The organism is Polyangium jinanense (genome assembly GCF_028435265.1).
Lineage (GTDB): Bacteria > Myxococcota_A > Polyangia > Polyangiales > Polyangiaceae > Polyangium > Polyangium jinanense.
This window is the reverse complement of record NZ_JAGTJK010000012.1, coordinates 1-57,671: the sequence shown is the minus strand read 5'-3', so window position 1 is coordinate 57,671 and position 57,671 is coordinate 1. Positions and strand designations below refer to the sequence as shown.

The window sequence follows — 57,671 nt, the reverse complement described above, 5'->3', positions numbered from 1 at the left end:
GCGCCGTCCGTGGTCCTCCTCACGGTGGATGGCCCCCGTGATTGGGGCGCCCACGGCTGTCGGGCTCGACCCACCCATACCCGCGATCCCTGCACCCAGCTTCCGGCGAGCCCGGATCGTCCCATGAACGGACCACCGGCGGGCTCCTGCCCGTCGCGCAGAAGCTCGCGGGGCTGCTCCACGAGACACGCCAGACGACGCGGCCACGAGGGCTGAATCAAGCCGCGCCCAGGCACGCAAGCTCGTCCCGCCTCCGCCGCAGCCGCTCGCTCATCACATTCGGAATCCGCGACGCTGCCGCGATGGCTTTCTCGAGCTGACGCATCGCCCGCTCCCGCTGGCCGAGGCGAGACGCATGCAGCGCCCGCGCCTCCAGCACCTCGATGTGCTCCTGCCCCACGCTCGCGCGCGCCGAGCGGGCTTCGAGCGCCTCCCACGCCGATTCGATGTCGGAAAGGGAGCCCCCGTCGTCCCCCGTCGCGAGCTCGATCATCGCGCAAAGCACGTCCTCCGAGGGCGACATCTCGGCCGCGCCCCCGCGCAATGCAGAGGCAATGGCCCGCGCCGTCCGCGCATCGCCGCGGGCGAGGGCAATACGCGCGTCGAGCAGGGCGAGCATGGCCGGACGCACGCAGCCGGCACGCCGCGCCGCGACGGCCAGCGCCGCGCGAATCATGGGCTCGGCGGCCTCGACGTCGTCCATCCAGTACAGGTGCTCGGCCAGGTTGTAATGACCCGCGAGCTCCATCGTCGGCTGGCCGAGCTCGCGGCCGAGCTCACTCGTGCGCTCGAAGTCCCGGATCATGCCCTCGCGATCGCCACGAATGCCCCGGACCATGGCGCGCGTGTTCCACGCGGCGCCGAGGTGCAAAAGGTCGCCGCGCTCCTCGCAGCGGCGAATGACCTCGTCGAGCAATGCCGCGGCCTCGTCGACCCGGCCGAGCAAGGGCAGGAGGTAGGTGAGGAGCAGATGCGCGATCACGTAGGTCTCGTATCCCTCGTCGCCGAGGCGGCTCGCGAGCTCGGCCGCGCGCGAAAGCTCGTCCGCGGCCTCCTCCTCGCGCTCGGCACGCAATGCCGAGCGGCCGACGCCGAGCAAGAGGCGCGCTTCGAGGAGCGGCGAGCGCGAAGGGAGGGCCTGCTCCTCGATACGCGCGGCGAGCACGCGGCGTTCGGCTTCGCGATATTCGCCCATCCAGTCGAGCACCATGGCCTCGTCGAGGTAAAGCTCCACGATGAGCGACGCCTCCCCGCGCCGCGCCGCGCCCTCGCGCGCCCGCGCAAGCTCGGTGAGCGCATCGTGAAAGCGGCCGAGGCGAAAACGCGAGAGGCCACGGCCGCGCTGCGCGCGCGTTGGGAGCTCGCCCCAGAGCGCCTCGGCCTTGCCATAACATCGCTCGGCGTCGAGGTAATCCTTGCGGGCCGCCGATTGCTCGGCCGAGGCCAGGTAAAACGAGGCCGCCCGCGCCGAGGCGCCGCCGCGCTCGAAATGTTCCGCCAGGACGAGCGCGTCGGCTTCGCCCTTCTCCTCCAGCCATTCGGCCGCGAGGTGATGGCCGAGCGTGCGATCCTCGTCCGTGAGCATCGCATATGCGCCCTCGCGCCAGAGCGCCTGTCGGAACGCATATTGGGGTTCGCCAGGAATGCGGCTCTCGCGCTGGCGCGTGACGATCTCGTGCGAGACGAGGGCCGCGAGGTCACGCGCGACGGATTCGTCGTCCTCGCCCGCGAGGCGCGCGACCGCGCCACGCCAGAAGACCTCGCCGAGAATGCTCGCGGCGCGCAAGGTGCGGCGCGCGCGCGGCTCCAATCGTTCGAGGCGTGATTGCACCATGGCCACGACCGTCCCGGGCGGGGTGCCGCCGCGCCCCTCGGCCTCGGCGCGAATGAGCTCTTCCAGGAAAAACGGATGCCCCTCGGAGGACGCGACGAGGCGCTCTTCGAGCCCAGAGCGAAGCTCGCCGAGCGCGTGGCGAACGAGGCGCACGCACGCCCGCGGCGAGAGCTGCCGGAGGCGCACGTCCTGCCGGCCGCGGCTCGACCAGAGGCCGGGAAAGAGCTCGTCAATCTCGGGGCGCGCCGAGGCGAGGAGGAAGATCGGCTCGAACGCGAGGCCCTCGAGCGCGGCGTCGAGCGCGAGCAGCGAGGCGCGGTCGCCCCATTGCACGTCTTCGAGGAGGAGGACCAAGGGTTTGTCCCCGCATTCCGCGCGCAAAAAATCGCGGAGGGCGCGCTGCATCTGCTCGCCGCAAAGCTCGGGGTCCTGCCGCGCGGCGCGGAGCGGCAAGTCCTCGTCGTCCGGAAAAGGCACGCCCGCGAGCTCGCCGAGGAAGCTCGCGACGCGGCGGCGATCCCGCTCGGGGACGCGGCGCGCGACGCGGGCGGAAAGCAACTCGCGGCGGCGCGCGAGGGGCTCGCCGCCGCGAATGCCCGAGGCGCCGCGCAGGACCTCGGCGAGCAGGCCGAAGCTCGAAGCGACGCGCAAGGGATCGCCGCGGCCGAACCAGATCTCGGCGGGCTCGACGGCGGCCCGCTGGCGCTCGACGAACTCGTGGAGCAGGCGCGATTTGCCAATGCCCGCGGGGCCGGAGACGACGACGACACGCGCGGCCGGCTCGTTCTTGCAGGCGCCGAAGGTGAGGTCGAAGAGGCCGAGCTCGTGCTCGCGGCCGACGCAAGGCGTGGCCTTGCCGAGCAGGGGCCGCGAGACCTCGAAGCTCGCGCGCTCGCCGAGGAGCGCGAAGCCGCCGCGCTTTTGGGCCTCGACGTCGAAGCGCGCGTCGAGCAGGCCCGCCGTGGTCTCGTCGAGGGCGATACGGGCCTCGCCGCCCCGCGCGTGGAGGAGCCGCGCGGCGCGGTCGATGGCCTCGCCGACGGGCACGCCCCGCGCGCGCTCGCCAAAGCCCGCGGCGACGGCCATGGCGGCGCCGGGCGCCCGCTCCCAGAGCGCGAGCGCGCAGCGGGCGACGTGGGCCGCGACGTCGGTGGGCACGCGCGTCCGATCGATCACCACGGCCGCGGTGCCGTCCGCGAAGACCTCGAGGTGTCCGCCGAAGCGTTCGGCGATCGCGCCGAGGTCGTCCGTGGGCGAGTTGCAGGCGAGCGTGGTCGTCGGGCCGAACGGGCCGAGCGCGATATCACGGCGGCCGCGGAGCACGACGCCGAGGAACCTCCGCTCGCCCTCCCCGAGCGTCGATCGAGGCGCGGAGGAGCGTGGGGCCTCCGAGCTCGGGGGCTCGAGGTCCTTCTCGGCGGCGAGCGCGAACGCCACGGCCGCGCCGTCTTGTGGCCTCCCGAGCGGGTCTTTGGCGAGCATCCGGGCGACGAGGCCATCGAGCCACGAGGGCACAGCGGGCGCGCGCTCGGCGAGGCGGGGCGCGTCCTCGAAGATGATCTTCGCAAGGACGGCGATCGTGTGATCGGCGCGGAAGGGCGGCGCGCCGGTGATGCACTCGAACATCAGGCATCCGAGCGAGAAGACGTCGGCGCTCGCCTTGACGATGCTGCCGCTGCGGACCTGCTCGGGTGCCATGTAGCTCGGCGTGCCGATGACGGTGCCGGTCTGCGTGATGCGCGAAGCTTCCCCACAATGCGCGATGCCGAAGTCGAGGATCCGCGGCTCGGAGACGGCTCCGTTCACGAGGAAGACGTTTTGCGGCTTGAGATCGCGGTGCACGACGCCGGCGTCGTGCGCGACGGAGAGGGCCTCGGCGAGGCGCTGGCCGAGCGTGAGGGTCTCGCGGAGCGATAGCGGCCCGCGGGCGAGCCTGCGCCCGAGGTCCTCGCCTTCGAGCCATTCCATCACGAGCAGCGGGCTCGACGCCGAGGACGTGTCGTAGGCGACGTAGCGGACGATGCCGGGATGCGAGAGGCGCTCCAGGATCTGCGCCTCGCGACGGAAGCGCGAAAGGCTCTCGGGAGAAACGGCGACGAGGATCTTCGCGGCGACGACGTGACCGGTCACGAGGTCTATGGCGCGAAAGATTTCGCCCATCCCCCCTGCATTGACACGCGCCTCGACGCGGAAGCGCCCACCGAGCACTTCTCCCGGCCGCACAAGGGGAAGCGTAACCCTAGGATTTCCCGCGTCCAGGGGCCATCGGGAAGGAAACGACAATCGATATCCGACCGGGTCGAATGTAATGGTGTGGAGCCCGCCTGGAACGGAGGAAGGCGTGGAAAGAGAGACTGCACTTTCGGGGTGGTATCAGGGCAATCCAGTGGTAAGTACGAACTTCGTGGTCGTCGAGCTCTGGCCGGGCCTTTCGGTGCAGGACGGATAATACTGACCCGCGCCGTTCAAGGTCTGACACGCCGTGGAGCAGGGACCGACGATGTCGATCATCCCGCACTCCTCGACACCTCCGCCGGCGACGAGGTGCCCCACGGCGCAATCGCGTTTCCAGGATCGGGAGTTCGTCACCGTATTGCTGTTGTAGCAGGCGTGAAGAAATGGCGTGGGCGCCCACAGGTTGCCCCAGAACGCGCCTTCGACGTCCGGATACGCGGCGAGCTCCGAGCTGCCGCTGAGCGTCTTCAAGGGCTCGGTGAGTGATCGGATCGAAATGACGACGGGCACCTCGTAATAATTGACGCGGGCCGCCAGGCAGGCGCTCACCATGTACTGCCCCTGTGTGTTGAGCGGCCCCGTGGCCCAGCCGGGCGCGACGCCGAGCTCGCCCCAATACGTCTCGTCGTGGACCACGTTCGACGCGTCGGTCCAGGAGAAGGAAAAACTCTGCGAGGTGGTGAAGGCGCAGCCGACCGCATATTTGAGAAAACGACGGGCAAGCGTGCCATTGGACCCCGGGTCCTCTATCGCCGTGAGGGCCTTCGGGTCGAGGGTATTCAGCGCGATCCCGTTCAGGGCGATCCCGTTCAGCGCGAGCGAATTGAGCGCGAGCGCGTTCGAAGACAGGTGGTTTCCCTGCACCAGCGCGACCTCCGCCTCCATGACGTCATCAGAAGTCTCGTCGATGTAAGCGGTGCAACCGGGGGTCAACGCGAAGAGCATCATCAACGGCGACCAAGCTCGCATGTCCACCTCCAAGGAACGGCATTCTCCCCGGGGCGGTTCGTCCGCGGGGGGTATCGGGCTTCGATGATCTCTGGCTGGAATGCGTTGCGCGGCTCGGTCGCACGCTGCGCGGAAAGGTGTCCGGGTCGGAGCGGCGATCAGGGCAGCGCGGTCGTCACGACGAGGTTCGTTTTCGATTTGCCTTTCCCGTCAGGTTTGTCACCGCATAATCGGTAGTATCGACCGCCGCTGATCAAAGGTCCGCACACGGCGCTACAGGGGCCGACGATGTCGATCATGCCGCACTCCTCGATCGTGCCGTCGTCGCGCAAATGCCCTGCGGCGCAGTCGCGGCTCCACCCGCGGGAGTTCGCGACGGTCTCGCTGTTGTAGCAAGCGTAGATGGCGGGCGCGGTGCCCCAGAGGTTGCCCCAGAACGCGCCCTCGACGTCCGGGAAATGGTCGAGCTCCTTGTCCCCGGGGACCTCGAGGGGCGGCTGCGTCGATCGGATCGATATGAGCACCGGCACCTCGTAATAGTTGACCCGCGCAGCCACGCAGGCGCTCACCATGCGTTGCCCCTGGAGGTCGAGGGGCCCCGTGGACCAGCCGGGGGCGACGCCCAGCTCCCCGTGGTACGTCTCTTCGTGAGCGACGCGCGCCGCGTCCCACCAGGTGAACGCGAAGCTCTGCGAGGGCGCGAAGGCGCAGCCGATCGCGTAACGAAGGAACGCGCGCGCACGCGCGCCCTTCACGCCCGCGTCCTGGATGGCCGAAAGCGACGTCGGATCCATCGAATTCAGCCCGATCCCATTCAGGGCAATTCCGTTCAGCGCCAGCGAGTTCAACGCGAGCGAGTTCGCGGCCAGTTTGTTACCCTGCACCAGCACGCCCTCGGCCTCGAGTACGTCCTCGGAGATCTCGCCGACCCCTGCACAACCCGATAAGCAAACCAGGAGCCCTATCGTCCTGAACCAAACTTGCATAAGCCCTCCCTTGTACGGATTCGAACCCCGTGGACGACCGCTTCGAGTGCCGGACGGATCGCCGACGGGTTCGTGCTTGGATGATCGGAGGGCACAACGCGTTGCGCGGCGCGAGCATCGGGCCGGTCGCGCGCGATGGAGGGGGGGGTGTACGGGACGGTGCCGGTGGGAAAGGGCCCGTTCAGGGCAGCGCGGTCGTGATGATGTGCTCGGTCATGGTGGGATCCTGCCCCGGGTGCACGATGCACGAGGGGTACGCGCCCGTCTCACCGTTCACCGGCTCGCAGACCTCGCTGCACGGACCCACGATATCGATGAGGCCGCACTCGTCGATGGAGTTGTCGGGGTTCAGGTGGCCCGCGGCGCAGTCGCGAGAATGGGCGCGGGAGTTCGCGATCGTATCGGCGTTGTAACAGGCGTGGACATAGGACGTATCGCCCCAGAGGTTGCCCCAGAACGCGCCCTCGATGTTCGGGTAGTTCGTGAGCTCGGCCGGGTCGATGACCTTCAAAGGCACCTCGGGCGCGCGCATCGAGATGGTGACGTGCGTGCCGTAGTAATTCGTGAGCCCCGCGAGGCAAGCGCTCACCATGCGCTGGCCCGTCAGGTCGAGCGGGCCCGTGTGCCAGTCCGGTGAGAGCCCGAGCGCACCCACGTAAACCTCGGGGTGCTCGACGCCCTGCGCGTCGGTCCAGGAGAACTCGAACGTCTGGCCCGCATTGAGCGCGCAGCTCACGGCGTACTTGACGAACTCGCGGGCGAGGTCGCCGTTCGCCCCAGGATTCCGGATCGCCGAGAGCGAATCCGGATCGAGCGCGTTCACGTTGAGCGCGTTCACGTTGAGCGCGTTCACATTGAGCGCGTTCACGTTGAGCGCATTCACGTTGAGCGCATTGGTCTTGACGATCTCGCCCTCCGCAACCCCGACCGCATCCTCCTCCGGCCCCACCTCCGCGGTGCACCCTCCAAGAGCCGCCGCCAAAACCACGAGCTGAGCCCCTCGACCGAGAACACGCATGATTGACCTCCGCTCCTGCAGCAAGAAACCAACGGAGCCGAATGTCGCAGAGTTTCCGGACATTCCATTATGTCTAGATGCATTCCAAGAACGAAGCAAGCACAAAAATGGCGAAACCACTGCGCCGAAATTGCTCAACATGCGCAAGTGCCACGCGACGCCAAATAAGAAGGGTGCGTCGGCGCACGATCGCGACGCATTGCATACAGTAAAAACCTGATGCGGCCCTTACGAAACGAAAGGGTGCTCGCCCTCAACCCTTCGCCGCGACGAGCGCACGCCGGAGCCGCGGCGTCATGACGTTCGCAACCCGCGAGGCCACGTCGAGCGCGGCCTCGAGGTGCCGCGCAGCGTCGTCGCGCCGGCCCCGGCGGAGCGCCGTGAGCGCCCGCGCTTCGAGGACCTCGAGCCGCTCCTGTCCCACCGAGCACCGCGTCGAGCGCTCTTCGAGCTCGTCCCAGCGCTCCGCCGACGCGTCGGTCGTGGCAAGCTCGACCATGGCGCAGAGGACCTCCTCGGAGGGCGCCAAAATCTCGGTCCCCTGTGCCCGCGCTTCCACCTGCTCCTTGCGAATGGCCGCTATGATCGCCGCCGCAGAAGCCTCGTCGCCGCGATAAAGGTGAACCCGGGCTTCGAGCAACTTGACGATCGCAGGGTGCGCCCCGATGTTCGGCCGCGGAAACGAGGCCGCGGCGGAGCGGATGTATGGCTCGGCCGCGGGGAGGTCGTCCATCAGGTAAAGATATTCACCCAGATTGTAATGCCCGATGAGCTCCAGCGTGGGCTGGCCGATCTCGCGGCCGATGGCAATGGTTTGCTCGTAATCGGCGATGAGCCCGGCCCGATCGCCGCGGCAAGCCCGGACGAGGCCCCGGTTGGCGAGCGCGCCGCCAAGGTGAAGGAGGTCGGCGCGGACCTCGCAGCCATGAATGACCTCGTCGAGAACGGCAGCCCCCTCGTCGGAGCGCCCGAGGCCCGGCAAGATGAACCCGAGCAAGAGGAGCGCGATCGTCCGCGTCTCGTAGCCCTCCTCCCCGAGCTCCGCCGCCCTCTCCGCCGCGGCGAGGAGGTCCCGCGCCGCCTCTTCGTTGCGGTCGGCGCGGTGCGAGGAGCGCCCGAGCCCGAGCAGGAGGCGCGCGTCGACGAGCGGCGAGGTGCCCTCGACATACCGCGCCTTCGCGTCGAGGACGAGCTCCTCGGCGCGCTTCACGTCGCCCATCCAGTCGAAGACGATGGACTCGTCGAGCAAGAGCTCGACCTGCAAGAGGACATCTCCCGCCGCCTCGGCCTGGGCCCGCGCGGCCGCAAGCTCGGTAACGGCGTCCTCGTACTGGCCCCGCCGAAACCGCGCGAGGCCACGCGCGCGCCGCGCGACCGCGGGCAAACCGGAGAGCAGCTCGTCGGCGCGCGCGAAGTAACGCTCCGCGTCCGGGTAATTGCGCCGCGCGCTCGCTTGTTCCGCGCCGCGGATGTACATCGTGCCCGCCCGATCGAGCCGGCCGCCGCGCTCGAAGTGGTTCGCGAGGATCAATGGATCGGTCTCGCCCGCCCGTTCGAGCCATTCGCCGGCGAGCCTATGGCCGAGCTCCCGATCGTCGTCCGTGAGGAGCGCATACGCGCCCTCGCGGAGGAGCGCGTGGCGGAAGGCGTACTCCTCGTCCTTGGGAAAACGGCTCTCCCGATGCTTCGAGCAAATCTCGCCGGCGACGAGCGCGGCGAGCGGATCGCTGCTCGGATCGCCCTCGCCGACCATGTGCACGACGGCGCCACGCCAGAAGACCTCGCCGAGGATGCTCGCCGCGCGCAAAGCCCGACGCGCGCGCGGTTCGAGCCGCTCGAGGCGCGTCTGCACCATGGCCACGATCGTCTCCGGCAAGGATTCGCCGAGCGAATCCTCGGATGCGGCCCGGACGAGCTCTTCCAGGAAAAACGGATGCCCCTCGGAAAGGGTCACGAGCCGCTCGATGAGAGGCGTTTCCGCCGCGTCGCCGAGCACCTTGCGCGCGAGCCGGGCGCTCGCCTTCACGGAGAGGTGCTTCAGCCGGATCTCCTGGCGGCCACACTCGACCCAGAGCTGCGGAAACACTTGCTCGACCTCGGGACGCGCGGTCGCGACGAGAAAGATGGGTTCGTCCGCGAGCTCGCGCAGCGCCGCTTCGAGCGCCGAGACGGAGGCGCGATCGCCCCAGTGCACGTCCTCGACGACGATGAGCGCGGGACGCTCGGCGCAAAGAGCGCGTAGGAAATCACGAAATGCGCGTCGTATCTGCTCGCCGCAGAGCTCGGGGTCCTGGCGCGCGGCGCGGAGCGGGAGGCTGTCCTCGTCGGGGAACGGGATGCCCGAGAGCTCGCCGAGGAACTCGGTCACGCGGCGCAGGTCGCGCTCGGGGACGTGCCGCGCGACGAACGCGGCGAGGCGCTCGCGCCGCACCTCGATCGGCTCGCCGCCCTTCACCTCGGCCGCACGCCAGAGCACGTCGGCGAGCAGGCCAAACGTGGAGCCGGCCCGCTGCAGATCCCCGCGGCCCCACAGGATCTCGACGGGCGCGGCCGCGCGCTTGCGACGCTCGATGAACTCGTGCACGAGGCGCGATTTGCCGATGCCGGCAGATCCCGTGACCACCACGGCGAGCGCCGCAGGTTCGTTCTCGGCGTTCGTGAAGCTCTGTTCGAGCAGGGCAAGCTCGTGCTCGCGCCCCACGCATGGCGTGAGCTTGCCGAGCAGCGGGCGGAAGGCCTCGGCCGAGACGCGCTCGCCGCGCAGTTCGCAGCCGCCGGGCGCGAGCTCGACGAAGTCGAAGCGGCTGTCGAGCAGGCCCGCCGTGGTCTCGTCGATCGCGACGCGTGGCCCGGGGACGGGTCCCTCCATGTGCAGGAGCCAGATCGCCCGTTCGATCGCCTCGCCGACCGGCAGGCCGCGACCGAGCTCGCACCACCCGGTGGTCACAGCGATGGGCACCCCCGGAAAAAACTCGCGCAGCGCGAGCGCGCACCGGGCGACCTGCGCGGCGATGTCCGTCGGCACGCTCGTGTGGTCCAGGATCACGACGGCCGTGCCGTCGGCGAGGAGCTCGAGGTGCGCGCCGAACCGCGTGACCACCGAGCGCATCGTGTCGGGCGTGGAGACCGCGAGCGTCTTCGAGGTCGAGGTGATGGGCGGCGCGGACGCGGGCGGGCCGAGCAGCACGACGCCGAGGAAGCGCCGCTCACGCTTGCCGAGCGAGCGCGGCGGCACGTCGTCGAGGCCGTCGTCGTCGATCGTCTCGGCTTCGAGGGCGCGGGCGAGCGTGGCGCCGTCGCGCGGCCGCCGCGTGGGCTCCTTCGAGAGCATGCGCGCGACGAGCTCGTCGAGCCACGGGGGCACGACGACGCCGAGCTCGTGGAGCCGCGGCGCCTCCTCGAAGATGACCTTCGCGAGCACCGCGACGAAGTGATCGCCCTGGAAAGGAGGCCGGCCCGAGAGGCACTCGAAGAGCAGGCATCCGAGGGAAAACACGTCGGCCGAGGCGTCGACCACGCCGCCGCTGCGCGCCTGCTCGGGCGCGATGTAGCTCGGCGTGCCCATCATCGTGCCGGTCGCGGTGATGCGGGCGCTGCCGCCGAAAAACGCGATGCCGAAATCGAGGATCTTCGGCGACTCGCTTCGACCTCCAACGAGAAAGACATTGCCGGGCTTGAGGTCACGGTGGACGATGCCCTGCGCGTGCGCGGCGCCGAGCGCCTCGGCCACGCGCGTCGCGAGCGTGATCGTCTCGGGGACCGTGAGGTGCGTGCGCGCGAGCCTTTGCGCGAGATCCTCGCCTTCGAGCCACTCCATCACCAGGAATGGCTGCCCGTCCGGCATCACGTCGTACGCCACGTAGCGGACGATGCCGGGGTGCGAGAGCCGCGCGAGCGCCCGGCCTTCCCGCTCGAACCGCGCCACGGTCTCGGGCGCCGTGTCGTTCAGGATCTTCGCGGCCACGATCTCGCCGCTGGAGAGATCGAAGGCGCGATAGACCTGCCCCATGCCGCCGCCCCCGACCTGGGCGTCGACGCGGAATCTCTGCGCGAGGACCTGCCCGACTCTCATCCCGAAGGCGGTTTGCGAAGAGCGTGGTCCGACGACGTCGAGGTCCCGTTTGCCCGCACCGTTACCAGCATACGCGTCGGCGGGGCGCGGATCATCTTCTCTACGCGGTCATGACGAACGTCACACGTGTGGCGCCCCTGGGCGGAAGGCCCCCCACGAGCCTCCCGTACCGTCCCGTCACCCCTTCGCACGTCCCCCCGTTGACGGAGCAGTGAACGGATTTATGGTTCGTTCACGCCTCGGGCCACCGGACCGGCGACGCCGACCGTGGCGAGGCGCTCTTTCCTGAAGTCCCAAGGAGTCCCACGATGACGACCCTCCGCGACGGGGCCCGCGCGCCCTCTTCTCCATTTCCGGTGCTTCCGCTCCGCAACGGGGTGCTCTTTCCCGGCGCGGTGATCGCTCTTCCCATCGGCCGCGAGCGCTCGGTGGCGCTCGTCCGCACGCTGAACAAGGGGGACGTGATCGGCGTCCTCACGCAGAAAGACCGCAACCTCGGGGATCCGGCCGAGTCGGATCTCTATCGCCTCGGGACGTTCGCCCGGGTGGTGGAGACGGGCAGGCTGCCGAGCGGGGACATGAAGCTCGTCATCGAGGGCGTGGGCCGCATGCACCTCGGTCGTATCGTGCGTCGGGATCCATTCTGGCTCGCGGAGGGCGAGGTCGCCGCGGAGACGAGCGAATCGAGCGAGGAGGCCAAGCTCTTCGCCCGCGCGCTCTTCGATCAGGTGCGCGAGCTCGGCCGTGGAATCGAGAATTCGATCGAGCCGTCGCTCGCCGAGGAGGATCCGGGCCTGTTCGCGGATCGGGTCTCGGCGCTGCTCGGGCTCACGTCGGACAAGGACATGCGGGTGCTCGAGGCGCTCGACGTGGTCGAGCGGCTGCGTATCGTCGCGGGCTTCGTCATCGAGCAGAAATCGCTCTCCGAGGTGAAGCGCAAAATCGAGCAGGACGTGCGCCGCGAGATCGGCAATCACCAGCGCGAGGCGATCCTGCGCGAGCAGCTCCGGGCCATCAAGAAAGAGCTCGGCGAGGAAAGCTCGGACGACGAGACGGGCAAGCTGCGCGAGCGGCTCGAAAAGGCGAATCTGCCCGAGGAGGTGCGCACGGTCGCCGATCGCGAGATCAAGCGGCTCGAAGCGCTTTCGCCGCAGCAGGCCGAATACAACGTGATCCGGACGTACCTCGACTGGATCGCGGAGCTACCGTGGAGCCAGCGCGCCGACGCGAAGGACGACATCGACGCGGTCGGCAAGAAGCTCGACGAGGACCATTACGGCCTCGGCGACGTGAAGCGCCGGATCCTGGAGCACATCGCAGTGCTGAAATTGAAGGGCACGGCGAAGGGCAGCATTCTCTGCCTCGCGGGCCCGCCCGGGGTTGGCAAGACCTCCATTGGGCAATCGATCGCGGACGCGACGGGGCGGCCGTTCGTGCGGATCGCGCTCGGCGGCGTGCGCGACGAGGCGGAGATCCGCGGGCATAGGCGCACGTACGTGGCGGCGCTCCCGGGCCGGATCGTGCACGGGATGAAGAAGGCGAAGGTGAAGAACCCGGTCGTGCTGCTCGACGAGATCGACAAACTCGCGGTGGGCTGGGCGGGCAATCCCGAGGCGGCACTGCTCGAGGTGCTGGATCCGGAGCAAAACAAGACGTTCCAGGACCATTACCTAGAGCTGCCGTTCGACCTGTCCGAGGTGCTCTTCGTCTGCACGGCGAACGACCTCGGCACGCTGTCGGCGCCGCTCCGCGATCGATTGGAGATCATCGAGGTCCCCGGATACACGCCGGACGAGAAGGCGCAGATCGCGCGCCGGCACCTGATCCCGAAGCAGCTCGCGGCGCACGGGATCCCCGAGGGCACGTTGACGATCACGGACGACGCGCTCCGGGCCATCGTGCGCGATTACACGCGGGAGGCGGGCGTTCGTCAGCTCGAACGGGAAATCAAGAAGCTCTGCCGCGCGCTCTCGCTGGAGGTGGCGCGGGCGAAGGACGAAAAGCCGAACCTGCACGTGGAGGAGAGCGATCTCGGAAAATACCTCGGCAAGGTGAAGTTTTTCGCGGAGGTGGCGGAGCGGACGGCGTCGGCGGGCGTTGCGACGGGAATGGCGTGGACGCCGGTGGGCGGCGACATTCTGTTCATCGAGACGAGCCGGATGCCGGGCCGAGGCCGCGTGGAAATCACGGGGCAGCTCGGCGACGTGATGAAGGAATCGGCAAAGGCGGCGCTTTCGTACGTGAAGAGCCACGCGGCGGAGCTCGGCGTGGATACGTCGAAGCTCGAAGAGGAGGACCTGCACATTCACGTGCCCGCGGGCGCCGTGCCCAAGGACGGGCCGAGCGCGGGCGTGACGATGTTCACGGCGCTGACCTCGCTGCTCTCGTCGCGGCGGGTGCGCAGTGATACGGCCATGACCGGCGAATGCACGCTGCGTGGGCGCGTGCTCCCCGTCGGCGGGATCAAAGCGAAGGTGATGGCCGCGCATCGGGCCGGCATCAAGCGGGTGATTCTGCCGCAAAAGAACGCGCGCGACGTCGAGGAGGTGCCGGAGGAGGTGCGTAGCTCGCTGACGTTCGTGTTCGCCGAGGACATGAGCCAGGTGATCCACGCAGCGCTGGAAGATCGGCCGGCCGACGAAGAGACCGTCCCGCTCGGCAACGACGCGGAGACGGGCGGCGAAGTGCGCGCGGTTCATTGACGAGCGACGGCGATCGACGCGCCGCAGCAGGTGTAGGCGGATCTCTGCCAAAATCCCGGCGGGCGGCGCGTCGACACTTCTCCAGCCATTCCACGCGTGCTACGTTCCCCGTCGCATCGCTTTCGCGCGGAGGAATGGAAATGACCTTATCGTATTTCGGGCGGACGCTCGCGGGTCTCGTTCTCACGGGCACGCTCGGTCTTTTGGGCTGCAAGGGTACGGTCGTGATCGGGGGCGGCGGCGAGGACGGCCAGCCTGGTCAGCCTGGCCCGGGTGATCCCGGCGGCGTCGTGAACCCGCCCCCCGTCTGCGGCTCGGAGCTGCACCTCATCGGCATCTACGAATCACACGGCAATCACGGCGGCGGCGTGCACCCGCCCGGCGCGGCTTCGGTGCACGTCGAGCGGCAATCGAGCTCGATCCTGGTCCTCTCGTCGTACGAGCCGGTGCACTGGACCGTCACCGCGGCCGAAGGCGTCACGCTCGAAAAGGTGATCCTGAACGGCTATCACGATCAAACGGCCGACGTGCCCGCGGGCGTGGCGGTCGAGATTCACGACGGCCCGGACGGTTCGCTCGGCGCGTATGGCTATGCATGGCCGCACGCCGAGGGCGGGAGCGATACGCAGACGCTCGTCGCCGCGGTCGAGAACCTGACGGGGCGCGCGTTGACCTCGTTCCACGGCTGTTATCAGGCCACGCACTTCACGCTGCACGACGACCTCCAGGCCGACTCGTCGTGTGCAATCGAGCAGGGCTACACGCAGACGAGCCACGTGGCCGAGGGCATGCTCGAATGCGACGACGAGCCGGAGGGCGCGGATTCGTGCGCGGGCAAGGAGGCGCCCGGGGTTTACGATTTCAAGTTCTGCTGGGACCAGGGCGGCTCGATGCACACGCCGGACAGCTCATGCGAGGAGGCGCTCGACAACTGCCTCTTGAACAGCCCGCTCAACCCGGATCGAAGCGTGATCTGCCGCTTCGACGGCGAGGTCGTGCACCTGAGAGAGGTCGTGCCCGGCGACTGCGACGGGTTTTGATCCGATACCGCCATTGACACGCGCCGGGCTCGCCCGCTCGCGGGTCCGCGCGGGCCCTTCCTGTCAACACAAAAGCGCGGCTCTGGATCGACGCTTCGGCAGGCGGGCGTTCATGCTGCGACGCGGCGGCCGATGAGAAAAGTCGTTCGCAGCAGAGGCACATAGCCCACGCGCGGCCGCCATGGTAGAGGCCGTGCGTGAGTCCTGTCACCCCCCAGCTCCGCCGTCTCTATGCGACCACGTTACCGTTCGGGATTGCGTGCGGCATCTCGATCGGTCTCACGGCGGTGCACCTGAACCGGCTGGGGTACTCGAAGGATTCGATCGGCTTTCTGGCCCTCTTCTTCGGCGCGGGGCTCGTGGCCTTCGCGCTCCCGGTCGGGGCGATCATTCGACGGTTTTCGGCCGAGCGAGTCCTTTCCGCGTCGCTCGTCGGGTACGCGGGCTGCCTCGCCGCCTTCCCGTTCGCGAAGACCTTCGCCCAGGTCGCGGGCGTGCGCTTCGTCGACGGCCTGTTCACGATCGGCATATGGGTCAGCTCCGAGACGGTGCTGCTCGCGCAAGCCCGGAAGGAGCACAAGGCGTACCTCACGACCCTTTATGCGATATGGCTCGCGAGCGGATACGTGGCCGGTCCGCTCATGGCGACGGGCATGGATCGGTTCGTTCCTGCGACCGTCTCGTTCGGCGTGGCCGCCCTGTTCGCGCTCAGCGCCGGCCTTTACGTGGCCTTGAAGATGCCGCCGGCGCCGCCCGTCGAGGGCGCGAGCGCGGATGAGGAGACGGAGGGCGAAAAGGGCTCGGAGCTCTCGGCCGCCACGATCCTGTGGCGTATCAAGACGTCGTGCTTCGCCTCGTTCTCGTACGGCTACTTCCAGGCGGCCGTGGTGATTTTCCTGCCGCTTTACCTCATCGAGTCGAAGGGGATTCCCGAGAACCGCACGATCGTGCTGCCGGGGCTGTTTTGCCTCGGCATGATGATCTTCTCGAACGTGGCGGGCCGGGTCGCGGACCGCGTGGGGCACCTGCGCGCGGTCCGCGTGCTCTCGTTCATCGGGCTCTGCTGCGTGGCCGGCTTCATCTACGCCGACAACTATTGGCTCATGCTCGCCATCGTCTTCGGGACGGGCGGGTCGTTCGCGTCGATGTCGCCGGTCGCGCTCGCGCTCACGGGCGTCATCGTCGAGCCGCGCGATTACAGCCGGGCGAACTCGATCTACAACATGTTCTACGCGGCGGGCATCCTCTCGGGCCCGCTCGTTGCGAGCCAGATCTTCCAGCGCCTCGGCGGGGTCGCGATGCTTTACCACCACGTGGCAATGTGGGCCGCGTTCGTGCTGTTCACCGTGATCTTCATGTACGACGATCCGGCGGCGCGGCGACGGCGGGACGCGAAAGACGTGAACGACCCGGACCCGACGGGGCTGCCGGGCGGGGCCGCGGGCTGAGAGGGTTTTACGAACCCGACGCGGTGGGGCTGACCGGCACAGGCGCCGCCGGGGTTTGCGCGAGGCGCATCGGCGGCAGCTTGCCGTACGTCGCGGCGCGCCACAGCCATTCGAGCGGGCCATAGCGGAAACGCGCGAGCCAGAATCGGCTCCAGACGACCTGCACGGCGAAGATCGCCACCGCGATCCCGGTCCCGAGGAGCGGGCCGACTTTGCCGTACCAGCCAAATCCGTAACTATAAAAGAGCGTGGTCGCGATCAGGCTCTGCGTCAGGTAATTCGTCAGCGGCATGCGGCCCGGGCTCGCGAGCACGAGGAGCACGCGCTTGCCGCGGTCGGTCTGGAGCAGGAGCGCGATCGCCGCGATGTAAGCGATGCAGAGCAGGGGCCGGTTCACCCGGAAGAGCAGTTCGGCGAAGAAGCCGTACCAGGTCCAGCCTTCCGGCGGGGGCATGGGTCGGAACTCGAAGAGCAGAGAAAAACCCACCGACGCGGCGATTCCGAGGCTCAGCGAGATCCAGAGGACCTTGCGAATCCGCGGGAGGTTCTCCGCGACGTCCTCGAGCAGCCGCTTTTTGCCCGCGTAGAGCCCGAGGAGCATCGTGACGAACACCGAGAGATACCACCAGATCATGCCGTGGCCGATCCGGATCATGGCGTACGCATCCGCGAAAACCGCGAGCCGCGCCCCGATTTGCTCGAGATAGGTCCCCGTCGAGTAGATCCGCATGTGCTCATGCGCCATGGCGACCCAGAAGGATCTCGGATGCGGGGGCGCTTCTTGCAGAAGGAGCCCGATCATGCTGCGCACGGTCGGCGCGAGGAACGCGATCGCGATGAGCCCGAAGACGAGCCGATCGGAGGCGCGGCGCAAGGCGAGCAAGAAGAGCCCGAGGACCGCATACGTGTGCAGCACGTCCCCGTTCCAGAGGAAGATCGCATGCGCGGCGCCCACGAGGAAAAGCACGGCGACACGTCGCAGGTAGAGAGGCGTGAGGCGCGCGCCGCTCGCCTCGGCGCGCTGCATCTGGACGGTCAGCCCGAGGCCGAACAAGAACGAGAAGATGGAGTTGGCCTTGCCCGCGAACACGATCGACGTGACGGTCTCGGCCGCCCGGTCGTAGAAGCGCGGGAAGTAGTGCTCGTCGAGCGCGTGGATGCCGTCGGGCACGCTGAAGCCCGGCATGTTCATCACGATGATGCCGAGCAGGGCGAACCCGCGAAGGACGTCGAGAAGCGGGTTGCGTTCCTCCGGGGCGACGGGTGTGAGCGGTGGGGCGCCCTCCGTCTTGCTTTGTTCCTCTGCCATGTGGGGACCTCCACCGATGGAGAGTCACTCCGCCTTGCTTTGTTCCTCTGCCATGTGGGGACCTCCACCGATGGAGAGTCACTCCGGGCGCGATGTGAACGAAAAAGCGCACCCGGGCCTCCTTACTCACTCCGGGTTGATCCCGGCGTGAGGCCCTCGGCCTGGCCGTCAGCTATGCTGAAACGCGGATTGGCCGGCCAGCACGCGCTCGGCCTCGGTCTCGTCGAGCAGGATGTAGCCGCCGCGCTCCCTATCGTAGACGTGCACGTCGCCCGTCGCGACGTCGAACCACCAGCCGTGCAGCGTGATCGCGCCCTCGTCCACGAGCGTGCGGACGTTCGCGTAGCTCGCGATGTGCTCGAGCTGCTGGAGGACGTTGGCCTGGGAGAGGCGATCGACAGCCGACAGGTCGTCCTTGATGAAGGGCGAGCGCACGAGGCGCGCAAAGGCAGCTTCGCCGTGCGCGAGCCACGCCTTGAGGTTCGGCAAGGCGCTGTAGTTCTCGCGGCCGTTGAGGATGGCCTCGATGGCGCCGCAGCGAGAATGACCACAGACGACGATGTGCCTGATCTTGAGCTTGGCCAGGCTGAACTCGATGGCCGAGGCTTCGGAGACGTCGCCCACGGAGATGCCGGACGCGGTGGCCGGCGCGACCAGGTTGCCGACGCTCCGAACCACGAAGAGGTCCCCCGGGTCGGTGGAGACCATCAGGTTCGGGACCACACGGCTGTCGGCGCAAGCAAAGAAGAGGACGTCCGGCTTCTGCCCCCGCTCCGCGAGCTGCTTGAAGAGCGGAGCCAGGCCGGGGAGCTTGTTCTTGCGGAAGTCGATGAGGCCGCGGATCAGCTTTTCCATGACCGCCGAAGATAGACCAGACGTAATTGGTGAGCCAACGAAATAGTTGGCAACGCAAACTAAATTCTTACGAGGTCGTGGGGTCGGCCTCCGCGGCAAGGCAGGCGACGAACCCCTCGCGATACGTCGGGTAATCGAGGGAAACCCTTAGCTCTCGTCGAATCTTCCCGGCGTCGACGCGACGGTCGTTCCGGAGGGTCGGGGGAAGGTGATCCCTCGGGACCTCGGTGGGTCGCGGGACGCCGAGCCGAGCGCAGAGCCAGTCGATGACCTCGGACTGAGGGACGGGCGCATCGTCGGCGACCACGAAGACCTCGCCTTTCGGAGCACGCGCGAGCGCGGCGAGGGCGAGGCGCGCGAGGTCCTCCACGTGGATGCGGCTGATGACGGCGTGGCCGCCTTCGGCGATCTTGTGTTCGCCCCGCGCGAGCCGGACGTGTAGGCCCCGACCCGGGCCGTAAATGGCCGCCGCGCGGAGGACGATCCCGCCGGCCGCGCGCACGAGGGCCTCGGCCCGGAGGCGGGCGGCGGCGCGAGGTTCACGGGGATCCACCGGAGTTTCCTCGTCGATCCGGCCCGCGGCGCTGCCATACACGCCGGTCGAGGAGATGTAGACCGCAGACGCGGCGCGGGAGAGAAGGGGCAAGAGGGCGGCGTCGGTCGCGTCGTCGGGCGGGTATGTGACGAGGACGCGCGTGTCCTCGCGGAGGAGCGGCGCGACGAGGGCTTCGTCGAGGCGGGGCACGAGGCGGACGTCGACGCCGAGCCGTGACAAGGCGGCGGCGCGCTCGGGGGAGCGGGTCGTGCCCACGACGCGGATCCCCGCGGCGAGGGCCTGCTTGGCGGCGAACGTTCCCGTAAAACCACAGCCGAGGATGACGAGTGTTTCCGAGGCGTCCACGATCGCTCCTACCGCAGGAAAAATGCGCCGAGAAGGGCCTGCGCCACGAATCCGACGAGCGTGGCGAGGAGGGCCGTCCGCGTGCGGAGATGGTGCGCCCGTGACAAACCCATCGTGCCGAGCGCGAGGCAAGAGGCCGCGGCGAGCGGCGCGTAATACCGCATGGCCTTTCCGATGGCCGAAAAGCCGAGGGCGAAATAGACGGCGATATCGGGCACGATGAAGAGGAGCGTCATCGGCACGGCATACGCCACGCCGAATACCGCGAGCGACGCATCCTGCCGGCTCCCCTCCCCGCCCGGCGGGGATGCGCGGCGCGCGATGGCATGCGTGATGCCGCCGCCGACGCGCCAGAGGACGAGGTAAAGCGGCACGGCGAGGAGGGCCTGGACGAGGTAATGCCGCTCCCGCCCGAGCCCCGGCAGGCCAAACCTCGGCGCATGGCCCGAAAGGAAAAGGAGAAGGGAAAACGCGGTGTGCAAGGCGCCGAGCACGAGCATCGCCGCCCGCCCTTCCCGCGCGTCCGCGCGCGCCGCGACGCCCGCCATGGCGGCGCGCGGGCCACGGAGGACGTCGAGGAAAAGCGACCAGGCAGGGCGGGGATCGGGCATCGGCGCGCCCATTCGATAGCGGAAAGGGTGGGCGCGGGAAAGGGGGTTTGTCGTCGCTCAGGAAGCGAGGGCGTCCTCGGTGTCGTCGTCGTGCGCCGCGGCGGGCGCGTGTACGCGGGTCCTGGAGGCGGGCGCGAGCTCGGCGGCCGGGACGATCTGGAGCGAGCCGTCGGGCGGGGCGAGGAGGTCTGCGATGTGGCGGACGCCGAGGATGTCACGGGCCGCGAAGAGGCCGGAGGTGGCCGCGCCCGCGACGCCATGGCTGAGCGTGCTCGCGCCGACGCTGTAAAGGCCGGGGACACTGGAACGAATGGGGAAGGAAAAGGGGCCGAGCTGGAGGGGGCTCTTCGCCGTGCCATAACTCGAGCCGCGGTGGGTCTCGCAATAAAAATCGTTCGTGAGGGGCGTGCCCACGGAGCGGAAGGTGAGGTTCTTGCCGAGTCCGGGGATCACACGCTCGGCCGCGGCGATCAGGGCGTCGCCGAGGCGCTCCTTGAGGTCGCGGTATCCCTCGGGGCGCGCCGCCGCGGTGCCGGCCCAGCGTTCGAAGGGTTCGTACGGGACGAACGTGAAGAGCTCCAGGGTATGGTGGCCCTTCGGTGCGTGGCCGGGGTCCTTCAGGGTGGTGACGGTGAGGAAGAGACCCTCGATGATTCCGTGGGGGAGCGCGTGGAGGGCGCGCTCGTAGACGCCGTTCACGTCGAGGGTGCGATAACACCAGTAATTGCCCGAATCGAGGCCCATCGCGGGTAGGTCGAGGTCGGTAGCGCAAAAGACGCTGAGGATGCCGACGGAGTATTCCATGCGGCCGGTCTTCCGGCGCTCGCGCTCGCCGTGCGGCGGTTCGAGGAGCTTGCCGAAGGTGATCGCGGGGTCGGCATTGGAGACGACGGCGCGGGAGGCGATACGCTCGCCCGATTCGAGTTCGACGCCGGCCGCGCGGCCGGATTCGACGAGGATGCGGCGGACCCGGGTGCGGAGACGAATCTCGCCGCCGCGCCTGCGGAGGGCCTTGATCATGGCCATCGGAATGCGTTTGGCGCCGCCGCGCGGATAATACCCGCCGTCGTAGTAATGGTTGATCATGCGGGCATGGAGGGGGAGCGAGACGCGCGATGGGGGCAAACCATGGTTGCCCGATTGCGCGGCGAGGATGCCGCGGAGGAGCGGGTCGCGAATGGTGCTGTCGAGGAGGGCGTGCTGGGTGCGCAGGCCCCACACGAAGAGGTCTTTCGAGCGGAACGGGAGCTCGAGGGCGCCGCGCGGGGAGACGAGGAGCTCCTCGCAGCGGAGGGTGCCCTCGACAATGCGGCCGATGACGTCGAAGTATCGCGCGAGCCCCTTGCGCTCGTGGGGGAAGCGGGAGACGAGGCGCTCGAAATAGCGATCGAAGCCACGCGGGACATCGAAGCGCTCGCCGCCGAGGAGGAAATGGTCGAAGCCGTCCGGCGCGAGCTCGTGAAACGTGAGGTCCGAGCCGAGGCCGAGGCCTTCGTAGAGCGCGCGGGCGGACTGGCCGGGGCCGAGCTCGCCGATATAATGGACGCCAGGGCTGAATCGATACCCTTCGAGCGCGAAGCTGTGCGTCCAGCCGCCCGGCAAGTAATGCTGTTCGAGGACGAGCACCCGCTGCCCCGCGCGCGCGAGCGCGAGCGCAGCCGTGAGCCCCCCCGCGCCCGACCCAACGACGATCGTGTCCCAGCGCTCCATCGGAAGATCCTCCTCGATCTCGGGTTGGATGTCGGAGGGGGGAGGCGGTGTTGCGGGGGCATGACATTTCGTCGAGCAACAGGCGAGGCGCGGACGGAACGGACGAGCGGATGACGGCTTTCGCGCCGCCCGCCCGGCTGGTAAGCTTCTTGCTCGGAATGCCCTGCCTGCAAGGGGTGGTTGAATGAGGGTCGTTCGTGCGTCGCCCGAGGTGGACGTCGACGTGGAGAGCAGCACGGTGCTGGTCGATCCCGCGCTCGCGCAGACGGAACTCGGCCCTCCTTTGGAGCTCCGGTCGGAGCGTCGCAGCGTGCCCCCGTCCCTCGCGGAACGGTACGAGGACATTCATTTCCTCGGCGAAGGCGGGATGGGGACCGTCTATCGCGGCCGGGATCCGCGGCTCGGACGCACGGTGGCGCTCAAGCTGCTCAAGGGCAGCGATCCGGAGCTCGGGCGGCGTTTCCTCCAGGAGGCGCGGTCGCAGGCGAAGGTCCAGCACGAGAACGTTTGCCGGATCTACGAGGCCGGAGAGGCCGACGGCGAGCCTTTCATCGCAATGCAATACATCGAGGGTGAACCGCTCTCGAAAATGGCCGGACAGCTATCGCTCGAACAACGCGTGAAGCTGATGCGGGAGGTCTCGGCCGCGGTCCACGAAGCGCACCGGCTCGGGCTCATTCACCGGGACATCAAGCCCGGCAACATCATGGTCGAAAGGAGCGCGGACGGGGACATCAAGCCCTACGTGATGGATTTCGGTCTGGCGCGGGAGGTCGCGGACAAAGGAGAGACGGTGACGGGGGCGGTGCTGGGGACCCCGGCGTTCATGTCGTCGGAACAAGCAAAGGGCGACGTGCGAGCGCTGGATCGACGCTCGGACGTATATTCGCTCGGCGCGACGCTCTACGACGTCGTCGCGGAGCGGCCGCCGTTCGTCGCGCCACACACGTGGAAGCTTTTGATGATGGTCGCCTTCGAGGAGGCGCCTGCGCTGGGGAAGGTGAAGAAAGGGGTGCCGGCGGATCTCGAGACGATCGTGATGAAATGCCTGGAGCGAGATCCGGGGCGGCGATACGAATCGGCGCGGGCGCTCGCCGAGGATTTGCAGCGGTTTTTGGACGGAGAGCCGATTCTGGCGCGGCGGGCGTCGGTGGGGTACGTGCTGTGGAAGAAGGCGCGGAAACACAAGCTCGCGACGGCGGTCTCCGGCGTGCTCCTCGTCGCGGCGCTGGCGCTCGCCGGCGTGTGGTGGAAGGCACGGCAGCAGGCGGCAGCCGAGGCGAGGATCGCGCAGGAGCTCGGCGAGCGGGTGAAGGAGATGGAGCTCTTCTTGCGCGCGGCCTACGAGCTGCCGCTGCACGACGTGGAGCGCGAGCGGGACGTGGTGCGGCGGAAGCTCTCGGCGATCGAGGAGCGGATGAAGGAGGCGGGGCGCGTGGGCGAGGGCCCGGGGCATTACGCGCTCGGGCGGGGATATCTCGCGCTGGGGGATCCGGAAAAGGCGCGGGAGCATCTGGAGAAGGCGGTCGGCGCGGGGTATCGATCGCCGGAGCTCGAATACGCGCTGGGGCGGACGCTCGGGGAGCTTTATCGGCGGGCGCTCGCGAAGACGAAGCGGATCACGAACGCGGAGGAGCGCAAGAAGCGGGAGGCGGAGCTCGCGGCGGCGCTGCGAGCTCCGGCGCTCGGTCATTTGAGGGCGGCGTCGGGGGCGGAGATCGAGGCGCCGGCGTACGTGGAGGGGCTCATCGCGTTGTACGAGGGGAAAAACGAGGAGGCGCGGGCGAAGGCGCGGGAGGCCTTCGAGCAGGCGCCATGGATGTATGAGGCGAAGAAGCTCGAGGCGGATGCATTGTTCGCGGAGGGGAGCAAGTATCGGCACGACGCGGCGTTCGATTGGGACAAGATGATGCTGTCGTTTGGCCCGGCGGCCGAGGCGTACAAGGTCGCGGCGGAGATGGCTGAGAGTGATCCGGAGGTGCATCGGGCGGAGTGTGAGCTTTGGGAGAAGATGGGGCTCGCGGCAGGAGCGCTGGGAAAACCTGCGCAGATCGAGTTCGGTAACGCGGAGGCCACCTGCGCCCGGGCGGTACAATCAAGCAGCCTGGATGGCGCCGCGCGGGTCGAACGTGCGCTCGCGCTTTATTACCGATTTTTCACGGAAAATGCCCAGGCGAATGACGCGGACGCGGCTCAGCAAGCCGTCCTCCAGGCCGTGGAAGAGGCCGTACGCGTCCGCCCTCGGGACGCGATGGCGCTTTACGCGCTGGCTGCCACATTGAACGTCCGGGCAGCGCGGCAGGCCGCGCGCGGCGAGCGCGTGACCGCCGAGGATGCGATAGCGGCGTTCCACCGCGTCCTCGACGTCGAGCCTCGGTTTACCTGGGCGCTGAACGAACTCGGACAAACGTATCTGATAAAAGCGGAGTTCGACCGTCTCCACGGCGAGGATCCTCGCCAGCTCCTCGGGAGCGCATCGCAGCGGTTCGATCAAGCCATCGAAGTGGACCCGAGCTTCACCTTGCCCATGTTCGGCAAGATCCGCGCTGCCATCTACAGGCTCGTGTACGAGACCGAGCACGGGCTCGAAGCGCAGAGCAGCGTGGATGCACTCTCGAACGCCGTAGCCCTGGTCGAACAGCGGAGCCTCGGAGGCTTTCTACCCGCCTACTACGCGGCCAAATCGTTGCGGGTTCGGGCTGCGTACGAGCTCTCGGTCGGCAAGGATCCTCGCGCCTCGATCGCCGCAGGCCTGGAGAAGATCCATGCATTCGCGACGCCAGGCACGGAGACGGGCTTCTTGTTGATGGAGGTCGCCGAGCTCCGGCTGCTCGAAGCCGAGCACACACTCTCCAACCGCCTCCTGCCCGTCCCCGAGCTCCTTTCGGTGCGGGACCGCGTGGAGAAGGTCGCCGAGGAGGACACGTGGGACATCGATTCTCACCATATCCTGGCCAGGCTCCACCTCTTCGCCGCCCGCGCGCGCGCGGTGAGCGGCGAGGCGCGCGAGCAAGGATTCGATGCCGCGGCGGCCGTCCTGCGACCTCTCGTCGCGAAGGAGCGCAACGACCCTCGGCCCTATCAGATGCTCGCCGAGATTCACGCGAAAAAGGCCCCGTGGTTGGATGGGCACGAGAAAAGCGCGAACGCTGATGTCGACGTGGGGCTCGAATTCGCAGAGAAGGCGCTCGCCATTCACCCGCACAGCGCGCAAGCGTTCGTGGCGAAGGGGGAGCTCCTCCTGGTACGGGCGAGGGTCTCACGCGGAGAGGATCGAAAGAAAGCCGCGCGCGCGGCGGGCGAGGCGTTCGTGGCAGCGATCCGGGAAAACCCGCGGCTCGCGGCGGCGCATCAGGCGAACATTCAGGAGGCCAAGGGAATGGAGTGAGCGAGTGTCCGGCAACGCAGGAACGTCGGACGGAGCGGGCGCTCAAGGGCAAGTCGCGTCGCTCGCCTTCAAGTAGCTGTGAATCGCGTAGGAGCGGTTCGAGCAGCCCTCGAACGTCGAATGCAACGGATCGCTGCAGAAGGCATCGAAGGTGTCGCAGAGTCCCATGTAGCTGAAGCCGCAGGGCGTATACGTCGCGTCACATGCCCGGAGGGTCGCCCCCTCGGCAGAGCTGCAGAACGTCACGTCGCTACAGATGTACGCATTGAACGCTGGAGTGCTATCGGTGTTGCTACCCAGCGGCATTGTAGAATCGAACATATTGCCCCACACCGTCGACTCCGGCACCGTGTAGGGGTAGGCCTCGCTGGCTCGATAGGTGATCTCCGGGTGAGCGCCTCCGAGCAGGATGTTGATCGTCGCGCCGTAGCGGTTGGTGCGCGCCACGACGCAGGCCGTGACCCACCTCTTTTCATCCGTCGTGAGCGCGCGCGTGCTCCAGTCCGGCGCAAGACCGATCTCACCATGGTACTGCTGGAACACGGGCACGGAGAACCCCCCACTCGTCATGTACCCGACAATATGTCCCGTGTCCCCCACGGTGGTCCCCTCGGCCAAGGCGCAACCGATGAGCTTCTCCAGAAACTCGACCCTGGCGCCTGCCCACTCACCCGCCGCGCTGGGCGATGGCATGTCGGGCATGCTGGGCAGGAAGCCGGAAGGGGCCAGCGCGGCATTACCGATCACACGAACGGTCCGCTGCACGCCATGATTATGGGTGACCCGATACCTCAAGTGATTGGTGGTCCCCGGATCGCCACCTGACCCGAGATGAGCCTCCCCGAGCACCTCACCCTCGGGATCCCAACCCGGATCCTCGGGGTCTGCCATGCAACCCAGGCCATAGAGGCTCATGGCGATGAACACGAACGGCGAAGCACAACGAAGCAGCGTGGTTCCAGGGTTCAAGAGAGAGCCTCCTGTCGAAGGTGACGATCACGGACATTGCACCCGTCGTGCCAGAGGTCGTCCGGAGGTGCTTCAGGCCCGAAAGGCACACGTGAAAGCTGCGTCTACACGATCCTCGCCCGGACGCGGGGCCCGAGCGGGGATCGGCGCGCGTAACGTAGGTACGCGCGTGCGTCATCCGTGGACGCGGAGCTCCGGGCGATGGGAGCGGACCTCAGTAGGTCTGTCTGACGAAGACGCCTTCATTTGCAAAGCCGACCACGTCCTGCGTTCCATCACCATTGATATCCGCCATCATGCGCGGGTGCATGTCCACGCGCCATCCGAAATCATAACCGAAGCCTTCTACCAGGTGGCTCGGCAGCTCGAACGAGCTCCCGGTAGAGCGCGAGATATAAACGCCGTTGCCCCCAAAGCCGACCACGTCATCTTTCCCGTCATTGTCTACATCCGCCATCATGCGCGGGTGCTGTTCCACGCGCCATCCGACTTGATTATACCCGAATCTGTTGACCCAGAGCTGGGGCGTCGTGAAGGAGCTTCCCGTCGAGGTAGACACGACCACGCCGTTGTCACCGAAGGCAACGATGTCCTGCTTCCCGTCGCCGTTGACATCGGCCGTCATCCGCGGATGCATGTCCACGCGGTAGCCGTGGTTGTAACCATAATTCCCGACCCAAAGCGATGGCGTCGAGAAGGAGCTTCCCGTCGAGAGCGCCACGTACACGCCGTTGTTGGCAAAGACGACGACGTCTTGTTTCCCATCGTTGTTGACGTCGGCCATCATGCGTGGGTGCTGGTCGATGCGATAGCCATGATTGTAGCCGTAATTGGCGAGCCAGAGCGACGGCGCCGTGAACGAACTTCCCGTCGAGAGCGAGACCACCACGCCATTGTCCCCGAAAGCGACGACGTCCGGCTTCCCATCGTTGTTGACGTCGGCCATCATGCGCGGGTGCTTGTCCACGCGGTAGCCCTGATTCCAGCCATAATCGCCGACCCAGAGTGACGGCGCCGTAAACGAGCTTCCCGTCGAGAGCGAGACCAGCACGCCTGCGTCCCCAAAGCCGACCACGTCCGGCTTCCCATCGTTGTTGACATCCGCCATCATCCGCTCGTGATATTCGGTGCGCCAGCCGTGATTGTAATTATATTGGTCCACCCATAGTTCCGGCGCCATGAAGCCGGTCCCGGTGGACCTGGACACGAGCGTCCCCGCATCGCCGAATGCGACGACATCCTGCTTTCCATCCTCGTCGACGTCCGCCATCATACGCGGGTGCTTGTCCACACGCCATCCCTGAACATAGCCGTACTCCGTTATCCATCGCGGAGTGCCGTACATCTGGATCGCGCCCTGGATGTCGCTCTCGCTGAGCGTGCCGTTGCCGTTCCATTCCGGATTGCAGTAATTCATCACCGAATCCAGATCCCACAAGTTTAGCGTGAGGTCACCGTCGCTCCCCTGCTCCTCATCGCACCACGACGGGGTGTCGGGCCGATTCTGCTCGTGAGCGAATCCGAGCGCGTGCCCGAACTCGTGCACCGCGATTGCTTCGATGCAGAACCGGCGCGAGTTCTGACAGTCCGGGGACCAGTTTTGGAAGGTAAAGTTCAATACCATACCATCCGTTTCGCCGTCGAGATCGGTGCCGAGGCCATCTGTGTGTGGGCCTTCATCGGAGATTCGGATGCGAATTCCATTCGACGAGCTGGTGCATGTACCCCAGCCATTGAAATCCACCCGCGTGTGGGCGTCCCACGACGCGAGGACGGCTTGTCTGACCCAGTCTCTCTCGGCTTGAGGCGCCGCGCTGGGGTTTTCCCAGCAGACCTGGACGGACTCTCCGCTCCACAGCTTCGACGAGGCTACATAAAGCGGGGCCACGTCCGTCTGAACGTTTTCCTCGGCGGAGGGTTCGGCCGGGCCAGAGCAGCCGGTCGACGAGTAGGAAACGGCAAGGACCGACGCGATGGCAATCGCCATGGAATGATAACGTTTCATGGGTGTCGAAGCTCCAGCGGGATACTGTGTTGGGCCGCGTTGCTCGCGGTGCGGATAGCCGCAAAGCAACCCGCATGCCGACACGCGAGAGCTGCGTGCACCCGAGCCTCGCTCGGACGCGGGGCCCGAGCGAGGCTCGGCGCGCGTAACGTAGGTACGCGCGTGCGTCATCCGTGGACGCGGAGCCCGGGGCGCTCAGGCCTCGTCGTCCCTCAGCTCCCGAAAGGGCCCGCTCTCCTCCCCGAGCGCCTTGCAAAGCGCCTCGACCTTCTCCAGCTCGCGCCGCAGCATCTTGTGGTGATTGCGCGCCTGCACCTGCGCGCCCTTCCCGAAAAGCCGGAACGCCGCGTCCCGGCTACCGAGCCGCTCCACCGCCGTGCCGAGCACGAGGCCGCGGAATGCATCGCAGAGATCCAGGTCGAACACGAGGCCCTTTCCCTGCTGCCGCTCGGCCTCTTCCACGATCGCGCCCGCCGCGACGCGCAGGTCGTCGAGCGTCGACCTTCGCCCGCTCCCCCGCTCGTAGCTCAGGGCGCGCGCGAAATGCTTTTCCTCCAGCAAGATCTCCGACCCTGCCTCACCGTGCGTCATGAGCGCGAGCGCATAGGCCCGGCGAACGACGTTGTCGAGCTGACGCAAATTGCCCGGCCAGGCATGCTCACCGAGAAGCGTCTCCACGCCCGCCGCGATCCGCGCTTCCCCGCCCGGCACCGATTCGCGATGGCGCCTCGAGGCCATGAAGCGCGCCCATTCCGCAATTTCGTCCCGGCGCTCGTCGAGCGGGGGGATCTGCACCGGGAGCACGTTGATCCGATAATAAAGATCCTCCCGGAACCGTCCGGCCTTCACCTGGTCGTACAGGTCGACGTTGCTCCCCACGATGAAACGCACGTTCGCCTGCTGCTCGCGCGCGCCGTCCCCGATCGGGCGATACGTGCGCGATTCGAGGAGCTGGAGCAATCCCGCCTGCGCCTTCAGCGAGAGTTTGTCGATCTCGTCGATGAACAACGTCCCCTTGAAGGCCCGCGTGATGCACCCGGGCGTGTCGCGCACCGCGCCCGTGAACGCGCCCTTTTTCCAGCCGAAGAGCTCCGCCATTTGCAGCTCTTCGGGCACGGCGATGAGGTCGAGGACCTCGAAGGGCGCCTCACGCCGGACCGATCGCGCGTGGCACCAGCGCGCGAGGCGCGATTTGCCCGCACCCGTGGGACCGCCGATGAGCAGGGTCTCCTCCTGCTGCGCGAAGACGCGGAGCATGTCGATCAAGCCCGCCATGCTCTGGCCCATGACGGGCAAGAGATCGTCGGTCGCGCCAGTCGCCGCGGGCCGGGGCGGAAGGGTCGCGAGGTAAGGCGCCGCGAGGTCGGCGAGGAGCTCCAGTGATTCGTGAATGGCCGGGAAGATGAAATCGTCGCCGACGGCCCTCGGGCACCCCGCCTCGACCGTGGCCATTCCCTCGATCGCGCCGTGCAGGGTGCGCAGCGGGATCGCGTAGAGGTGGCTCGTGTCGCGGCTCGTCAGCCGAAGCACGCTGTCCTGACCGGAAAATCCGCCCTCCTGGAACAGGTTCGCGGATTCGTTTTGCCACGTCCATACGCGACCGAGCGGGACGTCGATCGCAATGGGGCATTCGCGCGTGACGACCCAGCGCCACGCGCTCACGGAGGGCAAATAGTTGATGGTCGGCTCGCCGCCGCGCTGCGTATCGTCGAGAAGGACCAGTCGCCGGTAGCCGTCGCCGGGCCGCCAGTGCGCCATGCCGCGGAGGATCTTGCCGCGGCCGGCGAAGCCGCTCTCCGCGAGCGCCGCGAGCGCCGCGTCGAGCATCGCGCGCAGCAAGGTGTGCGCGGCGTCCTCGAAGGTCCTCGCCTTCCGGAGCCGGTCGATAAAAGCAAGGATTTCCCGCTGGTTCATGCCCCTCCTTAGCGCCCAAGGAGCCCGAGGGCCATCACGACCGCCGCCACCAGGACGACGGCGATCCCGAGCCACACAGGCCATCGCCGGGGGCGCGACGAGACCGTCGCCTCCGTCGGGGCCCGTTCCTCGGCCACCGCGCGCTCGATCATGGCGTACGAATCGCTCTCCATGTGGGTCATGCCCACCTCGCTGGACGCGTCCCTGCGGCCGACGAGCATGTCCTCCCGCAGCGCCATGCCTCCCGGCAAGAGGGGCTTCATCGCTTCGCGCATCGCCGCCGCGCTGGAGAACCGTTCTTCACGCGAAAGCCGTGACGCCCGTTCGAGGAGCGCCTCCACGTCGGGGCCGACCCCCGGCACGACCTCGCGCACCGTGGGCATCGGCTTCGTCGCGATATGGTTGAGCAGCAAGGGGAACGATTTGACGTCCGCATGCGGCGGCTTTCCGGTGAGCATCGCGAACAGCGTCACCGCCAGCGAAAACAGGTCGCTGCGTGCGTCGATGCCTTTCGCGCCGTCGAGCTGCTCCGGCGACATGTAAAGCGGCGAGCCGAGGAGCTGCCCCGTCTCGGTCATGGACTGCTGCGGCGCCGAGAGGGCCGAAGGCGCGGCGCTCGTGGAAAGATCCGGCGGGAGGCGCCGGATCTTGGCGAGGCCGAAATCGAGGATCTTGACCACGATTGCGCCGCCTTCCCGCCGCGCGAGAAAGAGATTGCCGGGCTTGATGTCCCGATGCACCACGCCCGCCGCATGCGCCGCCGCGAGCCCCGCGCAAACCTGCGCCGCGATCCGCAAAGCCACGTCGACCGGCAAGGGGCCGACCCTGTCGAGGAGGGATTGCAGGTCCTCCCCGCGGAGCAGTTCCATCACGAGGAACGGGGCGTCCGTGGCGGGATCCCGCTCGATGTCGAGCACCTGGGCGATGTGCTCCGATTCGAGCGAACCCGCGATGCGCGCCTCCTGGTCGAAGCGCAAAAGCTCGGGATCCCGCGGGTCGAGGACGCTCCCCCGCAGCGACTTGATCGCCACGCGCCGGCCGGTTCGCAGGTTCTTCGCGGCGTAGACCGTGCCTATCGCCCCCTCTCCGAGGACGGCGGAGAGCTCGTATTTGTCGCCGATTTTCCCCTGAACCCTGATCGCCAAGGTTGGGAGGGTACGCGCCATCGCGCGTGGCGGGCAAGGGCTGTGGAGGAGGGCCGGGCGCGAGGCGTTATTTCCTGGCCTTCGCCCTGAGCGCGGCGGCCTGTTCGAGCAGCGCTTTCGCCTGCGCTTCGAGCTCCTCGGCCGCCTGCGCCCGGGCCTGCCGCTCCTCGGCGGCGCGGGCCTCGGCCTCGGCTTCTTCTTCGAGCTTCTTCAGGAGGGCGTTGCGCTCTTCGAGCTGGGCGGTGAGCTCGGCGATCGCCGCCTTGACCTCGTCGATCGTCTCCTCCTGCTCGCGAGGCGGCTCGCTGTAGAAGAAACCGTCGGCGAAATCGTGCGGGAGCGCGGGGTTTTGGAAGGGCAGCTTTCCGAGCCCGCCGTGCGCCTCTTTGCGGGCGGCGTTGACCTTGTCGATGAACTGCTTGCGCCTGCCGACATCGCGGAAATCGCGATTGCTCGACTGCGCGGTCTTTCGCAATTGCTCGGCGTCTTTGCCCGCGAAGACGAGGGTCTCCGCCTCGGGCGCCATGGCCACGAGCGCGGGCACGCCGCATTTCGCGAGCGTCTCGGCCCAGTCGCTCATGTTGTCGAGCTGTCCGGCGAGGACGGGCCGGCGGAACTTCCCGAGCGGCTTGTTCTTGAAAAGCGCGGTGCGGAGCTGCTTGCGCGTAGGGCCTTCGGTGGTGTCGTCAATGCCACGCGAGGCACGCCCGGCGAAGACGTCGAGCCCGCCGTCGGCCTTGTCGACGGCGGCTTGCGCCTGCGACATCCCATCGAGGATCTCGATTTCTTCGAGGAGGACGAGCTTCCATTCCTCGCGGAGCTCCTGGAAGACCGGCACATAAACCGCGGCGAGAGGCTCCTGGCGCGCGTGGGAAAGGGTGTATTGCAGCTCCCGGAGGAGCGTGAAAAGACCGATGCGATAGGAAAGAATGCGAGCTGCCATCGTGGGGACGCTACCCAGGCCGCCATGGACGGTCAAGACAAATGTGACGGACCACGCCACGCCAGCTCGGCGTGGGTGGGTGCAGAGCATGGGACGCTATCGTGTTCCGTTGATGTCGAGGGAAGCGAGCCCGTGAGACAGCAACGGCGCGCCGAGCACATCCTTTCGAAGCCGCCCAGACTGGCTCGGGCCTCGGAGGACGGGGCCTGTTCGGCTGCCGAACGGGGAGAAGCGCGGCGGGCCGGGAATCGTTCCGCGGCAGGACAGGATCGGCGCTCGGGCCCTCGTCGCTTCCGGCAGAAACAACGATGGGCCGCGTCCGCGTCCCGGCGTGGTTGCGGAAAACAACGGCTGGCTGGCGAGACGGCCCGGCGCTGTTTCGCAAAGGAATTCCAGCGCGGAGGTCGAGCCCGGGACGGTCACGGAGCCGAACCGTCGGCGGACGCGACGACGGTCAGAGCTTTTCCGCGAAACAGGGGGCGGCCGGGTGGCCCGGGCGTGTGTTCCACGAACCAGCGTAGGGCGGGAGCGGGAGGCCTACGCAGTCCAGCGTGAAAACAGGGAGCGGACGCGCATGCGAGGCGGGTCGCTGCTCTCGTGAGAATGCCGGACAGCGGGGCGTTCTTTCCTGGCCTTCGCCTTCAGGGGCGACATGGCTGGAAGTCTGGCGTCAACGCGCAATGACGAACGGAGACCACGAAGATCCCCGGTCCTCGGTCGAAGCGACATATCGGCCGGGCGCGACGCCTGCGCCATAGTCGTCGTCGAGCCGGAGGACGAGATCGAAATGATCCCGCGATCGCGCAATCAGCGACTCCACCGTTGCCATGTAGTAGACCTTGCGGAGGGTCGCACGGCGCGCCCAGGTGCGGCCGGAATCGGTCGAAGCAACGATGACCAGGTCCCAGCCCGGCGACTCGATTCGATTGTCCAGGACGCCGATGACCTCGCGGGAAGCCTCGCCGGCCCGCGCGACGGCCTCCCAACCCATTTGCTCGTTGTCAGGGCCGTCGAGCACGACCGTCTGCACCGGACGTCCGGCGCTCTCGATCGCGACGGCAGGAAAGCTGTGCAGCGGGTCGGGGCGGACATCGAAGAAGACGAGGCGGCCCGTTTCCGGCGGCGGGAGCGGGAGACGAAAGCGGACCTCATCGGCCGGGACCTCGGGCGATGCTCGTGTCGCGGGCTCGATCCCCGACCCGCGGGAACGCGGGGGAGCGCTGGCCGGGGGGGTGATTGCGCAGGAAAAGACGCCCGCGAGCAACAGCAGAACGGAAGCGACGCGCATGCGAGGTGGGTAGCTGCTCTCGTGAGCCGTGGCAAGGCGTGAGAATTGCGCTCCCCGATCTCTCGTGGTAGCGCCTTTCCTCATGGATCGACCTGCCCTGCCATTCACCGTCGTGCTGTGCGTATCCCTGTCCCTGTCGGCGTGCTCGTCATCCAATGCCGGACAGCAGGTCGTCCCCAGGGCAGCAACCCTGCCGAGTACCGCTTCCACGACCAGCGCCGCGCCGGCGTCCGCCGCGACCGCTCCGCCTCCAGCACCCACGCTGGCGCTGCGCCCCATCCCCGCCGAGGATGTCTTGCCGGCTGGCTTCTGCCACCTCGATGTTTATCTCGACGAGGAATGCAAGAAAAGCGCGCCGCGTTATGCACTCTTCCTCGGCGTCGCCGTCGACGCCCATGCGGCCGAAGCGGCACTCCGCAGCGGGGGGACCGGGGAGCTCGCGACGGGATACCCGTTCGTCACGACGCTGGACGATCTGCCGCTCGCCGATCCCAAGCGCAAAGGGCTCGCGGTCGTGGCTGGGCTCTTCGAGCGCAAGGACCAGGCCGAGCAATATCAGGCGCGCTTGTCCGGTCCGACCGAGCTCGTCGAGCTCGCCTCGCCCGAGGACGCAGCGTCGCGAAAAATCCAGCCGAAGGACAGTCGCTCAAGCGCGGTCGAGCTCGCCGAGGATACGGCCGCGTTCTCGAAAGAAGATCTCGAGAAGACCGAAGAGGCTCTCGACGAGGCACTCGCGCAGAAATGGGTCAGCCTGCCCGAACAGAGAGAGCGGCGGGAGCGTGCCATTGCGGCGCTAGAGTCGCGCTGCAAGCTCCCCCGTGGACGCGTGTTCTCGGCGTCGCACAAGGACTTGATCCGTCCGTTCATGCTGCGTTATGCCCCCGTGCGCTGCGACGACGGCGCCGAGGCCTGGGTTCCCTGGCGCGCGACGCGGCTGAAGAGCACTGTGGTGCGCACCGGCGAGGGCGCGCTGGTGCATCAGGTCATGCTGGTGGAGTGCGACTCGCCCATCATCGAAACACGCCGGTTCGGCGCGGACTCCGTGGCGAAGCCGCTCCGCCTGGCGCTGCGTGGGGGGTGCTGATTCAGGGCGCCCCGCCGTCCGGACCCGGAGGCTCCCGCGCCGCCGAAAGCAGCGCCCCCGGACAAACCACCGGCTGCGTCCGCTCGGTGCTCCCCTCCCGCAAACACGATTTCCCCATCACGCGAATGCGCTCGCCGACCTGTAAATCCTGCGGGCAAGGGGTCTGCGTGGCCGGGGAGACGACGTCCCGGTCGACCGAATGAACCTCGCATCGCTCGGCCGTGCGGGCGAGGTAATGGCGAATCGTCGGGCGGCGCGGGGGCGCGGCCGAGGGCGCGGCGGAGAATGCGGTATCGGGGGGAGCGGGCGCGGGCGTGGCCTCGGGGGCGTCGCCGCCGCGACACGCCGGGAGGAACGCGGCGAGGAGGAACACGCGGAAAGGGCCGCAGAAGAACACGCGCACGGTCCTCTCCTTGCCACAAGTTTTGTCGTGGCGGGCCCGTCGTGTTGGGCTAATTCAACCGTCCCCATGGCCGAGCTTCGCCCTTCGTCGCGCTCCGGAAGAGATGGGATCCCCATCGACTGGGGTAGCCTCGCGCCGCTGCGCCTCAGGGCCCGGACGCTGGCCGAGGGCGTCTACGCCGGCGGGCACCGGAGCGTGCGCAAAGGGCCCGGCGTGGAGTTCGGCGGGCACAGGCCCTACGTGCCCGGCGACGATCTCCGGTTCTTCGACCGGCGCGCGCTGCTCCGGCACGACCGGATGATGGTGCGCGAGTTCGAGACGGAGACGGATCGCGCGCTCTGGCTCTGTGTGGACGCGACGGCGTCGATGGCCTACCGCAGCAGCCGGGCCCCAGGCGCGAAGCTCGCCTACGGGGCGCTCGTGGCCGCGGCGCTGGCACGCGTGGCGCTGTCGACGGGGGATCCCGTGGGCCTCGCGTGGATCGGCGGGCGCGGGACGCTGCCGCTGCCAGCGTCGAGCGGGCGCGAGGCGTTCGATCGGGTGGCCGGGGCGCTCGAAGGGGCCGCGGCCGCGGGTGACGCGAGCACGGACGAGGCGGCGATGGAGCGGGCCCTCGCCCCGGTGGCACGGCGGGCGCGGCGAGGCGCGGTGATCGTGCTCGTGAGCGATTTCGTGGACCTGCCGGAGCGGGCGCTGTCGGCATTTTCGGCGCTCGCAGCCGGCGGGCGCTCGCTCGTGGCGCTGCGGGTGCTCGACCCGAACGAGGCGGATCTCGGCTTCTCCGGGCACGTGCGGCTCCGCGCGAGCGAGGGCGACGTGGTCGTGGAGACCGACGCCGAGGAGGTGCGCGCGGTCTACCGCGAGCGGCTCGCCGGGATCGCCGAGCGCTGGTCGACGGAGCTTTCCGGAAGGGGCGGGCGCTGGGTGGAGTCTGTCACGGACAAGCCTCCCGCCGACGTGGTGCGCGAAGTGGTGCGCGCCGTGGCCGAGGCGCGCGCATGAGCTTCGCCACGATCGCCGCGCTGCTCGTGGCGCTGCTCGTCGCCGCGCCGGTCGCAGCGCACCTGCTCCGGCGAAGGCAAGCCGAGGAGCAACCCTTCCCGCCCGCGAAGCTCGTTCCGCCGACGAAGCCATTGGCCCGGCGGCGGAGCATGCTGGAGGATCGCTCGCTCTTCGCGGTGCGAGCGCTCAGCGTGCTCTTGCTCGCGGTGCTCGGCGCGACGCCGTTCGTGCGGTGCGCGCGGCTCGGCCTGGAGCGAAAAGACGGAGCCTCGGTGGCGCTCGCGATCGTGATCGACGATTCGCTGAGCATGCGCGCGCCGCTGGAGGGCGGAACGGCCGCGCCGGGGAAACGGACGAAGTTCGATCGGGCCCTCGCCTCGGCGCGCGAGCTCGCCACGGGCCTGCGCAGCGGCGATGCGGTGGCCGTGGTCCTCGGGGGCGCGCCCGCGCGCGTGGCACTCGCGTCCACGACGAACATGGCGGCCGTGACGGGCGCGCTCGATGGGATCGAGCCGTCGGATCGCGCGACGGATCTGGATGGCGCGCTGGCCCTGGCGCGGGAGCTTCTGCGCAGCGTTCCGCACGCCGATCGGCGGGTGGTGCTCCTGAGCGACCTCGCCGATGGAGCGCCGAACGCCACGCCCCTCGGCGGCGGCTCGGACACGACGTTGTGGGTGCCGCTGCCGGAGCTCGAAGCCACAGACCGCGATTGCGCCGTGACACGCGCGGATCTGCGCTCGGGCAAGGTGCGGGCGCGGGTCGTGTGCAGCCCCGAGGCGCGGCCGGCCGGCGAGGGCGCGGCGGTGATCTCGGCCTCGGCGGGCCGCGCGGTGGAGCTGCGGGCCGAGGGGAAGGTGCTCGCGTCGGCGCCGCTCGGGCCGTCCGTCCGCGCCGAGGAGGTCGCGCTCGACGTGCCGGAAGGAGCGCCGGAGGACCTGACGGTCGGGCTGACGCCGGGCGACGCGATCCTGGAGGACGACGAGGCCCCGGTCGTGCCGGCCGGCGGGGCGCTGCCAATCGCGGTCGTGGTGGACGTGGCCTCGACGCACGTGGCCACGGGCGGGCCGCCGCCGATCGAGCAGGCCCTCACGGCGATGCACCTCGACGCGGAGGTGCGGCCGCTGCCCGCGGTGCCGGACCACGCGGATGAGCTCGCCGCGTTTGCCGGGCTCATCGTCGATGACGTGCCGGGCTTCACGCCGGAGGGTCGGCGCTCGCTTTCGGCGTGGGTCGAGCGCGGGGGCGTGCTGCTCTTGACGTTCGGGCCGCGCGCGGCGACAGCGCCACTCGGGGCGGGGTTCGATCCGCTCGTGCCAGGCGTGGTGCGCTGGGGGCCGAGTCCGTCCCAGGGCGCCGATCCCGCGAGCGCGGTGTTTTTCGGGCCGAGCGCGGAGGGCCTCGGCAAGCTCTCGCCCGACGGACGCGCGTCCTTCGATCCGGCCGCCGCGACGAACGCGGACATGCTCGCGCGCTGGGACGACGGCGCGCCCCTGCTCCTGCGCCGCTCGCTCGGCCGCGGCGCCGTCTTCGCGCTCTCGCTGCCGCTCACCGTGGACGAGAGCGACTTCGTCCTGCGGCCGGCATTCCTCGCCCTGCTCGACCGCTTCGTGGGCACGGCGCGGGCGCGGGGCGGGGCGCGGCAGATCGACGTCGGCGACGCGTTCACGTTCGACGGGTTCAAGGACGTGTCGATCGAGCGATTGCCGCTCCGCACAGGCGAAGCGCGGCGGCCGATCCCGGTCGTGGAGCAGGACGGACGCCGCCGCGCCGTGGCGCCGCTGCGGGGTCGGTACGAGGTGCGTCTCGACGGCGAGCGCGCGATCCGCGTCGCGACCGTCCCCGAGCGCGAGATCGATCTGCGCCCGCGGCGCGTGATCGACGCGGCGCGTGCCGAGGCGCTCGGCGGCGTCGTGCCCTCGATCGACGCGTCGCCCTACGTCGCGCTCGGGCTGCTCGGGCTCGTCGTGCTGGAGCTGTTCCTGCGCGCGGTGGGGCAAAAGCGCGAGGGTTCGGCGTCCACGACGGTCTGAACCGCGGTAGCATCGCCGTTCTCGCTTCGGAGGCGTGAGGACATGCGATTCACTTGCTTGCTCGCGATCGCCGCGCTCGCCGCGGCCGGGTGTACCGCCGACGGCAGGGACCTCTTCGGCTCGCCGCAGAACCCCGGCGCGGGAGGGGAAGGCGGCAGCGGGGGCAGCGGCGGCATGGGCGGGATGAACGCATCGTCGTCGTCGTCCGGGAGCACGTCTTCTTCGTCGAGCGCGTCGAGCTCCAGCTCGTCCTCGTCGTCCGCGTCCTCCTCGTCGGCCTCTTCGTCCTCGTCCTCGTCCTCGTCCTCGTCCTCGTCCGGCGGCGGCGATACCTGCCAGCACGCCGTCTGCACGGTCGGAAATGCGCTCAACGCGGGCTGCAATCCGTGCGTCGAGCAGGTCTGCGCATCGGAGAACGGAGCCGCGTGTTGCGAGGACTTCTGGGGCGGCAACTGCGTGGCGCTCGCCGATCAGCTCTGCAACGCCGGCTGCTGCGGCAATGGCGAGTGCAACGGCGAGACGTGCGACTCGTGCCCGAACGACTGCGGCGCCTGCTTCTGCGGCGACGGCGTGTGCAACGGCGGCGAGGACTGCGGCTCGTGCGCCGAGGATTGCGGGCCCTGCGCCGAGTGCCCGCACTCGGTCTGCGGCACGGGTGCGGCCCTCGATCCCGACGTCTGCCGCGCGTCGTGCGTGGACGAGGTGTGCATGCAGGACGCGAACTGCTGCGGCATGGGGTCGAGCGCGCCGTGGACCGGGGCATGCTCGTACCTCGCGGACACGCTCTGCGGCGCGGATCCGTGCATCACGGCGGTGTGCATGGATCAGCCCGCGTGCTGCACGACGGGCTGGGACCAGGCCTGCGTGGAGGCGGCCACGATGAAGTGCGGCGTGAGCTGCAACTGCGCGCACTCGATCTGCCAGTCGGGCGACGAGCTGGATCCGACGTGCAACCCGTGCGCGGCGGCCCTTTGCAAGGCCGATCCTTATTGCTGCGAGCAGAACTGGGACGGCATCTGCGTCGGCGAGGTCGAGCTCATCTGCGGCATCAACTGCAATTGACGCCGAAAGCGCGGGGGCAGGCTCCGATCCCGGGCCCGCCCCCGCCAAACCTCAATGCGTCTGCCAGTGCGGAGGGATCTCCTCCAGCACCGCGGTCGCGGCCGCGGGCTCGGCCGGCGGCGGAATGCGGCGCGGGCCGTTCGGCTTGAAGCTGTGCTCGGCGCCGGGGAACGTGCGCGCTTGCACCTCCTCCACGTACGCCCGCGTCGCCGCCATGATCTGCTCGCCCACCTCGGCGAAACGCTTCGCGAAGCGCGGGCGCAGATCCGGGTACATGCCGAGCATGTCGTAACAGACGAGCACCTGCCCATCACACCCCGCGCCCGCGCCGATGCCGATCGTCGGGACAGACACGGCCGCCGTGATCTCCTCCGCGAGATCCGGCGGGATCGCTTCGAGCACGATCGCGTACGCGCCAGCCTCGTCGAGCGCCTGCGCGTCCCGCACGAGCCGCGCCGCGGCGTCGTCGCCCTTGCCCTGCACCTTGAAGCCGCCCATCGCGTGCACCGACTGCGGCGTGAGCCCGATGTGCGCGCACACCGGAATGCCCGCCGTGACGATGCGGCGCACGTGCTCGGCCACCTCCTCGCCGCCCTCGATCTTCACGCTCTCGAACGCGCCGTCCTTCATCAAGCGGCCCGCGCTCTCGAGCGCCTGCATGGGCGAGAGCTGGAAGCTCATGAACGGTAGGTCCCCGACCACATGCGCGCGCCGCGCCCCGCGCGCGACGGCGCGGCCGTGGTAGCAAATCTCCTCGACCGTCACAGGCAGCGTCGTCGGGTGCCCTTGCACGACCATGCCGAGCGAATCGCCGACGAGCAGCATGTCCGCGCCGCCCTCGTCGAGCAGTCGCGCCATCGTGAAGTCGTAGGCCGTCACCATCGCGATCGGCGGCCCGCCTGCCTTCCGCGCGCGAATGTCCGGCACGGTGATCTTCTTGGGAGCCGCAGACGGACGTCCACCGCCACTGCTCTGACCTTTGGGACCGTACATGATTTCCTCCGGGTCGCGGCCGCATGGACGCGGTCCACGCCTACGAACGAGGCTAGGGCGACCCGAACGAAACGGCAAGACGCGCGATCCGCGAAAAAATCGCGCGGGCTGCACGCCGGGATGACCCGGAAAAACCCGCGCGATGGGACGTCACCGGCGGCGACGGCGGCGCGCGACCGAAAGCAACATCGCGCCGCCCAGGAGCCCGAGCGCCGCGGGCATGCCCGCCTCGCCGCCGACGGCGCAGCCCGCGCTCTTCGAGCCCGGGTTCGGGTCGTCCTCGCCCACGCCGAAGCCATTGTCCCAGGGGTTCACGTCGGGGTCGGTGATCGGCCCGCCCGGGTCGGAGCACCACTCCGGCGGCGGCGGACACGCGGGCGGCGTGCCGACGGCGGTCGTGACCTGGAGCCATCGCTCGACGTACGACTGGTCGTTCGACGCGCCCAGCGTGAGGTCGGTCTTCAGCGCCTCGCGCGAGAGCTCCGCGTGGATGCGAGTCACCCAGAGGTTGTTTTCGGGGATCGCGCCGAAGAGCGCGGCCATGTCCTCCACGCATTCCTCGAGCGCGCTCGGGCCCATCGGATCGCCGCCGTAGCCGCTGTTCTCGGGGTCGAACTCGGCCGTGTATTTGAGATTGTCCTCGATCCAGTAACGCGAGAGCGGCTCGCCCGCCTCGACGAGCCACGCCTTGCCGCCCGACGTGTCGAAGCTCTGCTGCTTGAGGTCCTTGTAGTTGCTCGATTGCGTGTCCCAGTTCCACACGAGATCCGCGGGCTTGATCTGGAAGCTCGGGAAGTTCGTCGGCTCGTAGCGGCCCTCGCCGAGGACCCAGAGCGTGATCGGCGTGAGCGCGCCCGTGCCCGCGGCGACCATGCGCAGCGGCAGGACCGGGACCGCGCCGAGCGAGGTGACGCGCACGGGGCGCATCGAGTTGATGCCCTGGCCAGGCACGAGCTTGAGGGCGAGGAAGTCGAAGCCCTCGTTCACGTACGCGTCGACGATCGGCTTGATGTCGGGCGGGATGTTGTAGCCGTTCGAGAGCAGCCAGTTCGCGAGCGCGTTCGGATCCTGCGACGAGAGCTGCACGGTCGCGTACGGGCCGACGACCTCCTCGGCGATGACCTCGACGCCGCCGCCCGCGCCGCCCGAGCCCGAGTCGTTGTCGCCGCCCGCGCTCGGCGCGCCCACGCAGTCGGGCGGAAGGCAGTTGATCGAGGGCGAGAGGACCGAGACCTGTGTGGCCTGTTCGAGCGCGCCAAAGACCGCGTCGGACGAGAGCCCGATGTCGACCTGCCCCTTGATCGGCAGGAGCCACGCGAACGAGGACGGATCCCCCGCGTAGGTGATTTGATCCCAAAGGGTCGTCCGATCGTTCGAGATCGAAAGAACCATGCGGTGGCCCGTGACCTGCGTGGTCTCCTGCTGGGTGATGAAGCACCCGCCACACGCATTCGAATCGGTCGCGTAGAGGGCGGGCACCACGAGGAAGGGCAAGGACAAGGCGAGGGCGCGAAGGAGCTTCATCACGATCCTCCAAGGCAAGGGCCCGGCAAGGCCGAGCGAGGGACGCTTCCGCTACGCGACCCCCCATGAAGGCGCGTAGCCTTTTCACTCTACGCGTCTCGACGCTCCACGGACCGACAACGGCTGGAGATTCGCAAAAGAAAGCGGAGGGGAAACGCCCCTTACGGAGCGTGCAGCATGCCCTCGTCGAGGCGGCGCATGCCTTCGAGCAAGAGCGCCTCGGGCGATACGGCGATCGTGCGCCCCGAAGGCTCGACGCCCGGTTCGAGCCGGAACTCGCCCTCGTTCAGCGCGAGCATCCGGTAGAAGGCCTCTTCGCCGACGACCTGCTCCCAGCGCGCGTCCACGACCTGCCCCTCGGCGAAGTGGATCTCGCCCGTGCCCTTGCCCGTCTGGATCCGGAGCGCGCACGTCTTGCGGCCATGCCAGAGAACCTGGACCATGTCCGGGATGCTCATCTCCGCGAGCGATCCGGTCACGCCGCGCCCACCGCCGCGCGCGACACGGCGCTCCACGAGCTGACGGAGTTTTGCCGCGAAGATGTCCGCGGACGTCGGCTTCGAGACGAAGTCGTCGACGCCGAGATCAAAGGCCTTCTGCGCGCTGTGGCGGTCGTTCTTGCGCGTGAGGATCACCCACGTGATCCCGCGTCCCCACGACTCCTTCTGCGCGTCGGCACGGAGCGCGAGGCCCATCTCCGGCTCCTCGAGGTCGATCTCGCTGACGACGGCCGCGATCTCGCCGCCTTCGAGCTCGCGCCACGCCTGCGCCACGGTCCGCGCGACGCGCACTTCGAAGCCCTGCTCGATGAGGCGAAGCTCGAGCACCGTGGTCTCCTCGGGATCCGGATCGATGACGAGCACCGTGTACCGCTCCGACAAAAGCCGCGCGCGCATGTCGTCGCCCGTGACCTCGTGACGGAAGAGGTCGACGATGTTCGGATCGAAGACGGTGCCGCGATACCCGGCGAGCACGTCGCACGCCTCGGCCGGGCGGAGGATCTTGCGGAAGGGGTTGCGCGGGTTCTGCGTGAGGTCGGCGTAGGTGTCCGCGACGGCGAGGATACGCGCGCCGAGCGGGATCTCCTTGCCCGCGAGGCCATGCGGCAAGCCGCGGCCATCGTACCGCTCGTACATGGCCTGGAGCGCGGCCACGGTCTCCGCCGGCAGGCCCACGGACCCCATGAGCTGCGCCGGGAGCGCGACGGCCTTGAGGCCCGCGACGCGATGTCCCTCGTACTCGGCGACGTTCAGCGCGGTGAGGTGATACGCGCCCATCTTGCCGAGATCGTGCAGGTACGCAGCCACGACAAACGCGGCGACGTGCGCAGGCGCGAGGCCGATGCGCTCGCACGTGCGGCGGCAGAGGCGCGCGACGACAGCCGAGTGACCACGCAGATCCTGGCGGTTCGCTTCGAGCAAGCTCACGAGGACGTTGAGCGTCTCGATGTACTCGTGCGTCTCGATCGGCGTGAGGATCGGGACCGGAGGCGGCGGCGGCGTGGGCGAAGGCGCGGTCCCCGTCAACGCACGCACCTGCGTGGTCGGCGGTTGCCCTCCACTCGGCGACGTCTGCGCGGTCGCCGTGATCGGCGCGTGGCCGCCGTTCAGGGAAGGCTGTGTGCTGCCCGTGTGCACCGAGGGCTGCGTCTGCTCACGCGCGCCGGTGGGGCTGGTTTGTCCGGTCGCGGAGGGAGACGTGGGCATCGGCGCGCGCGGCGGCGGCGGCGCCTGCACGCCCGGGTTGCGCGGCGACGCAGCCGGCGAAGGAATGGGCCCCGTCGCAGGGCGCGCCGGCGCGGGGCCGAGCTCGATGTCGATGAAGTCGCCGGTCTGGGCGTTCGTCGCGACCGGACGGAGGAGCGCCTCGAAGGCGGAAACCTCCTTGAAGTAATGCCGCGCGATCGCAGCGCGCACCGCGGCCGGCCGAGCCACGAGCGCGCGCACTTCGCGCACGCCCGCCGCGAGCTTCACCTCGTGGATCGCAGCGTCGTTGTCGGGATCCGCGGTGACGACGGAGAGCACCGACTTCGCCTCGTCGAGCAGCACCGGAAAGACGCCGTGCATCTTCGCGGTCTTCGGCAAGACGCGTCCGAGCACGCGCGGCTCGATCGCGGCCTTCGCGAGCTTTTCGGTCGAGACGAACCGCGTGTTGTGCAGCGTCGCGACGTACTTGAGGAGATCTCCCTCGGGCAGGATGTCGAGCTCGATGAGCGAATCCTCGATCCGGCCGCGCTGACGGCTCGCGTGATCCACGGCGCGCCGATGCTCCTCGGCCGCGATCCGGCCGTCGGAGAGCAGGCGATCAGCGACACGCTGGTTGGTGCCGAGCACGGACATCGCGAGTGCAGAGATAGTACATGTCCGCAACGACGGGGTATCCCAAGACCCGCCGAAGCAGCAGTCCTCCGGCGGATCGACAGGGGACGGCGCGTGCCTGGCCGAACAAAAAGCGCACGCCCGCGCCTGAAGACAGGGCGGGCGTGCGGCTTTGGGGTCAGGAGGCCGTCGGCGACGACGACCCCCCTACCCTGCAGCTCACTCCTCGTTGACGGCCGTGAGCGTCTCCTCGGGGCGAGGCCGCGGCGGCGCCATGGGCGGAGCCGCAGGCTCGGCGGCCGGCGCGCGCTCGCGCACCGGCTGCTCGCCCTCGACGATGACCTGCAGCCGCTTGTAGGCGGGCAGGCCCGTCCCGGCCGGGATCAGGCGACCCATGATGACGTTCTCCTTGAGGCCGCGGAGATCGTCCACCTTGCCGCTGATCGCCGCCTCGGTGAGCACCTTGGTCGTCTCCTGGAACGACGAGGCGCTGATGAACGACTCGGTCGACAGGCTCGCCTTCGTGATGCCGAGGAGCAGCGGCTCGGCGATGGCGGGACGGCCGCTACGCTCGAGCACCCGCTCGTTCTCGCGCTCGAAGAGGTGCTTCTCGACCTGCTCGTCCACGAGGAAGTTCGTGTCGCCGACGTCCTTGACGCGAACGCGCCGGAGCATCTGCCGCACGATGACCTCGATGTGCTTGTCGTTGATACCGACACCCTGCAGGCGGTAGACCTGCTGGATCTCGTTCACGAGCCAGGCCGCGAGCTCCTTCTCGCCCTTCACGCGCAGGATGTCGTGCGGGTTCGGCGGGCCGTCCTGGAGCGGATCACCGGCGCGCACGCGATCGCCGGGCTGCACCTGGATGTGCTTGCCCTTGGGGATCAGGTACTCGCGCGCCTGATCCGCGAGCGGGTGCCCATCCGCGCCGAACGGCGTGATGATCACCTTGCGCTTGCCCTTCGTGTCCTTGCCGAAGGAGACCTCGCCGTCGATCTCGCTGATGATGGCGTGATCCTTCGGCTTGCGGGCCTCGAAGAGCTCCGCGACGCGGGGCAGACCACCGGTGATGTCCTGCACCTTCGTCGTGTCGCGCGGGATCTTGGCGATGATGTCACCGGCCTCGATCATGTCGTCCTGCTGGGCGACGATGTGCGCGCCGACCGGCAGGAGGTAACGCGCCTCGAGCTCGCTGTTCGGGAGCTTCAAGGTCGCGTTCGAGTGCGGATCCTTCAGCGAGATCCGCGGGCGGAGGTCGGCCGCCTTGGACTCGATGACGACCTTGCGCGACAGACCCGTGACCTCGTCGACGCGCTCCTGGACGCTGACACCCTCGACGAGATCGCCGTACTTCACGATGCCGGTGACCTCGGTGAGGATCGGCGTCGCGAACTGGTCCCACTCGGCGAGCAGCTCGCCCGGCTTCACGCGCTGGCCGTCGGCGACCTTCATGTTGGCGCCGTAGACCAGGCGGTGATGCTCGCGCTCGCGGCCCGTCTCGTCGACGACGACGAGCTCGCCGTGGCGGTTCATGACCACCATGGTGCCGTCCTTCTTGCGCTGCACGTTCGCGCGGCGCAGGCGCACGGTGCCCTCGGTCCGGGCCTCGAGGTAGCTCGCCTCGATCTTGCCGCGGGCCGCCGTACCACCGATGTGGAACGTGCGCATCGTGAGCTGCGTGCCGGGCTCGCCGATCGACTGGGCGGCGATGATGCCGACCGCCTCGCCGATGTTGACGCGGTAGCCACGCGCGAGGTCGCGGCCGTAGCAGAGCGCGCAAACGCCCCGCCGCGTCTGGCAGGTGAGCACCGACCGGATCACGACCTCCTCGATGCCCGCGTCCTCGATCCGCTTGACGGAGGCCTCGTCGAGCTCGGTGTTGGCCGTGATGAGGACCTCGCCGGTGAGCGGGTCGATCACGTCCTCGAGCACGACGCGGCCGAGGATGCGGTCGCCGAGGGGCTGGATCACCTCGCCGGCCTCCTCGAGCTTCGTCACGCGGATGCCGTCGATCGTGGCGCAATCGAACTCGGAGATGACCGCGTCCTGCGCGACGTCGACGAGACGCCGGGTGAGGTAACCCGAGTTCGCCGTCTTGAGCGCCGTATCCGCGAGGCCCTTACGCGCGCCGTGCGTCGAGATGAAGTACTGCAGCACGGTGAGGCCTTCACGGAAGTTCGCCGTGATGGGCGTCTCGATGATCTCGCCGGAGGGCTTGGCCATGAGGCCGCGCATCGCCGCGAGCTGACGGATCTGCTGGGTCGAACCACGCGCGCCCGAATCCGCCATGATGTAGATCGGGTTGAAGCTCGGCTCGATGCTCTCCTTGCCCGTCTCCGGATCGACGACGCGCTCCTTGCCGATCCCGTCCATCATCTTCGCCGTCACGGCGTCCGCCACGCCGGCCCAGATGTCGACGATCTTGTTGTAGCGCTCGCCGTCGGTGATCAGACCTTCCTGGTACTGCTCGACCACGCGCTCGACCTCGCGCTGCGCCTCGTCGAGGAGGTCGCGCTTCGCCGGCGGGATCACCATGTGATCCATGCAGATCGAGATACCGGCGCGCATCGCGTGGTCGAAGCCGAGCGTGCGGAGCCGGTCCGCCAGAAGGACGGTCTCCTTGTTGCGGTGGACGCGGTAGCAGACGTCGATGAGGGCCGAGAGGGCCTTCTTGTCGAGCGTCTTGTTCGCGTAGTCGAAGCTCACGCCCTTCGGCAGGACCTCGGAGATGAGCACACGACCCACCGTCGTCTGCACGATGCGGCGCTTGATCTGGCCGTGCTCGTCGCGAACGGGGTTACCGTCCTCGTCGATGTGCGGCACGCGCACGCGGATGCCCGCGTGCAGCACGACCTCGCCCGCGTCGTACGCCATGCGCACCTCCTCGGGAGATGCGTAGACGCCGCGCAGATACCCCTCGGCCGTCGAGCCCTCGGTGCCCTGACCGTCCGCGCCGAAGCGCAGGCTGCCCTCGCGGAAGCTCCCCTTCGAGAACTTGCGCTCGCGCGTGGCGTAGTAGAGCCCGAGCACGATGTCCTGCGTCGGGTTGATGATGGGCTTGCCGTTCGCGGGCGAGAGGATGTTGTTCGTGCTCATCATGAGCACGCGCGCCTCCATCTGCGCCTCGATCGAGAGCGGGACGTGCACGGCCATCTGGTCGCCGTCGAAGTCGGCGTTGAACGCCGCGCAAACGAGCGGGTGGAGCTGGATCGCCTTGCCCTCGATGAGCACCGGCTCGAACGCCTGGATGCCCAGGCGGTGGAGCGTGGGTGCGCGGTTCAGGAGCACCGGATGCTCACTGATGACTTCTTCGAGGATGTCCCAGACCTCGGGACGCTCCTTCTCCACCATCTTCTTCGCGCTCTTGATGGTGTTGACGTACCCGCGCTCTTCCAGCTTGTTGTAGATGAACGGCTTGAAGAGCTCGAGCGCCATCTTCTTCGGCAGACCGCACTGGTGCAGGCGCAGCGTCGGGCCGACGACGATGACCGAGCGGCCCGAGTAGTCGACGCGCTTGCCGAGCAGGTTCTGACGGAAGCGACCCTGCTTGCCCTTCAGCATGTCGCTGAGGCTCTTCAGCGGACGCTTGTTCGGGCCCGTGATCGTCTTGCCACGGCGGCCGTTGTCGAAGAGCGCGTCGACCGCCTCCTGCAGCATGCGCCGCTCGTTGCGGATGATGATCTCGGGCGCGTTGAGCTCGAGCAGCCGCTTCAGGCGGTTGTTGCGGTTGATGACGCGGCGGTAGAGGTCGTTCAGATCGCTCGTCGCGAACCGACCACCGTCGAGCGGCACGAGCGGACGCAGGTCGGGCGGCAGCACGGGGATGACCGTGAGCATCATCCACTCGGGCCGGTTGCCGCTCTCCCGGAACGCCTCGACGACCTTCAGGCGCTTCGCGAGCTTCTTGCGCTTCGCCTCGCTCGTCGCCTTGCGCATCTCCTCGCGGAGCAGCTCCGCGAGCGCGTGCACGTCGACCTGCTTGAGCATCTCGAGCACGGCCTCGCCGCCCATGCCCGCGGCGATCTTGTCGTCGCCGTACTCGTCGATGATCTGCAGGTAGCGCTCCTCGCTGAGGAGGTCGCCGCGCTGCAGACCCGTCTCCTTCGGGTCGATGACGATGTACGCCTCGCAATAAAGGACCTTCTCCAGATCCTTCAGCGTGATGTCGAGCATGTTGCCGATGCGCGACGGCAGGCTCTTCAGGAACCAGATGTGCGCGACCGGCGTCGCGAGCGAGATGTGGCCGAGGCGCTCACGTCGAACCTTCGACTGAATGACCTCGACGCCGCACTTCTCGCACACGATCCCACGGTGCTTCATGCGCTTGTACTTGCCGCAGTTGCACTCGTAGTCCTTTACGGGCCCGAAGATCTTCGCGCAGAAGAGACCATCCCGCTCCGGCTTGAACGTGCGGTAGTTGATGGTCTCCGGCTTCTTCACCTCGCCGTGCGACCACTCCCGGATCTTCTCCGGGCTCGCGAGCGAGATCCGAATGGCGCTGAACGACAGCGGATCTTTGGGCTTCTCGAAGAAGCTGAAGATGTCACGCATTCGGCATCACTCCTCTTCCGCGGCCGAGGCCTCGAGGCCCGTCTCGACCAGCTCGACGTTCAGACACAACGATTGCAGCTCTTTGATGAGCACGTTGAAGCTCTCCGGCAGGCCGGCCTCCAGCGTGTACTCGCCCTTGACGATCGCCTCGTACATGCGCGTACGACCCATGACGTCGTCCGATTTCACCGTGAGGAACTCCTGCAGCGCATAGGCCGCGCCGTAGGCCTCCATCGCCCACACCTCCATCTCGCCGAGGCGCTGACCGCCGAACTGAGCCTTTCCGCCCAGCGGCTGCTGCGTCACGAGCGAGTAGGGGCCGATCGACCGGGCGTGGATCTTGTCGTCCACGAGGTGGTGCAGCTTCAGCATGTACATGATGCCCACCGTGACGTTCTGATCGAACGCCTCGCCCGTGCGACCATCGAACAGGATCGCCTGACCCGAGCTCGGCAGACGCGCGAGCGCGAGCGCGCCCTTGATGTCCTCCTCGGTCGCGCCGTCGAAGACCGGCGACGCGACGAACACGCCTTGACGAACCTTGCGCCCGGCACGCACGGCGTCACCCTCGTCCATCGACGCGACGATCGCCGAGTTCTCCTCGTCTCCCGCGTAGACCTCGGCTAGACGATTGCGGATCTCGGCGCCCGCCTTCTGATCCTCGATCATCTGCTGGATCTGCCGGCCGAGCTCGTAGGCGCCCCAGCCGAGGTGAATCTCCAGGATCTGACCGACGTTCATGCGGCTCGGCACGCCGAGCGGGTTCAGCACGATGTCCACCGGCCGGCCGTCCTGCAGGTAGGGCATGTCCTCCTCCGGGAGAATCCGGCTGATGACGCCCTTGTTGCCGTGGCGGCCTGCCATCTTGTCGCCGACCTGGAGCTTGCGCTTGATGGCGATGTAGACCTTCACCATCTTGATCACGCCCGGCGGCAGCTCGTCGCCCTTCGACAGGCGCTCGATCTTGTCGCGGAAGTGCTCCTCGCGCGTGCGGACGAGGTCCTCCAGATCCCGCAGGATGTTCTGGATCCGGTCCGTCTCCTCCACCGGGATCTCGCCCCAGTAACGGCGCGGGATCTCGGCGAGGGCCGCCTCGGTGATCTCGTCGCCCTTCTGGAGCAGGACCTTGCCCTTGTCGTCGACGAGCTTCCCGTTCGTCGTCTTGCCGACCAGGATCTCGCGAACCCGGCGATAGAACGAATCGCGCAGGATCTTGATCTCCTCGTCACGCGTCCGCTCGATCCGCGCGCGCTCCTGATCCTCGATGTCCCGCGCGCGATCGTCCTTCTCCGTGCCCTTGCGCGAGAAGACGCGCGCGTTGATCACGATGCCGCTCACGCCCGGCGGGACCTTGAGCGAGCTGTCGCGCACGTCGCCGGCCTTCTCACCGAAGATCGCGCGAAGCAGCTTCTCCTCGGGGGAGAGCTGCGTCTCGCCCTTCGGCGTGATCTTGCCGACGAGGATGTCGCCCGGACGAACCTCGGCGCCGATCCGCACGATGCCCGAGTCGTCGAGGTCCTTCAGGGCCTCCTCGCCGACGTTCGGGATGTCGCGCGTGATCTCCTCCTTGCCGAGCTTCGTGTCGCGCGCGACGCACTCGAACTCCTCGATGTGGATCGAGGTGAACACGTCGTCCTTCGCGATGCGCTCCGAGACCAGGATCGAGTCCTCGAAGTTGTAGCCCTGCCACGGCATGAACGCGACGAGCACGTTCTGCCCCAGCGCGAGCTCGCCCATGTCCGTCGACGGGCCGTCCGCGAGCACGTCGCCCGCCTTCACCACGTCGCCCGTGCGCACGATCGGCTTCTGCGTGTAGCAGGTCGACTGGTTCGAGCGCTGGTACTTCATGAGGTGGTAGATGTCCGGCACCTCGGCACCCTCGCCCGCGGCGCGCACCACGATGCGCGTCGCGTCGACGCTCTCCACGATGCCCGGGCGACGCGCCACGACACACACGCCCGAGTCCCGCGCGAGCCGGTTCTCCATGCCCGTGCCGACGAGCGGCGCTTCGCTCCGGATGAGCGGCACCGCCTGACGCTGCATGTTCGCGCCCATGAGTGCGCGGTTCGCGTCGTCGTGCTCGAGGAACGGCACGAGCGCGGCCGCGACGCTCACCATCTGGTTCGGCGCGATGTCCATGAGCTCGATCATGTCCGACGCGACGATCTTGAAATCGCCGTTCAGACGCGCCGAGACCACGTTCTCGCGGAACTTGCGACCATCGTCGAGCGCGGCCGTCGCCTGCGCGATGTACTTGCCCTCTTCCTCGAGCGCACTGAGCCAGACGACCTCGTCGGTCACCGTGCTCTCCGTCACCTTGCGGTAGGGCGTCTCGACGAAGCCGAACTCGTTCACGCGGGCGAACGTCGAGAGCGACGCGATGAGGCCGATGTTCGGGCCTTCCGGCGTCTCGATCGGGCAGATGCGGCCGTAGTGCGTGGCGTGGACGTCGCGCACCTCGAAGCCCGCGCGCTCGCGCGTGAGGCCGCCCGGACCGAGGGCGGACAAACGACGCTTGTGCGTGACCTCGGAGAGCGGGTTTGTCTGGTCCATGAACTGCGAGAGCTGCGAGCTCCCGAAGTACTCCTTGACCACCGCGCTCACGGGCTTCGCGTTGATCAGGTCGTGCGGCATAAGCGTGTCGATCTCCTGCGACATGCTCATGCGCTCCTTGATCGCGCGCTCCATGCGGACCAGGCCGATGCGGTACTGGTTCTCCATGAGCTCGCCGACCGCGCGCACGCGGCGATTGCCGAGGTGGTCGATGTCGTCGACCGAGCCGCGGCCGTTCTTGAGCTCGATGAGGTGCCGGACCGTCTCCAGGATGTCCTGCGGCGTGAGCACCGTGAGATCGAGGTTCGGGCGCTGGCCCTCCGGCAGATCCCGGTAGAACTTGTAGTTCAGCTTCAGCCGGCCGACCTTCGAGAGGTCGTAACGCTCCGGGTTGAAGAACAAGTTGTGGAAGAGCGTCTTCGCCGTCTCGAGCGTGGGCGGATCACCCGGGCGGAGGCGACGATAGATCTCGAGGATCGAGTCCTCCTGCGTCTTCACCTTGTCGGCGAGCAGCGTGTCGCGGAGGTACGAGCCGACGTTGAGGCCGTCGATGAAGAGGATGCGGAAGCTCTCGAGCTTCGCCTCGCGGATACGCTCGAGCTTGGCGTCCGTGAGCTCCTCGTTCACCTCGACGATGACCTCGCCCGTCTCCGGGTCGACGACGTCGTGCGCCGCGACCTTGCTAACGAGCTCCTCGGTCTCGACCTGCATGCGCTCGAGCTTCGCCTCCTTCATCTTGCGAATCGCGGCGCGCGTGAACTTCGTGTTCTTCTTGACGATGACATCTTCCTTGATCTTGATGTCACGCGTCGCGCGCTGGCCCGCGAGGAGGTCGTACTCGATGCTCTTCGCGTACTTGCCGCCCTTCTCGAGGTAGACCGTCTCCGTCGAGTAGAAGTAGTTCAGGAGGTCCTGCGTCGAGTAGCCGAGCGCGCGCAGGAGGACGGTCGCGTGCATCTTCCGGCGACGGTCGATGCGCACGTAGATGATGTCCTTCGGATCGAACTCGAAATCGAGCCACGAGCCGCGGTACGGGATGACGCGCGCCGAGTAGAGCAGCTTGCCGCTCGAGTGCGTCTTGCCCTTGTCGTGATCGAAGAACACGCCGGGCGAGCGGTGCAGCTGGCTGACGACCACGCGCTCGGTGCCGTTGATGATGAACGTACCGGTCTCGGTCATCAGCGGCAGCTCGCCGAAGTACACCTCCTGCTCCTTGATATCCCGGACGATGCGCTCACCGCCGTCACGGGTGTCGTAGATCATGAGCTGGTTGGTGACCTTGATCGGCGCCGCGTAGGTCATGCCTCGCTGGCGGCACTCCTCGACGTCGTACTTCGGCGGCTCGAGGTTGTACGAAACGAAGACGAGCTCACTCGTCCCGTTGAAGTCCTTGATGGGGAACACCGAGCGGAACACCGCCTGGAGCCCGACTTCCTCCCGCTCGTGCGGCGGGACGTTCATCTGGAGGAACTTGTCGTAGCTGGACTTCTGGATGTCGATCAGGTTCGGAACGTCGATGATGCGACGAACGCGCCCCAGATTCTTACGGATGCGGAAGTTGGATTGGACGACCGACGGCATCGATATTCCTCCGGCTCCTACGGGTGCGCAGGGCTCGTTCCCCGCGCGCTCCACGAACCGAGCATCAGCCTCGAAGCTACGAAACAGCCATCAAAGGTCCCGGCGACGGACAAACTCGGCTGCGCTACCGCGACCTGGAAGACGCGCTCGAATCACGCGACAGACGCAGCAGCAAACCCCCCAAAGACAAAACTCGACGCGCGGCAGGGACGTTCGCCCCTGCCGCCGTCGCATGGCGGATCGCGCTGTCCCTGAACGGGAAGCTCGGATCCTTACTTGAGCTCGACCGTCGCACCTGCCTCGGTGAGCTTCTTCTTCATCTCCTCGGCGTCGGCCTTGGAGACCGCTTCCTTCACGTTCTTGGGCGCGCCCTCGACCAGGTCCTTCGCCTCCTTGAGGCCAAGGCCCGTGATCTCGCGGACCGCCTTGATGACCGCGATCTTGTTCGCGCCGGCGTTCGCCAGCACGACGTCGAACTCGGTCTTCTCCTCGGCCTTGGGCGCAGCCTCACCACCACCGCCACCAGGAGCAGCAGCAACCGCCACCGCCGCCGGAGCAGCCTTCACGCCCCACTTGTTCTCGAGCTCCTTGATGAGCTCGGCGATCTGGATGACCGGCAGGTTGGAAAGGTAATCGACGACCTGCTCCCGCGTGATCTCAGCCATGACGAGACTCCTTCAAACCGTCTGCGCGCCGCGGTGGGATGAGTACCCCGGGGCGCGTCTGTAGATCAAAACCCGAAGGGCGCAATGCCCTTTCTCACTGGTCGAGCGTTTGGAGCTCCGGACCACCTCCGGTCCCCCTTCGCCCCGACCACGATCGGACCCGGAACGTGGGCTCAGCCCGCCCCGCCCGCCGCGTCCTCCTTGGCCTTCAACAGGTACGCGAAGTTCTGAAGAGGCGCGTTGAGCTGCTGCAAGAACTGCTGGAGAGGCGCCTGCAACGTGGCAAGCAGCGTCGCCCTGAGCTCGTCCTTGCCGGGCATCGACGCGAGCTGATTCTCCACGCCTTCGGCGTCGAGAATCTGGCCCTCGATGAGGCCCGCCTTGATCTTCAGCTTCTCGTGCTCTTTGTCCTTGCGGAAGGCCTTTACGACCTTCGCGGCGGCGCTGGGATCCTCGTAACTCCAGGCGATCCCGGTCATCCCGACCAGCGTGTCGTCGAGCTTCTTCGACCACGCGTGATGCTTGATCGCGTGACGAACGAGCGTGTTTTTCACGACTCGATACTCGACGCCCGCCTTCCGGAACTCGTCGCGCAGCTTCGTGACCACTGCGACGTTGAGCCCCGTGAAGTCGAGGAAGACCGCCGAGGTCATGCGATCGAATCGCTGCTTGACCTCGCCGACCAGAGCCTCTTTCTCCGTGCGCTCCATGATCAGCCCTCCTCACCCTTGTCGCTGAGGTGCACCGGGTCAATCCGGACGCCCGGCCCCATCGTCGAAGACAACGTGATGCTCCGGAGGTACACCCCCTTCGCCGTCGACGGCTTCGCGCGAATGAGAGCCTGAATCAAGGCCTCCGCGTTCTTGGCGAGCGCGTCCTCCTTGAAGGAGGCCTTGCCGATCCGAGCGTGCACGATGCCCGCCTTCTCGACGCGGTACTCCACCTTGCCGGCCTTCGCTTCGGACACCGCCGTCTTCACATCGACGGTGACGGTGCCGACCTTCGGGTTCGGCATGAGGCCTCGCGGACCGAGGATACGACCGAGCTTACCGACCAAACCCATCATGTCGGGCGTAGCGATCACGCGGTCGAAGTCCATGAAGCCTTCCTGGATCTTGTTCACCAGGTCGGCCTCACCGACGAAATCGGCGCCCGCCGCTTCCGCTTCCTTCGCCTTTTCGCCCTTGGCGAAGACGAGGACGCGGACCGACTGGCCCGTTCCGGCCGGCATGACCACGGCGCCGCGAACCATCTGGTCCGCGTGACGCGGGTTCACGCCCAACCGCACAGCGATATCGACGGTCTCGTCGAACTTCGCCGATGCGGCCTGCTTTACGAGCGCACACGCTTCTTGGAGCGTGTACTTGCGCGTGCGGTCCACCATGGCCTGGGCCGCAGCGCGTTTCTTGGCGACTTTCGGCATCTGCCCTCCTGTTGTATCGGCTTACGCCTCCCACGGTGCGCCGTTTTAACCGTGGTGCTCTCCTCCCAACGTGGGGGGTGCTCTTATAAAACCGCGCTTTCACGCGGTCGCGTGCCCGTCGCCGGCTTCTCCGACAAACGGAGATGCGACAGAGCGCGCGAAGGACGAACTCAGTCGACGATCGTGATGCCCATCGAGCGGGCCGTACCCGCCATGCTGCGCATCGCCGAATCGAGGTTCGTCGTGTTCATGTCCTGCATCTTCATTTGCGCAAGCTCCTGGAGCTGCTTGCGCGTCACCTGGCCGACCTTCACCTTGTTCGGCTCCTTCGAACCCGAGCCAGGCTTCTTCTTCGTCTCGAGCCCCGCGGCCTTCTTGAGAAGGACCGACGCGGGCGGCGTCTTCAAGATGAACGTGAACGACCGGTCCGAATAGACCGTGATCACCACCGGGATGATCATGTCGCCCTGCGAGGCGGTCCGCGAGTTGAAGTCCTTGCAGAACGCCATGATGTTCACGCCGTGCTGGCCGAGCGCAGGACCGACCGGCGGCGAGGGGTTGGCCTTCCCCGCAGGAAGCTGAAGCTTGACGTACCCGGTGACCTTCTTCGCCATTGCTTTACCCGTTCTGTGCTGCGTCTACCTTGTTCGTACCGACCCGGAGCGTCGCTCAGCGCTTCTCTACCGCAGAAAAATCGAGCTCCACGCTGGTCGGACGGCCGAAGATCGACACCTTGACCTTCAGCTTCTGCTTGTCCATCTTCACGTCGTCCACGGTCCCGGTGAAGTTGGCGAACGCGCCGTCGAGCACGCGAACCTCCTCGCCGACCTCGAACGTGAGCTTGGGCTTCGGCTTGACCGCGCCCTCCACGATGCCTCGACGCAGACTCTCGATCTGCGGGGCCGGGACCTCTTGCGGCGTCTGGTTGCCGATGAAGCCCGTCACCTTCGGCGTGTCCTTCACGAGGTGCCACACCGTCTCGCTCATCTCCATCTCGGCGAAGATGTAGCCAGGCAAGCTGAGCTTCTGGCGAACCCGCTGCTTGCCCCCCGGACGGTTCTCCGTGACCGTTTCACTCGGGATCAAGATCTCGCCAATCTTGTCCTCGAGGCCGTGCTGCTTCGCTCGCTGCTGGAGCGCATCGCGCACCTTTGCCTCGTAGCCCGAGTAGGTATGAATGACGTACCACTTCTTCGCCATGGCGCGTGGCTCCCGAACGGCCCTAGCTTCCAGTGCCGTAGACGATGCCCGTCACGAACGACCACAACCTGTCGAGCAGCGCGAGATAAAGGGTGGCCACGGCGCTCGCCGCAATGACCACCACGGTTGAGTTCGTGACGTCCTTCTTGGTCGGCCACTTGACCTTGATCAGCTCCGAAGCGACCTCGTCCGTCCACTCCCGCACGTCGGGACGCCGATAGGTCCGCAGCGTGACGATGACCGCGACGACGCCCGCAATCACGGTCGCATACGTCGCCTTGTCCTCATCCACAACCGCCGCGAGCGCAGGCACCGCCCGGCTGAACCAATCCCGGTTCGAGAGGTTGCTCCAGATCCCGTGGATGGCCTTGCCAAGCACGTACGCGCCGAGGATCGCCGCCCCGAAGAACCCCGCCATCACGTAGCGGTCGGTCCCGAGCTGCCGCGCCGCCGCGACCTCGCCGTCTTCCCCGGCCTCTTCGCCAGGAGCCTGCCCTTCCGGGCCCTCTGCAGCAGCTTCGTCGTGCTCTTCGCCGACTTCGTCCGCGTCGGGCGCCACGTCGAGATCGATTCCCTTGCGCACCGCAAGCGAAGCATCCGCACCCGAATCCGGGGCGGAGTCCGGCGCAGAGCCCTTTTTCTGGGCCTTCCGTGCCTCGTCTTTCTCTCGTCGTGTCGCCATCGCCGTTTCCCAAACGTGCCGGATCCCGCTTCGAGCAGCGTCACCGACATCTACGCCTCGCCCGCTCGCTTTCGCGAGATCGAGCGAGGCGTTTCGTGCGGCCCCACCTGGTGCTGAACGGACAGCGAAAGGAGGGGCCCTTGAGGGCAGGGGCAGAGAGGCTCGAACTCCCGACCTGCGGATTTGGAATCCGCTGCTCTACCAGCTGAGCTATACCCCTTCAACCTACTCGACCCGGGACAGATGCCACGAGCCGAGCGGTTCGTCTACTTCGGATCCGACTACTTCGTCTCCCGGTGCAGCGTGTGCTTCTTGCACTGCTTGCAGAACTTCTTCAGTTCTACGTAATCCCCGGGAGACTTGGTCGTCTTGTAGTTCCTCGCCGTACACTCGGTGCAGGCCAGCGAGACCGGGATGCGTGTCCCTCGTTCTCCCGTGGCCCCACCGGAGCCACGGGAACCGCCGCCCTGCACCGACATCACGCCTCGTTACTTGAGGATCTTGGTCACGATGCCCGCGCCGACGGTCTTGCCACCCTCGCGGATCGCGAACCGCATCTGCTCCTCGAGCGCGACCGGCGCGATGAGCTCGATGTTCATCGTGATGTTGTCGCCCGGCATCACCATCTTGACCCCCTCGGGGAGCTTGACGGTGCCCGTCACGTCCGTCGTCCGGATGTAGAACTGCGGGCGGTAGTTCGTGAAGAACGGCGTGTGACGGCCGCCCTCCTCCTTCTTCAGGACGTACACCTCGCCCAAGAACTCCGTGTGCGGGGTGATCGAGCCCGGCTTCGCGAGGACCTGGCCACGCTCGATGTCGTCCTTCTCGACGCCGCGCAGGAGGCAACCGACGTTGTCGCCGGCGATGCCCTGATCGAGCAGCTTCCGGAACATCTCGACGCCCGTGACCACGGTCTTGCGCGTGTCCTTGAAGCCGATGATCTCGACCTCTTCGCCGACCTTGACCACGCCACGCTCGATACGACCCGTCGCCACCGTGCCGCGGCCCTTGATCGAGAACACGTCCTCGATCGCCATGAGGAACGGCTTGTCGATCGCGCGCTCCGGCTCCGGGATGTAGCTGTCGAGCGCGTCGAGCAGCTCGCCGATCTTCGCCTCCCACTTCGGGTCACCCTGAAGCGCAGGCAGCGACGCACCACGGACGACCGGCGCGTTGTCGCCGTTGAAGTTGTACTTGTTGAGGAGCTCGCGGACCTCCATCTCGACGAGGTCGAGCATCTCCGGGTCGTCCACCGCGTCACACTTGTTGAGGAAGACGA

The 57,671-nt window shown here is 67.8% G+C and carries 39 protein-coding genes and 1 tRNA gene; 9 read left to right on the top strand and 31 right to left on the bottom strand.

Translation table 11 applies throughout. The annotated features are described in order from the left end of the window. Positions 1 to 217: 217 nt before the first annotated feature. The 4 genes from KEG38_RS22780 to KEG38_RS22765 all read right to left on the bottom strand — a co-directional run bounded on the left by KEG38_RS22780 (position 218) and on the right by KEG38_RS22765 (position 7,021). Entirely contained in the window at positions 218 to 4,042 is a 3,825-nt protein-coding gene (locus KEG38_RS22780) for a serine/threonine-protein kinase (protein ID WP_272422025.1), read from the bottom strand. 165 nt (positions 4,043 to 4,207) lie between these two features. Continuing rightward, complete coding sequence (locus KEG38_RS22775) at positions 4,208 to 5,038, bottom strand: hypothetical protein (protein ID WP_272421834.1); 831 nt, start codon at positions 5,036 to 5,038, stop codon at positions 4,208 to 4,210. A gap of 137 nt (positions 5,039 to 5,175) precedes the next feature. After that, positions 5,176 to 6,003, bottom strand: coding sequence for a hypothetical protein (locus KEG38_RS22770; protein WP_272421832.1), 828 nt, complete (start codon positions 6,001 to 6,003; stop codon positions 5,176 to 5,178). Positions 6,004 to 6,184: 181 nt separating this feature from the next. Further along, positions 6,185 to 7,021, bottom strand: a complete 837-nt coding sequence (locus tag KEG38_RS22765) for a hypothetical protein (RefSeq protein ID WP_272421831.1) — start codon at positions 7,019 to 7,021, stop codon at positions 6,185 to 6,187. Here KEG38_RS22765 and KEG38_RS22760 point away from each other — a divergent pair. Continuing rightward, the gene (locus KEG38_RS22760) at positions 7,020 to 7,241 is read left to right on the top strand and encodes a hypothetical protein (protein ID WP_272421830.1); all 222 of its coding nucleotides are present in this window, start codon (positions 7,020 to 7,022) and stop codon (positions 7,239 to 7,241) included. The genes KEG38_RS22765 and KEG38_RS22760 overlap by 2 nt on opposite strands. A gap of 33 nt (positions 7,242 to 7,274) precedes the next feature. Here the strand turns inward: KEG38_RS22760 and KEG38_RS22755 are convergent, their stop codons facing one another. Then, a complete protein-coding gene (locus KEG38_RS22755) occupies positions 7,275 to 11,093 on the bottom strand; it encodes a serine/threonine-protein kinase (RefSeq protein WP_272421829.1) in 3,819 nt (1,272 codons plus the stop codon). Between the two features lie 308 nt (positions 11,094 to 11,401). On the opposite strand from KEG38_RS22755, the gene lon reads away from it, so the two are divergent. The 3 genes from lon to KEG38_RS22740 all read left to right on the top strand — a co-directional run bounded on the left by lon (position 11,402) and on the right by KEG38_RS22740 (position 16,283). Further along, positions 11,402 to 13,795: an endopeptidase La gene (gene lon, locus KEG38_RS22750; RefSeq protein ID WP_272421828.1), complete on the top strand. Its 2,394-nt coding sequence runs from the start codon at positions 11,402 to 11,404 to the stop codon at positions 13,793 to 13,795. A gap of 140 nt (positions 13,796 to 13,935) precedes the next feature. Then, on the top strand, positions 13,936 to 14,835 hold the full coding sequence (locus tag KEG38_RS22745; protein WP_272421827.1) for a hypothetical protein: 900 nt from the start codon (positions 13,936 to 13,938) through the stop codon (positions 14,833 to 14,835). A 197-nt stretch (positions 14,836 to 15,032) separates the two neighbouring features. Next, positions 15,033 to 16,283: an MFS transporter gene (locus tag KEG38_RS22740; protein ID WP_272421826.1), complete on the top strand. Its 1,251-nt coding sequence runs from the start codon at positions 15,033 to 15,035 to the stop codon at positions 16,281 to 16,283. A 7-nt stretch (positions 16,284 to 16,290) separates the two neighbouring features. On the opposite strand, the gene KEG38_RS22735 is transcribed toward KEG38_RS22740, so the two are convergent. The 5 genes from KEG38_RS22735 to KEG38_RS22715 all read right to left on the bottom strand — a co-directional run bounded on the left by KEG38_RS22735 (position 16,291) and on the right by KEG38_RS22715 (position 21,669). Beyond that, entirely contained in the window at positions 16,291 to 17,592 is a 1,302-nt protein-coding gene (locus tag KEG38_RS22735; RefSeq protein WP_272421825.1) for a DUF418 domain-containing protein, read from the bottom strand. 168 nt (positions 17,593 to 17,760) lie between these two features. Continuing rightward, positions 17,761 to 18,447, bottom strand: coding sequence for a carbonic anhydrase (locus tag KEG38_RS22730; RefSeq protein WP_272421824.1), 687 nt, complete (start codon positions 18,445 to 18,447; stop codon positions 17,761 to 17,763). A 67-nt stretch (positions 18,448 to 18,514) separates the two neighbouring features. Beyond that, complete coding sequence (locus tag KEG38_RS22725) at positions 18,515 to 19,348, bottom strand: NAD-dependent epimerase/dehydratase family protein (RefSeq protein WP_272421822.1); 834 nt, start codon at positions 19,346 to 19,348, stop codon at positions 18,515 to 18,517. An 8-nt stretch (positions 19,349 to 19,356) separates the two neighbouring features. Next, positions 19,357 to 19,959, bottom strand: coding sequence for a YIP1 family protein (locus KEG38_RS22720; protein WP_272421821.1), 603 nt, complete (start codon positions 19,957 to 19,959; stop codon positions 19,357 to 19,359). Positions 19,960 to 20,016: 57 nt separating this feature from the next. Next, positions 20,017 to 21,669, bottom strand: a complete 1,653-nt coding sequence (locus KEG38_RS22715) for a phytoene desaturase family protein (RefSeq protein WP_272421820.1) — start codon at positions 21,667 to 21,669, stop codon at positions 20,017 to 20,019. A gap of 184 nt (positions 21,670 to 21,853) precedes the next feature. On the opposite strand from KEG38_RS22715, the gene KEG38_RS22710 reads away from it, so the two are divergent. Then, on the top strand, positions 21,854 to 25,057 hold the full coding sequence (locus KEG38_RS22710; protein WP_272421819.1) for a serine/threonine-protein kinase: 3,204 nt from the start codon (positions 21,854 to 21,856) through the stop codon (positions 25,055 to 25,057). 42 nt (positions 25,058 to 25,099) lie between these two features. Here the strand turns inward: KEG38_RS22710 and KEG38_RS22705 are convergent, their stop codons facing one another. The 6 genes from KEG38_RS22705 to KEG38_RS22680 form a co-directional block, all read right to left on the bottom strand. Further along, a complete protein-coding gene (locus KEG38_RS22705; RefSeq protein ID WP_272421818.1) occupies positions 25,100 to 26,026 on the bottom strand; it encodes a hypothetical protein in 927 nt (308 codons plus the stop codon). 214 nt (positions 26,027 to 26,240) lie between these two features. Continuing rightward, complete coding sequence (locus KEG38_RS22700; RefSeq protein WP_272421817.1) at positions 26,241 to 28,031, bottom strand: FG-GAP-like repeat-containing protein; 1,791 nt, start codon at positions 28,029 to 28,031, stop codon at positions 26,241 to 26,243. Between the two features lie 195 nt (positions 28,032 to 28,226). Beyond that, positions 28,227 to 29,945 (bottom strand): sigma-54-dependent transcriptional regulator, encoded by a 1,719-nt coding sequence (locus tag KEG38_RS22695; protein WP_272421816.1) that lies wholly within the window; start codon positions 29,943 to 29,945, stop codon positions 28,227 to 28,229. An 8-nt stretch (positions 29,946 to 29,953) separates the two neighbouring features. Then, complete coding sequence (locus tag KEG38_RS22690) at positions 29,954 to 31,090, bottom strand: serine/threonine-protein kinase (RefSeq protein WP_272421815.1); 1,137 nt, start codon at positions 31,088 to 31,090, stop codon at positions 29,954 to 29,956. Positions 31,091 to 31,157: 67 nt separating this feature from the next. Next, on the bottom strand, positions 31,158 to 32,033 hold the full coding sequence (locus KEG38_RS22685) for a hypothetical protein (RefSeq protein WP_272421813.1): 876 nt from the start codon (positions 32,031 to 32,033) through the stop codon (positions 31,158 to 31,160). Positions 32,034 to 32,703: 670 nt separating this feature from the next. Continuing rightward, the gene (locus KEG38_RS22680) at positions 32,704 to 33,321 is read right to left on the bottom strand and encodes a hypothetical protein (protein ID WP_272421812.1); all 618 of its coding nucleotides are present in this window, start codon (positions 33,319 to 33,321) and stop codon (positions 32,704 to 32,706) included. Between the two features lie 82 nt (positions 33,322 to 33,403). Between KEG38_RS22680 and KEG38_RS22675 the strand changes: the two genes are divergently transcribed. Continuing rightward, positions 33,404 to 34,405: a hypothetical protein gene (locus KEG38_RS22675; RefSeq protein WP_272421811.1), complete on the top strand. Its 1,002-nt coding sequence runs from the start codon at positions 33,404 to 33,406 to the stop codon at positions 34,403 to 34,405. A 1-nt stretch (position 34,406) separates the two neighbouring features. Here KEG38_RS22675 and KEG38_RS22670 read toward each other — a convergent pair whose 3' ends face one another. Beyond that, entirely contained in the window at positions 34,407 to 34,808 is a 402-nt protein-coding gene (locus KEG38_RS22670; RefSeq protein ID WP_272421810.1) for a hypothetical protein, read from the bottom strand. Positions 34,809 to 34,874: 66 nt separating this feature from the next. Here KEG38_RS22670 and KEG38_RS22665 point away from each other — a divergent pair, with 66 nt between their 5' ends. Genes KEG38_RS22665 through KEG38_RS22655 form a run of 3 tightly spaced genes read left to right on the top strand, consistent with a single transcriptional unit; the run spans position 34,875 to position 38,902 of the window. Then, complete coding sequence (locus KEG38_RS22665) at positions 34,875 to 35,810, top strand: DUF58 domain-containing protein (RefSeq protein ID WP_272421808.1); 936 nt, start codon at positions 34,875 to 34,877, stop codon at positions 35,808 to 35,810. Further along, positions 35,807 to 37,840, top strand: coding sequence for a vWA domain-containing protein (locus KEG38_RS22660; protein ID WP_272421806.1), 2,034 nt, complete (start codon positions 35,807 to 35,809; stop codon positions 37,838 to 37,840). Before KEG38_RS22665 ends, KEG38_RS22660 begins: the two co-directional genes overlap by 4 nt. A gap of 42 nt (positions 37,841 to 37,882) precedes the next feature. Beyond that, the gene (locus tag KEG38_RS22655) at positions 37,883 to 38,902 is read left to right on the top strand and encodes a hypothetical protein (protein WP_272421805.1); all 1,020 of its coding nucleotides are present in this window, start codon (positions 37,883 to 37,885) and stop codon (positions 38,900 to 38,902) included. 51 nt (positions 38,903 to 38,953) lie between these two features. Here KEG38_RS22655 and panB read toward each other — a convergent pair whose 3' ends face one another. The 14 genes from panB to KEG38_RS22585 form a co-directional block, all read right to left on the bottom strand. After that, the gene (gene panB, locus KEG38_RS22650) at positions 38,954 to 39,895 is read right to left on the bottom strand and encodes a 3-methyl-2-oxobutanoate hydroxymethyltransferase (RefSeq protein ID WP_272421803.1); all 942 of its coding nucleotides are present in this window, start codon (positions 39,893 to 39,895) and stop codon (positions 38,954 to 38,956) included. Between the two features lie 150 nt (positions 39,896 to 40,045). Next, positions 40,046 to 41,419 (bottom strand): DUF2330 domain-containing protein, encoded by a 1,374-nt coding sequence (locus KEG38_RS22645; RefSeq protein WP_272421801.1) that lies wholly within the window; start codon positions 41,417 to 41,419, stop codon positions 40,046 to 40,048. A 161-nt stretch (positions 41,420 to 41,580) separates the two neighbouring features. Next, complete coding sequence (locus KEG38_RS22640; protein ID WP_272421800.1) at positions 41,581 to 43,758, bottom strand: DUF4388 domain-containing protein; 2,178 nt, start codon at positions 43,756 to 43,758, stop codon at positions 41,581 to 41,583. A gap of 198 nt (positions 43,759 to 43,956) precedes the next feature. After that, complete coding sequence (rpoC, locus tag KEG38_RS22635) at positions 43,957 to 48,288, bottom strand: DNA-directed RNA polymerase subunit beta' (protein ID WP_272421799.1); 4,332 nt, start codon at positions 48,286 to 48,288, stop codon at positions 43,957 to 43,959. Between the two features lie 6 nt (positions 48,289 to 48,294). Next, positions 48,295 to 52,422: a DNA-directed RNA polymerase subunit beta gene (gene rpoB, locus KEG38_RS22630; protein ID WP_272421798.1), complete on the bottom strand. Its 4,128-nt coding sequence runs from the start codon at positions 52,420 to 52,422 to the stop codon at positions 48,295 to 48,297. 272 nt (positions 52,423 to 52,694) lie between these two features. Beyond that, a complete protein-coding gene (gene rplL / locus KEG38_RS22625) occupies positions 52,695 to 53,087 on the bottom strand; it encodes a 50S ribosomal protein L7/L12 (RefSeq protein WP_272421797.1) in 393 nt (130 codons plus the stop codon). 173 nt (positions 53,088 to 53,260) lie between these two features. Further along, on the bottom strand, positions 53,261 to 53,797 hold the full coding sequence (gene rplJ / locus KEG38_RS22620) for a 50S ribosomal protein L10 (protein WP_272421795.1): 537 nt from the start codon (positions 53,795 to 53,797) through the stop codon (positions 53,261 to 53,263). A gap of 2 nt (positions 53,798 to 53,799) precedes the next feature. Continuing rightward, entirely contained in the window at positions 53,800 to 54,510 is a 711-nt protein-coding gene (gene rplA, locus KEG38_RS22615; RefSeq protein WP_272421794.1) for a 50S ribosomal protein L1, read from the bottom strand. Positions 54,511 to 54,680: 170 nt separating this feature from the next. Beyond that, a complete protein-coding gene (gene rplK, locus KEG38_RS22610; RefSeq protein ID WP_272421793.1) occupies positions 54,681 to 55,124 on the bottom strand; it encodes a 50S ribosomal protein L11 in 444 nt (147 codons plus the stop codon). A 55-nt stretch (positions 55,125 to 55,179) separates the two neighbouring features. Beyond that, a complete protein-coding gene (gene nusG, locus KEG38_RS22605; protein ID WP_136932097.1) occupies positions 55,180 to 55,710 on the bottom strand; it encodes a transcription termination/antitermination protein NusG in 531 nt (176 codons plus the stop codon). A 22-nt stretch (positions 55,711 to 55,732) separates the two neighbouring features. Next, complete coding sequence (gene secE, locus KEG38_RS22600; protein WP_272421792.1) at positions 55,733 to 56,392, bottom strand: preprotein translocase subunit SecE; 660 nt, start codon at positions 56,390 to 56,392, stop codon at positions 55,733 to 55,735. Positions 56,393 to 56,539: 147 nt separating this feature from the next. Then, positions 56,540 to 56,612 (bottom strand) — tRNA-Trp (locus KEG38_RS22595). A gap of 61 nt (positions 56,613 to 56,673) precedes the next feature. Then, positions 56,674 to 56,871 carry a 50S ribosomal protein L33 gene (gene rpmG / locus KEG38_RS22590; RefSeq protein ID WP_372518185.1) on the bottom strand — a complete coding sequence of 66 codons (198 nt, stop codon included), beginning with the start codon at positions 56,869 to 56,871 and terminating at the stop codon, positions 56,674 to 56,676. A gap of 9 nt (positions 56,872 to 56,880) precedes the next feature. Beyond that, positions 56,881 to 57,671 (bottom strand): elongation factor Tu (locus KEG38_RS22585; RefSeq protein WP_272421791.1); only part of this gene is annotated, 791 nt, incomplete at its 5' end.

Coding starts and splice junctions, on each gene's coding strand:
- KEG38_RS22700 (WP_272421817.1), bottom strand. CDS start 28,031: ATGAAACGTTATCATTCCATGGCGATTGCCATCGCGTCGGTCCTTGCC.
- KEG38_RS22665 (WP_272421808.1), top strand. CDS start 34,875: ATGGCCGAGCTTCGCCCTTCGTCGCGCTCCGGAAGAGATGGGATCCCC.
- KEG38_RS22765 (WP_272421831.1), bottom strand. CDS start 7,021: ATGCGTGTTCTCGGTCGAGGGGCTCAGCTCGTGGTTTTGGCGGCGGCT.
- rplA (WP_272421794.1), bottom strand. CDS start 54,510: ATGCCGAAAGTCGCCAAGAAACGCGCTGCGGCCCAGGCCATGGTGGAC.
- KEG38_RS22770 (WP_272421832.1), bottom strand. CDS start 6,003: ATGCAAGTTTGGTTCAGGACGATAGGGCTCCTGGTTTGCTTATCGGGT.
- KEG38_RS22710 (WP_272421819.1), top strand. CDS start 21,854: ATGAGGGTCGTTCGTGCGTCGCCCGAGGTGGACGTCGACGTGGAGAGC.
- KEG38_RS22735 (WP_272421825.1), bottom strand. CDS start 17,592: ATGGCAGAGGAACAAAGCAAGACGGAGGGCGCCCCACCGCTCACACCC.
- secE (WP_272421792.1), bottom strand. CDS start 56,392: ATGGCGACACGACGAGAGAAAGACGAGGCACGGAAGGCCCAGAAAAAG.
- KEG38_RS22655 (WP_272421805.1), top strand. CDS start 37,883: ATGCGATTCACTTGCTTGCTCGCGATCGCCGCGCTCGCCGCGGCCGGG.
- rpoC (WP_272421799.1), bottom strand. CDS start 48,288: ATGCGTGACATCTTCAGCTTCTTCGAGAAGCCCAAAGATCCGCTGTCG.
- KEG38_RS22760 (WP_272421830.1), top strand. CDS start 7,020: ATGATTGACCTCCGCTCCTGCAGCAAGAAACCAACGGAGCCGAATGTC.
- rpoB (WP_272421798.1), bottom strand. CDS start 52,422: ATGCCGTCGGTCGTCCAATCCAACTTCCGCATCCGTAAGAATCTGGGG.
- KEG38_RS22675 (WP_272421811.1), top strand. CDS start 33,404: ATGGATCGACCTGCCCTGCCATTCACCGTCGTGCTGTGCGTATCCCTG.
- KEG38_RS22730 (WP_272421824.1), bottom strand. CDS start 18,447: ATGGAAAAGCTGATCCGCGGCCTCATCGACTTCCGCAAGAACAAGCTC.
- KEG38_RS22720 (WP_272421821.1), bottom strand. CDS start 19,959: ATGCCCGATCCCCGCCCTGCCTGGTCGCTTTTCCTCGACGTCCTCCGT.
- KEG38_RS22640 (WP_272421800.1), bottom strand. CDS start 43,758: ATGTCCGTGCTCGGCACCAACCAGCGTGTCGCTGATCGCCTGCTCTCC.
- rplJ (WP_272421795.1), bottom strand. CDS start 53,797: ATGGAGCGCACGGAGAAAGAGGCTCTGGTCGGCGAGGTCAAGCAGCGA.
- KEG38_RS22695 (WP_272421816.1), bottom strand. CDS start 29,945: ATGAACCAGCGGGAAATCCTTGCTTTTATCGACCGGCTCCGGAAGGCG.
- KEG38_RS22645 (WP_272421801.1), bottom strand. CDS start 41,419: ATGAAGCTCCTTCGCGCCCTCGCCTTGTCCTTGCCCTTCCTCGTGGTG.
- lon (WP_272421828.1), top strand. CDS start 11,402: ATGACGACCCTCCGCGACGGGGCCCGCGCGCCCTCTTCTCCATTTCCG.
- KEG38_RS22660 (WP_272421806.1), top strand. CDS start 35,807: ATGAGCTTCGCCACGATCGCCGCGCTGCTCGTGGCGCTGCTCGTCGCC.
- KEG38_RS22685 (WP_272421813.1), bottom strand. CDS start 32,033: ATGGCAGCTCGCATTCTTTCCTATCGCATCGGTCTTTTCACGCTCCTC.
- KEG38_RS22775 (WP_272421834.1), bottom strand. CDS start 5,038: ATGCGAGCTTGGTCGCCGTTGATGATGCTCTTCGCGTTGACCCCCGGT.
- KEG38_RS22680 (WP_272421812.1), bottom strand. CDS start 33,321: ATGCGCGTCGCTTCCGTTCTGCTGTTGCTCGCGGGCGTCTTTTCCTGC.
- KEG38_RS22755 (WP_272421829.1), bottom strand. CDS start 11,093: ATGAGAGTCGGGCAGGTCCTCGCGCAGAGATTCCGCGTCGACGCCCAG.
- rplK (WP_272421793.1), bottom strand. CDS start 55,124: ATGGCGAAGAAGGTCACCGGGTACGTCAAGCTTCAGCTTCCTGCGGGG.
- nusG (WP_136932097.1), bottom strand. CDS start 55,710: ATGGCGAAGAAGTGGTACGTCATTCATACCTACTCGGGCTACGAGGCA.
- panB (WP_272421803.1), bottom strand. CDS start 39,895: ATGTACGGTCCCAAAGGTCAGAGCAGTGGCGGTGGACGTCCGTCTGCG.
- KEG38_RS22715 (WP_272421820.1), bottom strand. CDS start 21,669: ATGGAGCGCTGGGACACGATCGTCGTTGGGTCGGGCGCGGGGGGGCTC.
- rpmG (WP_372518185.1), bottom strand. CDS start 56,871: ATGTCGGTGCAGGGCGGCGGTTCCCGTGGCTCCGGTGGGGCCACGGGA.
- rplL (WP_272421797.1), bottom strand. CDS start 53,087: ATGGCTGAGATCACGCGGGAGCAGGTCGTCGATTACCTTTCCAACCTG.
- KEG38_RS22745 (WP_272421827.1), top strand. CDS start 13,936: ATGACCTTATCGTATTTCGGGCGGACGCTCGCGGGTCTCGTTCTCACG.